This is a genomic window from Pseudomonas plecoglossicida NBRC 103162 = DSM 15088 (assembly GCF_000730665.1).
In the GTDB taxonomy this organism is placed as follows: Bacteria; Pseudomonadota; Gammaproteobacteria; order Pseudomonadales; family Pseudomonadaceae; genus Aquipseudomonas; species Aquipseudomonas plecoglossicida.
The window spans coordinates 1-43364 of the sequence record NZ_BBIV01000050.1 but is presented as its reverse complement, the minus strand read 5'-3'; the positions used below and the strand labels follow the sequence as shown (position 1 = coordinate 43364).

42 protein-coding genes and 2 pseudogenes are annotated in these 43364 nt (G+C 58.0%); 27 read left to right on the top strand and 17 right to left on the bottom strand.

Annotation, left to right across the window (positions count from 1 at the left end):
• Positions 1-49 precede the first annotated feature (49 nt).
• The 4 genes from PPL01S_RS21585 to PPL01S_RS21570 form a co-directional block, all read right to left on the bottom strand.
• Positions 50-1405, bottom strand: a complete 1356-nt coding sequence (locus PPL01S_RS21585; protein ID WP_016391128.1) for an amino acid permease — start codon at positions 1403-1405, stop codon at positions 50-52.
• Positions 1406-1456: 51 nt separating this feature from the next.
• Complete coding sequence (locus tag PPL01S_RS21580; protein ID WP_016391129.1) at positions 1457-2398, bottom strand: AEC family transporter; 942 nt, start codon at positions 2396-2398, stop codon at positions 1457-1459.
• A gap of 190 nt (positions 2399-2588) precedes the next feature.
• Positions 2589-3149 (bottom strand): response regulator transcription factor, encoded by a 561-nt coding sequence (locus tag PPL01S_RS21575; protein ID WP_016391130.1) that lies wholly within the window; start codon positions 3147-3149, stop codon positions 2589-2591.
• On the bottom strand, positions 3149-4405 hold the full coding sequence (locus PPL01S_RS21570) for an ATP-binding protein (RefSeq protein WP_016391131.1): 1257 nt from the start codon (positions 4403-4405) through the stop codon (positions 3149-3151). The genes PPL01S_RS21575 and PPL01S_RS21570 overlap by 1 nt, the downstream gene beginning before the upstream one ends.
• 202 nt (positions 4406-4607) lie before the next feature.
• On the opposite strand from PPL01S_RS21570, the gene PPL01S_RS21565 reads away from it, so the two are divergent.
• The 13 genes and pseudogenes from PPL01S_RS21565 to PPL01S_RS21505 all read left to right on the top strand — a co-directional run bounded on the left by PPL01S_RS21565 (position 4608) and on the right by PPL01S_RS21505 (position 20449).
• The gene (locus PPL01S_RS21565; protein WP_016391132.1) at positions 4608-5324 is read left to right on the top strand and encodes an SIMPL domain-containing protein; all 717 of its coding nucleotides are present in this window, start codon (positions 4608-4610) and stop codon (positions 5322-5324) included.
• Positions 5325-5702: 378 nt separating this feature from the next.
• Complete coding sequence (locus PPL01S_RS21560) at positions 5703-7328, top strand: ABC transporter substrate-binding protein (protein ID WP_016391133.1); 1626 nt, start codon at positions 5703-5705, stop codon at positions 7326-7328.
• A gap of 124 nt (positions 7329-7452) precedes the next feature.
• A pseudogene (locus PPL01S_RS21555) lies at positions 7453-9044 on the top strand (ABC transporter substrate-binding protein).
• 243 nt (positions 9045-9287) lie between these two features.
• Positions 9288-10667: an OprD family porin gene (locus tag PPL01S_RS21550; RefSeq protein WP_016391135.1), complete on the top strand. Its 1380-nt coding sequence runs from the start codon at positions 9288-9290 to the stop codon at positions 10665-10667.
• 73 nt (positions 10668-10740) lie between these two features.
• Positions 10741-12336, top strand: coding sequence for an ABC transporter substrate-binding protein (locus tag PPL01S_RS21545; RefSeq protein WP_016391136.1), 1596 nt, complete (start codon positions 10741-10743; stop codon positions 12334-12336).
• 76 nt (positions 12337-12412) lie between these two features.
• A complete protein-coding gene (locus PPL01S_RS21540; protein ID WP_016391137.1) occupies positions 12413-13423 on the top strand; it encodes an ABC transporter permease subunit in 1011 nt (336 codons plus the stop codon).
• A gap of 10 nt (positions 13424-13433) precedes the next feature.
• Entirely contained in the window at positions 13434-14360 is a 927-nt protein-coding gene (locus PPL01S_RS21535) for an ABC transporter permease subunit (protein ID WP_028626055.1), read from the top strand.
• 10 nt (positions 14361-14370) lie between these two features.
• Entirely contained in the window at positions 14371-15339 is a 969-nt protein-coding gene (locus PPL01S_RS21530; protein WP_016391139.1) for an ABC transporter ATP-binding protein, read from the top strand.
• Positions 15339-16307: a peptide ABC transporter ATP-binding protein gene (locus PPL01S_RS21525; protein ID WP_016391140.1), complete on the top strand. Its 969-nt coding sequence runs from the start codon at positions 15339-15341 to the stop codon at positions 16305-16307. Before PPL01S_RS21530 ends, PPL01S_RS21525 begins: the two co-directional genes overlap by 1 nt.
• Before the next feature lie 340 nt (positions 16308-16647).
• On the top strand, positions 16648-17472 hold the full coding sequence (locus PPL01S_RS21520) for an AraC family transcriptional regulator (protein ID WP_028626054.1): 825 nt from the start codon (positions 16648-16650) through the stop codon (positions 17470-17472).
• A gap of 63 nt (positions 17473-17535) precedes the next feature.
• On the top strand, positions 17536-18942 hold the full coding sequence (locus tag PPL01S_RS21515; RefSeq protein WP_028626053.1) for an NAD(P)/FAD-dependent oxidoreductase: 1407 nt from the start codon (positions 17536-17538) through the stop codon (positions 18940-18942).
• Between the two features lie 32 nt (positions 18943-18974).
• A complete protein-coding gene (locus tag PPL01S_RS21510) occupies positions 18975-19316 on the top strand; it encodes a cupin domain-containing protein (protein ID WP_016391143.1) in 342 nt (113 codons plus the stop codon).
• A gap of 53 nt (positions 19317-19369) precedes the next feature.
• The gene (locus PPL01S_RS21505; protein WP_016391144.1) at positions 19370-20449 is read left to right on the top strand and encodes a polyamine ABC transporter substrate-binding protein; all 1080 of its coding nucleotides are present in this window, start codon (positions 19370-19372) and stop codon (positions 20447-20449) included.
• Between the two features lie 110 nt (positions 20450-20559).
• Here PPL01S_RS21505 and PPL01S_RS21500 read toward each other — a convergent pair whose 3' ends face one another.
• On the bottom strand, positions 20560-22149 hold the full coding sequence (locus tag PPL01S_RS21500; protein WP_016391145.1) for a peptide chain release factor 3: 1590 nt from the start codon (positions 22147-22149) through the stop codon (positions 20560-20562).
• Positions 22150-22427: 278 nt separating this feature from the next.
• Here PPL01S_RS21500 and PPL01S_RS21495 point away from each other — a divergent pair, with 278 nt between their 5' ends.
• From PPL01S_RS21495 to PPL01S_RS21490, 3 genes are all read left to right on the top strand, one after another.
• Positions 22428-23258, top strand: coding sequence for a TIR domain-containing protein (locus PPL01S_RS21495; protein WP_016391146.1), 831 nt, complete (start codon positions 22428-22430; stop codon positions 23256-23258).
• Between the two features lie 29 nt (positions 23259-23287).
• Complete coding sequence (locus PPL01S_RS24855) at positions 23288-23785, top strand: hypothetical protein (RefSeq protein WP_081663444.1); 498 nt, start codon at positions 23288-23290, stop codon at positions 23783-23785.
• A gap of 87 nt (positions 23786-23872) precedes the next feature.
• Positions 23873-24424 (top strand): hypothetical protein, encoded by a 552-nt coding sequence (locus PPL01S_RS21490; protein WP_028626052.1) that lies wholly within the window; start codon positions 23873-23875, stop codon positions 24422-24424.
• Between the two features lie 17 nt (positions 24425-24441).
• Here PPL01S_RS21490 and PPL01S_RS21485 read toward each other — a convergent pair whose 3' ends face one another.
• From PPL01S_RS21485 to PPL01S_RS21475, 3 genes are all read right to left on the bottom strand, one after another.
• Entirely contained in the window at positions 24442-26022 is a 1581-nt protein-coding gene (locus PPL01S_RS21485; protein WP_016391148.1) for a relaxase/mobilization nuclease domain-containing protein, read from the bottom strand.
• Entirely contained in the window at positions 26019-26363 is a 345-nt protein-coding gene (locus tag PPL01S_RS21480; RefSeq protein ID WP_244212761.1) for a hypothetical protein, read from the bottom strand. Before PPL01S_RS21480 ends, PPL01S_RS21485 begins: the two co-directional genes overlap by 4 nt.
• A 664-nt stretch (positions 26364-27027) precedes the next feature.
• Complete coding sequence (locus PPL01S_RS21475; protein ID WP_016392925.1) at positions 27028-27237, bottom strand: hypothetical protein; 210 nt, start codon at positions 27235-27237, stop codon at positions 27028-27030.
• A 340-nt stretch (positions 27238-27577) separates the two neighbouring features.
• On the opposite strand from PPL01S_RS21475, the gene PPL01S_RS21470 reads away from it, so the two are divergent.
• Positions 27578-29098: a type IV secretory system conjugative DNA transfer family protein gene (locus PPL01S_RS21470; protein WP_033743757.1), complete on the top strand. Its 1521-nt coding sequence runs from the start codon at positions 27578-27580 to the stop codon at positions 29096-29098.
• A gap of 125 nt (positions 29099-29223) precedes the next feature.
• On the opposite strand, the gene PPL01S_RS21465 is transcribed toward PPL01S_RS21470, so the two are convergent.
• Positions 29224-29649 carry an ankyrin repeat domain-containing protein gene (locus PPL01S_RS21465; RefSeq protein WP_016392927.1) on the bottom strand — a complete coding sequence of 142 codons (426 nt, stop codon included), beginning with the start codon at positions 29647-29649 and terminating at the stop codon, positions 29224-29226.
• Positions 29650-29912: 263 nt separating this feature from the next.
• Between PPL01S_RS21465 and PPL01S_RS21460 the strand changes: the two genes are divergently transcribed.
• Positions 29913-30956 (top strand): hypothetical protein, encoded by a 1044-nt coding sequence (locus PPL01S_RS21460; RefSeq protein ID WP_016392928.1) that lies wholly within the window; start codon positions 29913-29915, stop codon positions 30954-30956.
• A 477-nt stretch (positions 30957-31433) separates the two neighbouring features.
• Here PPL01S_RS21460 and PPL01S_RS25270 read toward each other — a convergent pair whose 3' ends face one another.
• From PPL01S_RS25270 to PPL01S_RS21445, 3 genes are all read right to left on the bottom strand, one after another.
• On the bottom strand, positions 31434-31964 hold the full coding sequence (locus PPL01S_RS25270) for a hypothetical protein (protein WP_144062869.1): 531 nt from the start codon (positions 31962-31964) through the stop codon (positions 31434-31436).
• Between the two features lie 151 nt (positions 31965-32115).
• Entirely contained in the window at positions 32116-32670 is a 555-nt protein-coding gene (locus PPL01S_RS21450) for an ankyrin repeat domain-containing protein (RefSeq protein ID WP_016392930.1), read from the bottom strand.
• 2 nt (positions 32671-32672) lie between these two features.
• On the bottom strand, positions 32673-33533 hold the full coding sequence (locus PPL01S_RS21445) for a hypothetical protein (protein ID WP_016392931.1): 861 nt from the start codon (positions 33531-33533) through the stop codon (positions 32673-32675).
• Positions 33534-33636: 103 nt separating this feature from the next.
• Between PPL01S_RS21445 and PPL01S_RS21440 the strand changes: the two genes are divergently transcribed.
• The 4 genes from PPL01S_RS21440 to PPL01S_RS21425 all read left to right on the top strand — a co-directional run bounded on the left by PPL01S_RS21440 (position 33637) and on the right by PPL01S_RS21425 (position 36444).
• Complete coding sequence (locus PPL01S_RS21440; RefSeq protein WP_016392932.1) at positions 33637-34329, top strand: hypothetical protein; 693 nt, start codon at positions 33637-33639, stop codon at positions 34327-34329.
• Positions 34322-34942, top strand: a complete 621-nt coding sequence (locus PPL01S_RS21435) for a J domain-containing protein (RefSeq protein ID WP_016392933.1) — start codon at positions 34322-34324, stop codon at positions 34940-34942. Before PPL01S_RS21440 ends, PPL01S_RS21435 begins: the two co-directional genes overlap by 8 nt.
• Complete coding sequence (locus PPL01S_RS21430; protein ID WP_016392934.1) at positions 34933-35511, top strand: TerY-C metal binding domain-containing protein; 579 nt, start codon at positions 34933-34935, stop codon at positions 35509-35511. The genes PPL01S_RS21435 and PPL01S_RS21430 overlap by 10 nt, the downstream gene beginning before the upstream one ends.
• 135 nt (positions 35512-35646) lie before the next feature.
• Positions 35647-36444 carry a hypothetical protein gene (locus tag PPL01S_RS21425; RefSeq protein WP_016392935.1) on the top strand — a complete coding sequence of 266 codons (798 nt, stop codon included), beginning with the start codon at positions 35647-35649 and terminating at the stop codon, positions 36442-36444.
• A gap of 7 nt (positions 36445-36451) precedes the next feature.
• On the opposite strand, the gene PPL01S_RS21420 is transcribed toward PPL01S_RS21425, so the two are convergent.
• Entirely contained in the window at positions 36452-37186 is a 735-nt protein-coding gene (locus PPL01S_RS21420; protein WP_016392936.1) for a hypothetical protein, read from the bottom strand.
• 298 nt (positions 37187-37484) lie between these two features.
• Here PPL01S_RS21420 and PPL01S_RS21415 point away from each other — a divergent pair, with 298 nt between their 5' ends.
• The 3 genes from PPL01S_RS21415 to PPL01S_RS25455 all read left to right on the top strand — a co-directional run bounded on the left by PPL01S_RS21415 (position 37485) and on the right by PPL01S_RS25455 (position 40168).
• The gene (locus PPL01S_RS21415; RefSeq protein WP_016392937.1) at positions 37485-38069 is read left to right on the top strand and encodes a recombinase family protein; all 585 of its coding nucleotides are present in this window, start codon (positions 37485-37487) and stop codon (positions 38067-38069) included.
• Between the two features lie 92 nt (positions 38070-38161).
• Positions 38162-39550 carry a hypothetical protein gene (locus tag PPL01S_RS25265; RefSeq protein WP_144062870.1) on the top strand — a complete coding sequence of 463 codons (1389 nt, stop codon included), beginning with the start codon at positions 38162-38164 and terminating at the stop codon, positions 39548-39550.
• Positions 39551-40000: 450 nt separating this feature from the next.
• The gene (locus tag PPL01S_RS25455; RefSeq protein ID WP_162964559.1) at positions 40001-40168 is read left to right on the top strand and encodes a hypothetical protein; all 168 of its coding nucleotides are present in this window, start codon (positions 40001-40003) and stop codon (positions 40166-40168) included.
• 288 nt (positions 40169-40456) lie between these two features.
• Here PPL01S_RS25455 and PPL01S_RS21410 read toward each other — a convergent pair whose 3' ends face one another.
• A complete protein-coding gene (locus PPL01S_RS21410) occupies positions 40457-40930 on the bottom strand; it encodes a GNAT family N-acetyltransferase (RefSeq protein ID WP_016392938.1) in 474 nt (157 codons plus the stop codon).
• Between the two features lie 252 nt (positions 40931-41182).
• Here PPL01S_RS21410 and PPL01S_RS25260 point away from each other — a divergent pair, with 252 nt between their 5' ends.
• Positions 41183-41560 (top strand): hypothetical protein, encoded by a 378-nt coding sequence (locus PPL01S_RS25260; RefSeq protein WP_144062871.1) that lies wholly within the window; start codon positions 41183-41185, stop codon positions 41558-41560.
• 74 nt (positions 41561-41634) lie between these two features.
• On the opposite strand, the gene PPL01S_RS21405 is transcribed toward PPL01S_RS25260, so the two are convergent.
• Positions 41635-41940, bottom strand: a complete 306-nt coding sequence (locus PPL01S_RS21405; protein ID WP_016392939.1) for a hypothetical protein — start codon at positions 41938-41940, stop codon at positions 41635-41637.
• 22 nt (positions 41941-41962) lie between these two features.
• Complete coding sequence (locus PPL01S_RS21400; RefSeq protein ID WP_016392940.1) at positions 41963-42475, bottom strand: antirestriction protein ArdA; 513 nt, start codon at positions 42473-42475, stop codon at positions 41963-41965.
• A gap of 591 nt (positions 42476-43066) precedes the next feature.
• Between PPL01S_RS21400 and PPL01S_RS21395 the strand changes: the two genes are divergently transcribed.
• Entirely contained in the window at positions 43067-43246 is a 180-nt protein-coding gene (locus tag PPL01S_RS21395; RefSeq protein ID WP_028626051.1) for a hypothetical protein, read from the top strand.
• Between the two features lie 46 nt (positions 43247-43292).
• On the opposite strand, the pseudogene PPL01S_RS26105 reads toward PPL01S_RS21395, so the two are convergent.
• Positions 43293-43364: pseudogene (locus tag PPL01S_RS26105) on the bottom strand (transcriptional regulator); the annotation flags it as partial.

Sequence of the window (43364 nt, the reverse complement as noted above, 5' to 3'; positions counted from 1 at the left end):
CGCTCGATCTCAAGAACGCTAGAAACATCGAGGCATGCGCCTCAGCACCTCAGCCCTGCCGCGCCTTCTTCAGGCGGAACGCCACATAAAGCACGGCAATCCAGCCCGGAATCAGCATCACCGAAATCCGGATCGGCGGGGTCAGGTACATCACCACCAGAATCAGCACGATGAACGCCAGGCACAGGTAGTTGGTCAGCGGGTGCCCCCAGCTGCGGTAGAACGGGGTGATCCCCGCCGCCAGCTTGGCCTTGCGGAACTTCAGGTGGGTGATGCTGATGCTTGCCCAGTTGATCACCAGTGCCGACACCGCCAGCGCCATCAGCAGGCCGAACGCCTCACCCGGCATCAGATAGTTGATCAATACACACAAGCCCGTGGCGAATGCCGACACGCCCAGCGCCGTCAGCGGCACACCGCTGCGGCTGACCTTGAGCAGCTGGCGCGGCGCATCGCCCTGGCTGGCCAGGCCGAACAGCATGCGGCTGTTGGCATAGACGCAGCTGTTGTAGACCGACAGCGCAGCTGTCAGAACCACGACATTGAGGATGGTCGCCACCAGGTCGCTGTCCAGCTCGTGGAAGATCATCACGAACGGGCTGCCGCCCTGCACCACCTTCTGCCACGGATACAGCGACAGCAATACCGCCAATGCACCGATATAGAAGATCAGGATGCGGTACACCACCTGGTTGGTGGCCTTGGGGATGCTGTGGCGCGGGTCGTCTGCCTCGGCGGCGGTGATGCCCACCAGCTCCAGGCCACCAAACGAGAACATGATCACCGCCAGGGCCATCACCAGCCCGGTGACGCCGTTGGGGAAGAACCCGCCGTACTGCCACAGGTTCGCCACGCTGGCATCCGGGCCGCCGTGGCCACTGCCGAGCAGCCAGGCACCGAAACCGATCATGCTGACGATCGCCACCACCTTGACCAGGGCGAACCAGAACTCCATTTCGCCGTAGACCTTCACCTGGGTCAGGTTGATCAGGTTGATCGCCACGAAGAAGATCGCTGCCGTGGCCCAGGTCGGGAACTCCGGCCACCAGTACTGCACGTAGATGCCCACGGCGGTGAGCTCGGCCATGCCGACCAGCACGTACACCACCCAGTAGTTCCAGCCCGAAACGAAGCCAGCAAACTCGCTCCAGTACTGGTGGGCGAAGTGGCTGAAGCTGCCTGCCACCGGCTCCTCGACCACCATTTCGCCAAGCTGGCGCATGATCAGGAAGGCCATCAGGCCAGCCACGGCGTAGCCCAGCAGCACGGAGGGGCCAGCCAGCTGGATGGTCTGGGCGATGCCCAGGAACAACCCGGTGCCGATGGCCCCACCCAGCGCAATCAGCTGGATATGGCGGTTCTTCAGCCCGCGCTGCAAGCGCTCGGGCGTGCTCTGGTCTTGCATGAAGTGTCCTTTAGCTCAGTGAGGCAAGTGTTGTTGTGTGCAGTGAAGGATCTAGATCCATCCGCCCCACTGCAAGATGAAAATCCCAATATTGGTGGTGATCGCCGCCATTAGCGTGGTAATCACGATGATCGACGCTGCCAGCTCGTGGTTGCCGTTTGCTGCACGTGCCATGACATAGCTGGCCGCAGCGGTCGGGCTGCCGATGTACAGGAACAGGATCCCCAGTTCCGCCCCGCGAAAGCCGCAGAGCCAGGCGCCGAAGGTGCCGAGCAGCGGCAACCAGACCATCTTCACCAGGCTGGCATCGACGGCCAGCTTGCCGCTGTCGCGCAGCGCCGCCAACGATAGCGTGCCGCCAATGCAGATCAAGGCCAGTGGCAAGGTCATCTGCGCCAGATAGTCGCCTGAAGTGAGCAACCAGTTGGGCAACGGTACCTGGCCGTAGGCCATGGGCGTGGCCACCAGCACGCTGATGATCAGCGGGTTGCTGAAAATGCTCTTGCAGATGCTCCAGGGGTCGGACTTCAGGTCCGGGCTGTACACCGCCAGCACCACCGCCGACAGCGAGTTGTACATCAGGATCACCAGGCCCGCGAGCACCGCCCCCAGGGAAATGCCGTAGTCGCCATACAGGCTGGCAGCCAGGGCCAGGCCGATCACGCCGTTGTTGCCGCGGAACGCGCCCTGGGTATAGATGCCACGATCGGCCAGCGGGCTGCGCCAGATGGCCAGGCCCCAGGCAATGGCGAACCCGACCAAGGTGGCGGCGACGAAATACAGGAGGACGCCTGGCTTGACCGCGGTGGCCAGGTCCGCGTGGTAGATGCCGAGAAACAGCAGTGCCGGCATGCACACGTTGAACACCAGCTGCGAGGCAACCCGGTTGAAGTTGTCGTCGATCAGGTGGATGCGTTTGAGCAGCACGCCCATGAACAGCATGGCGAAGACGGGCGCCGTGATATTCAGCGTCTGGATGAGAAGGGCGAGCATGCGCAAGCGATCCTGGGAGGGTTGCCGTTAGGCGGCTAATGATACGTCAACGCGCCAGGAGTTGAGGAATCGGCTGCAATTTTAGGAAATTTCCGACAGTACCGGCCTCATCGCCGGCAAGCCGGCTCCCACAAGGGATCAGCGCTGACCCTGTGGGAGCCGGCTTGCCGGCGATGAAGGCAGCGCCGATTCAGCGCCGGACCGGCCGCTTCTGCAGCTTGCGCTGCAAGGTCCGCCGGTGCATGCCCAGCGCCCGCGCGGTCGCGGAGATATTGCCTTCGTGCTCGTTCAGCACACGCTGAATGTGCTCCCACTGCAGGCGGTCGACCGACATCGGGTTTTCCGGCACCAAGGTGTCCAGATCGGTGTGCTCCGACAGCAACGCGGCCAGCACATCGTCGGCGTCAGCCGGCTTGCACAGATAGTTGCAGGCGCCTCGCTTGACCGCCTCCACCGCGGTGGCGATGCTCGAGTAACCGGTCAGGATCACCACGCGCATTTCCGGGTCCAGCTCCAGCAGCTTGGGCAGCAGCACCAGGCCCGAGTCGCCTTCCATCTTCAGGTCCAGCGTGGCGTAGTCCGGCAGGTCCTGCTGGGCCAGGATCAGCCCCTCTTCGGCGGAGCTCGCCGTGCTCACGCGAAAACCGCGACGGCTCATGGCCCGGGCCATGACCCGGGTGAAGGTGGCATCGTCATCCACCAGCAGCAGGTGCGGCAGCTCTTCGCCTTCGACCTGGTTTTCTTCGCTCATCATTCATCTCCTCGCTTGCCGTGTGGCAGGCGCAATTCGGTCAGGGTGCCACCCTGTTCATGACTATAGAGTTTCACCGAACCGCCCGCACGGGTCACGCTGGCCTTGCTCAAGAAAAGGCCCAGGCCGAAGCCTTTGCCCTTGGTGGTAATGAAGGGTTTGCCGATCGCTTCGGCAATGGCCGGCGGGACGCCTGGGCCATGGTCGCGGATGCTGATGAGGATGTCGTGGGCATCCCAATCCAGTCGCACTTCCAGATCGTCCGGGCAGGCATCGGCGGCATTGTTCAACAGGTTGAGCAGCGCCTGGGTCAGGTCAGGCGGCGGCGTCAGGCGCGGCACCTGGCCGTCGCGCAGGCGCTGGAAGCGGTAGCTGGCTTCCGGGCGCATCAGGTGCCAGCGGTTGAGCGCCTCGTCGAGCCAGACGGTGACGTCCTGCTCGACGATCGCCAGGCGGCGGTTGGCCTCGGCGGCGCGCACCAGCTGCTGCAAGGTTTGCTTGCACAGCTTGACCTGGTCCTGAAGGATCTGCAGGTCTTCCTGCAACAGCGGGTCCTTATGGTCCTGGCGCATTTCGTTGAGCAGCACGCTCATGGTCGCCAGCGGCGTGCCCAGTTCGTGGGCAGCACCGGCGGCCTGGGTCGCCACCGCCAGCAGTTGTTCGTCGCGCAGGCTTTCTTCGCGCCGCTCGGAGCGCAATTGCTCCTGGCGACGCAGCTCTTCGGCCATGCGCGCGGCGAAGAAGGTGATGACCGCGGCGGCCAGCGCGATGCTCAGCCACATGCCGTACACCTGCATCTTGTCCCGCGCCATCGGCAGCCCTTCGAGCGGATAGAACTGCACCAGCAGCAGGCTGTAGGCGGTCAGGGCGATGCCCGAAAGAATCAGCGAATACAGCCAGGGCAAGGTCACCGCGGCAATCGCCAGCGGCACCAGGTAATAGGACACGAACGGGTTGGTCGAGCCACCGGAGTAATACAGCAAGGCACTGTGGATCAGCAGGTCGCAGGCCAGTTGCAGGGCGTACTCGAGTTCGGTGACCGGCAGCGACAGACGCAGGCGCAACGCCGTGAAGGCGCACAGCAAGGACGACAGCGCCAGGGTCGCGGCCAGCGAAAGCCAGGGCAGCGGCAGCAGTTCGGTCCAGTAGGCCACGCCCACGGAGCCGGCCTGGGCGGCCAGAACCAGAACCCGAATGACGGTCAGACGCCAGAGGTTCTGGCGGGTAGCGGACAGCGGTTGTACGGCGGCGAGCATGAGCTCTCCTGATGAGTGCTCCAGGAAAATCGGCTGGAGTATACCGAAGCCAGGCCCCTGGCTGCAGCGATGCGGCAAACCGCCACACTTTGTCACAGGTTCATGATGGCACTTTTGAACGCACTACACTGATTCCGGTCTGATGGGCCATGCGTGGAATGGATGGCCAGACCCCACGCCTTTTATTGCCAAGGAGTAACCCATGCAAATTCCACGTCGCGGCGCGGCCCTGATCCTGTCCTGCGGCCTGCTCGCCAGCCTGCCGGTGCTGGCAGCCGACGAGCCCCGCTACAACCAGGTTTCGCTGCGCGCCGAAGTCAGCAAGGAAGTGCCGCGCGACCTGATGGTCGTGACCCTCTACAGCGAAGCGCAGGACAGCGACCCGGGCAAACTCGCCAAGCAGATCACCGAGACCATGAACAAGGCCGTGCAGCAGGCACGCCAGGTCAAGGACGTGAAGATCAGCCAGGGCAGCCGCAACAGCTATCCGATCTACGACAGCAAGGGCCAGAAGATCACCGGCTGGCGCGAGCGCGCCGAGCTGCGCCTGGAAGGCGCCGACTTCCCGGCCCTGTCCCAGCTCACCGCAGAATTGCTGCAGGACCTGAAAATGGGCGGCATGGACTTCTCCATCGCCCCTGCCACGCGCAAGGCCAGCGAGGACGCGCTGCTCAAGGATGCCGTCAATGCTTTCAAGGCACGTGCCCAGTTGGCCACCGAAGCCCTGGGTGGCAAGGGCTATAAAGTGGTCAGCCTGAACCTCAACAGCAGCGGCTATCCACGCCCGTACCTGCGCAGTGCACCGATGGCGATGAAGGCCATGGCCGCGGATGAAGCGGCGCCTGCGCCGGATATCGAAGCGGGTACCAGCGAAGTCAGCATGAATGCCGATGGGCAGATCGAAGTGCTGATGCCTTGACCTGAGCGGGCCGCTTTGCGGCCCGATCGCCGGCAAGCCGGCTCCCACAGGAGCCCACCGCAAATCCCCTGCGGGAGCTGGCTTGCCAGCGATGAGGCCAGCACTGACTACATAGCTTTTGGATTTTTCCTACGCCCCGCAACTGTGCACCCTACAAAATCCCCGCCCTGAAATATCCCGCAAAAAGCCATCATTTCGTCCTCGCAAACGTTCAACTTCGCTCAAAGTTATACGAATGCGACATCCACGTACGCCCGTACTACTTTTCTGACGCCAACTATCCTTCTGATGGTTGCATTGGGAATATCCCCTGCATAAGTATCCGCAGGTCGGCTCACGAGGCCACCTCAAACCAAAAATGACAACAATGAGGCCACCATGCTCAAACACGCAGTCATTCCGTTCCTGCTAGGTGCAGGCTTGCTCGCTGGCGCACCCTTCGCCCATGCCGCGTCCAACCTGGTGTTCTGCTCCGAAGGCAGCCCGGCAGGCTTCGACCCGGGGCAGTACACCACCGGAACAGACTTCGACGCTTCGGCCGAGACCGTGTTCAACCGCCTGACCCAGTTCGAGCGAGGCGGCACCGCCGTCATCCCGGGCCTGGCGACCAAGTGGGAAGTGTCCGACGACGGCAAGACCTACACCTTCCACCTGCGTGAAGGCGTGAAGTTCCACACCACCGACTACTTCAAGCCCAGCCGCGAATTCAACGCCGACGACGTGCTGTTCACCTTCAACCGCATGCTCGACAAGAACCACCCGTTCCGTAAGGCCTACCCCACCGAATTCCCCTACTTCACCGACATGGGCATGGACAAGAACATCGCCAAGGTGGAGAAGCTCGACGATCACACCGTCAAGTTCACCCTCAACGAAGTCGACGCCGCGTTCATCCAGAACCTGGCGATGAGCTTCGCCTCGATCCAGTCTGCCGAGTACGCCGACCAGTTGCTCAAGGACGGCAAGGCCGCCGACATCAACCAGAAGCCGATCGGCACCGGGCCGTTCGTGTTCAGCAAGTACCAGAAAGACGCGCAGATCCGCTTCAAGGGCAACAAGGACTACTGGAAACCCGAGGACGTGAAGATCGACAACCTGATCTTCGCCATCACCACCGATGCCTCAGTGCGCATGCAGAAGCTGAAGAAGAACGAATGCCAGGTCACGCTGTTCCCGCGACCGGCCGACATCGAGCCGCTCAAGGCCGACAAGAACCTGCAGATGCCGCAGCAGGCCGGCTTCAACCTCGGCTACATCGCCTACAACGTGATGGACAAGATCAAGGGCAGCAACGAGCCCAACCCGATGGCCAAGCTTGAAGTGCGCCAGGCACTGGACATGGCCGTCGACAAGAAGAAGATCATCGAATCGGTGTACCAGGGCGCCGGCCAGCTCGCCGTCAATGGCATGCCGCCGACCCAGTGGTCCTATGACACCAGCATCAAGGACGCGTCCTTCGACCCGGAAAAGGCCAAGGAACTGCTGAAGAAAGCCGGCGTCAAGGAAGGTACCGAGATCACCCTGTGGGCCATGCCCGTGCAACGCCCCTACAACCCCAATGCCAAGCTGATGGCCGAGATGCTGCAATCGGACTGGGCCAAGATCGGCATCAAGGCCAAGATCGTCAGCTACGAGTGGGGCGAGTACATCAAGCGCTCCAAGGGCGGCGAACAGGGCGCCATGCTGATCGGCTGGAGCGGCGACAACGGTGACCCGGACAACTGGCTGGGCACCCTCTACGGTTGCGATGCCGTCGACGGCAACAACTTCTCCAAGTGGTGCTACAAGCCCTATGACGACCTGATCAAGCAGGCCAAGGCCACCTCCGACCAGGCCAAGCGCACCGAGCTGTACCAGAAGGCGCAGCACATCCTCAAGGAACAGGTGCCGATCACCCCGATCGCCCACTCCACCGTGTACCAACCGATGAGCGCCAAGGTGAAGGACTTCAAGATCAGTCCATTCGCGCTGAATGCGTTCTACGGCGTCAGCGTGGAAAAATAGCACCAGGCCACCCTCGCCCATTCCCGTAACCACACCCACCCCGACGCTACCCGCGTCGGGGATGGGGCCCTGTTGCCGCTTTGGCACCCCAAGGCGGCGAAAACAGACGGAAAAAGGATTTACCATGCGCCACATCACACTGCTTTCCAGCCTGCTCGGCCTTGGCCTCATGAGCCAGGCCCCTGCCCTGCTGGCCAACAACCTGGTGTTTTGCTCCGAAGGCAGCCCGGCCGGCTTCGACACGGCCCAGTACACCAGCGCCACCGACAACGACGCCGCCGAACCGATCTACAACCGCCTGGTGGAGTTCGAACGCGGCGGCACGGCCGTGCAACCCGCGCTGGCAACCCGATGGGAGGTGTCCGATGACGGCCTGCGCTACACCTTCCACCTGCGTCAGGGCGTGAAGTTCCACGCCAACAAGGCCTTCACCCCAGGCCGCGACTTCAACGCCGACGATGTGCTGTTCACCTTCAACCGCATGCTCGACAAGGGCCACCCGTTCCGCCAGGCCTACCCCACCGAATTCCCCTACTTCGTCAGCATGGGCCTGGACAAGAACATCGCGCGGGTCGAAAAGACCGACCCGCTGACCGTGGTGTTCACCCTCGACAAGGTCGATGCCGCCTTCGTACAGAACCTGGCCATGAGCTTTGCCTCGATCCTGTCTGCCGAGTACGCCGAACAACTGCTGGCCAGCGGCCGGCCCAGCGATATCAACCAGCAGCCGATCGGCACGGGGCCGTTCGTGTTCCAGCGCTACCAGAAGGATTCGCAGATCCGCTTCAAGGGCAACAAGGATTACTGGGCCCCCGACGAGGTGAAGATCGACAACCTGGTGTTCTCGATCAACACCGACCCTTCGGTTCGCATCCAGAAGCTGCGCCGCAACGAATGCCAGGTCACCCTGCACCCACGTCCCGCCGACCTGCCGGCGCTGCGGGCCGACAGCAAGCTGCAGGTGATGCAGCAACCAGGCTTCATCTCGGCTACATCGCCTACAACACCCAGCATCCACCGTTCGACCGCCTGGAAGTGCGCCAGGCCATGGACATGGCGGTGAACAAGCAGGCGATCCTGCAGGCGGTGTATCAGGACTCCGGCCAGTTGGCTGTCAATGCCATGCCACCGACTCAATGGTCCTACGACACCCGCCTCAAGGACGCCCCCTTCGATCCGGAAAAAGCCAAAAAGCTGCTCGAGCAGGCTGGGGTCAGGCCAGGCACTGAAGTCACCCTGTGGGCCATGCCCGTACAGCGCCCCTACAACCCCAACGCCAAGCTGATGGCCGAGATGCTCCAGGCCGACTGGAGCAAGCTCGGCTTCAAGGTGAGGATCGTCAGCTACGAATGGGGCGAGTACCTCAAGCGCATGAAAAGCGGCGAACACGACATCGCGCTGATCGGCTGGACGGGCGACAACGGCGACCCGGACAACTGGCTGGGCACGCTCTACAACTGCGACGCCATCGGCAGCAACAACTACTCGCTGTGGTGCGACCCGCAATACGACAGCCTGGTCAAGCAGGCCAAGCAGGTCACCGACCGGACCCAGCGCTCCGCCCTGTACCAGCAGGCGCAGCAGCGCCTCAAGCAACAGGTGCCGATCACCCCGGTGGCGCATTCCACGGTGAACCAGCCGATCAGCGTCAAGGTGGCCGATTTCAAGGTCAGCCCCTTTGGCCGCAATGACTTTTCCGGTGTGAGTGTTGATTAGGTTCTGACCTGTTCCGCCCCTATCGCCGCGGTTCGTCGCCACGACAAACCGGCTCCCACAGGGATCGCTACAGATCCCGAGGCTTGTGCACCCTCTGTGGGAGCTGGCTTGCCAGCGATAGGGCCTAACACAACTCCCCCGATTTTGCCCGGCGATCCCGCGGCAACCCTGGCAACACCGCAGCAAACCACCCGGCCCACAAGGCCAGGCAATAACTAAAAGAACAGAAAGGGAGCTTTAACCTTGAGACTTTTCACTCTCAGCGCACTGGCCTTGTCCATCGGTACCTGGTGCACCACCGCCCAGGCCGACACCCAGAGCCAGGACTTCGTCCCGTTCAGCCTCAAGAGCGCCAGCGAGCAGGAACAGGCTAGCGGCTTCATCGACGGCCAGAGCCTGTCCGGCAGCACGCGCAACTGGTACGCCCGCGAACGCGCCACCCGCGCCCCGCTGTGGAAGTACTACAAGAGCGACGGTACACGCCACGACACCCATAGCCGCGACAACTGGGTCCAGGGCACCATCCTCAACTACAGTTCCGGCTTCACCCAGGGCACCGTGGGCTTCGCCGTGGAGGCTGCCGGCTATAACGCCATCGCCCTGGAGCAAGGCCGCGCGGCCGTCGCCGGGCCGAACAACCGCACCCTGACCCACAGCGATGGCGACCCCATCGGCCAGTGGAGCAAGATGGGCCTGGCCAACATCAAGGCGCGGGTGTCCAACACCACCCTGACCGTCGGCCGCCAATCGGTGGATACGCCGATGATCGCCTACATCGGCAACCGTGCCCTGCCGTCGAGCTTCCAGGGGGCGTTCCTGCACAGCGCCGAGATCGACAACCTGTCGTTCGACCTGGGCACCTTCGACCGTGTCTCGCCGCGTACCGAACAAAGCCTGAGCAAGTTCCGCACCGAATACAGCGCCACCGGCGTGGAAACCGACCGTGCCAGCACCACCGGGGTCAACTACCAGCCGTTCAAGAGCCTGACCACCAGCCTGTACGCCACCAAGGCCGACGACTTCTGGAACCAGTACTACTTCGGCGCCAACCATGTCCTGGGCGACAACGCCGCATTGAGCCTGACCACCGGCCTGAACTACTACAAGACCGTGGACGAAGGCAGCAAGAAGATGGGCGAGATCGACAACGACACCTACAGCCTGTCGCTCGGCCTGACCCATCAGGCGCACACCCTCACGGCGTCGTGGCAGCAAGTCAACGGCAACGAGTACTTCGACTACCTGCACGAAACCAATGGCATCTACCTGGCCAACTCCTTGCTGTCGGACTTCAACGGCCCGAACGAGAAATCGGTACAGCTTGCCTACGTGCTGAACATGGCGCCCTACGGCGTGCCGGGCCTCAAGTTCAACCTGTACAACGCCCGAGGCTGGGGCATCGACGGCACCCACTACCGCGGCACGGCCTACGACGTGAAAGGGCTCGACGGCGAGACCCACTACGAGTGGGGCTTCGGTACCAGCTACGCGGTGCAAAGCGGCCCGCTGAAGGACACCAGCATCCGCGCCACCTACACCGCACACCGCGCCAGCAAGGCCCAAGGCGATGGCAGCCTGGACGAGCTGCGCATCGTCACCACCATTCCATTCAACATCCTCTGACCGTTGACGCCACGGCCCGCTTCGAACCGGGCCGTGGCGGCTACGCTGGAATCAATGCATGCAGGGAGGTTCCATGACATCGCTAGCACTGCGCGCGGCCCTGGCCGCGGTCATCCTGGGCGCTGCCGGGCAACTGGCGGCCAAGCCCCTGGTGGTGTGCACCGAAGCCAGCCCGGAAGGCTTCGACGTGGTCCAGTACACCACTGCGGTCACGGCCGACGCCACGGCCGAAACGGTGTTCAACCGCCTGGTCGACTTCAGGCCCGGCACCACCGACATCCAGCCGGCCCTGGCCGAACGCTGGGACATCTCGCCAGACGGCCTGAGTTACACCTTCCACCTGCGCCAAGGGGTGAAGTTCCACACCACCGACTATTTCAAGCCGACTCGCGACTTCAACGCCGACGATGTGCTGTGGAGCCTGAACCGCCAGCTCGATCCGAAGCACCCATGGCACGCCAAGACCAGCGTTGGCTACCCGTACTTCGAGAGCATGGCCTTCAAGGACCTGCTCAAGTCGGTGGAAAAGACCGACGACCACACCGTGGTCATCACCCTCACCCGCCCGGAGGCCCCCTTCCTGCGGGACATGGCCATGGGCTTCACCTCGATCTACTCCGCCGAATACGGCGACCAGTTGCTCAAGGCCGGCAAGACCGCCGAGCTCAACAGCAAGCCGATCGGCACCGGCCCGTTCATCTTCCAGCGCTACAACAAGGATGCGCAGGTCCGCTTCAAGCCCAACCCGGACTATTTCCGCGGCAAGCCGCCAAGCGACGCGCTGATCTTCGCCATCGCCACCGACAGCAACGTGCGCCTGCAGAAGCTGCGCGCCAACGAATGCCAGGTGGCGCTGTACCCCAAGCCGGACGACGTACCGTCGATCAAGGCCGACCCCAGGCTCAAGGTGGCCGAGATCGAAGCCCTGGTCACCGGCTACATCGCCATGAACACCGAGCACAAGTACCTGGGCGACGTGCGCGTGCGCAAAGCCATCAACATGGCCTTCGACCGCCAGACCCATGTCGACCAGCTGTTCGGCAAGGGCAACGCGCTGGTCGGGGTGAACCCGTACCCGCCGACCATGATCGGCTACAACACCGACAACCATAACCCGCCCCGCGACCTGGCCAAGGCGCGCGAACTGCTCAAGGAAGCGGGCGTACCGCAAGGCACGGTCATCACCCTGTTCACCCGCAATGGCGGTGGCGCGACCAATCCCAACCCGCGCCTGTCGGCCGAAATGCTGCAGTCCGACCTCAAGCAGATCGGCCTCAAGCTGGATATCCGCGTGATGGAGTGGGCCGAGATGCTGCGCCGCGCCAAGAAAGGCGAAGCGGACCTGGTCTCCACCGGCTGGGCCGGCGACAACGGCGACCCGGACAACTTCCTCAGCCCCCTGCTCAGCTGCGATGCCGCCAGGACCGGCGAAAACTACGCCCGCTGGTGCAACCCGAAATTCCAGGAGCTGATCACCCGCGCCCGCGAAGTGATCGACAACGACGAACGCGCACGGCTCTATGCCGAGGCATTGAAGGTGTACGATGACGATCAACCCTGGATCAGCATGGCCCATCCGAAGATGTTCACCGCCATGCGTGACAACGTGGAGGGTTACGTGATCAACCCTCTGACCAACAACAACTTCGCCACCACCAAGGTGAAGTAGAACAACAGCGATCGCCGGCACCCCACACGGGCACCGGCGGCACCGCCGCACCACGGCTGATGAGGTAACCCCGACAATGTTGAGTTTTATTGCCCGGCGCCTGGGCCTGCTGATACCGACCTTCTTCGGCATCACCTTGCTGACCTTCGCGCTCATACGCCTGATCCCCGGCGACCCGGTGGAAGTGATGATGGGCGAGCGCAGGGTCGACCCCGAGATGCATGCCCAGGCCATGGAGCGCCTGGGCCTGAACAAGCCGCTGCCGGTCCAGTACCTGGACTACGTCGGCAAGCTGGCCCAAGGTGACCTGGGCGAATCCCTGCGCACCCGCGAGAGCGTGTGGACCGAGTTCCTCACCTTGTTCCCGGCCACCCTGGAACTGTCGTTCGCCGCCTTGCTGTTCGCCGGCACCGTCGGCCTGCTGGCCGGGGTGATCGCCGCGCTCAAGCGCGGCTCGCTGTTCGACCACGGGGTCATGGGCATCTCCCTGGCCGGCTATTCCATGCCGATCTTCTGGTGGGGCCTGATCCTGATCATGTTCTTCTCGGTGAGCCTCGGCTGGACGCCGGTCTCAGGGCGTATCGACCTGCTCTACGACATCGAGCCGAAAACCGGCTTCATGCTCATCGACACCCTGCTCAGCGACGAGGAAGGCGCATTCAAGGACGCGGTGATGCACCTGATCCTGCCGGCCATCGTGCTCGGCACCATTCCGTTGGCAGTGATCGCCCGCATGACCCGCTCGTCGATGCTCGAAGTGCTGCGCGAAGACTACATCCGCACCGCCCGCGCCAAGGGCCTGTCACCGGCCCGCGTGGTGTTCGTGCACGGCCTGCGCAACGCGCTGATCCCGGTGCTGACGGTGTTCGGCCTGCAGGTCGGCACACTGCTGGCCGGCGCCGTGCTCACCGAAACCATCTTTTCCTGGCCGGGCATCGGCAAGTGGCTGATCGAAGCCATCGGTGCCCGTGACTACCCCGTGGTCCAGAACGGCATCCTGTTGATCGCCTGCCTGGTGATCCTGGTCAACTTCGTCGTGGACATCCTCTACGGCCTGGCCAACCCACGCATCCGTCATCAGCGCTGAGGCCCTCGTCATGACTAGCCCGATTCCGAAATCCGTCACACCGGCCAACCCGGTGGACCAGAGCCTGCTCTACCCCTCGCCGTACAAAGAATTCTGGCACGCCTTCTCGCGCAACAAGGGCGCCGTGATGGGCCTGGCCTTCATGTGCCTGGTGGTGTTCTGCGCGCTGTTCGCGCCGTGGGTCGCCCCGCATGACCCGAGCGAGCAGTACCGCGACTTCCTGCTGACGCCACCGGTGTGGCTCGAAGGCGGTAGCTGGCAGTTCATCCTCGGCACCGACGAGCTGGGCCGCGACCTGCTCTCGCGGCTGATCCAGGGCGCGCGGCTGTCGCTGCTGATCGGTCTTTCCTCGGTGGTGATGTCGCTGATTCCTGGCATCCTGCTGGGCCTGCTGGCCGGTTTCTTCCCGCACATTCTCGGCCCCTCGATCATGCGCCTGATGGACGTGATGCTGGCCCTGCCGTCGCTGCTGCTGGCGGTGGCGATCGTCGCCATCCTCGGCCCCGGCCTGATCAACACGGTGATCGCCATCGCCATCGTTTCCCTCCCCTCCTACGTGCGTCTGACCCGCGCTGCGGTGATGGGCGAACTCAACCGCGACTACGTCACCGCCGCACGCCTGGCCGGTGCCGGCCTGCCGCGGCTGATGTTCGTCATCGTGCTGCCCAACTGCATGGCGCCGCTGATCGTGCAGGCCACCTTGAGCTTCTCCTCGGCCATTCTCGACGCTGCGGCGCTGGGCTTCCTGGGCCTGGGCGTGCAACCGCCGACCCCCGAGTGGGGCACCATGCTGGCTTCGGCGCGCGACTACATCGAGCGGGCCTGGTGGGTGGTGAGCCTGCCGGGCCTGACGATTCTGCTCAGTGTGCTGGCAATCAACCTGATGGGCGACGGCCTGCGCGATGCGCTGGACCCGAAACTCAAGAACGCCGCCTGAGGAGAGCGCCATGTCACTGTTGCAGATCAACAACCTGAACGTGCGCTTCGGCGACGCCAATGCCGTGCCGGTGGTGGACGGCCTGGACCTGGCGGTGGACGCCGGCGAGATCCTGGCCATCGTCGGCGAGTCCGGCTCGGGCAAGTCGGTGACCATGATGGCCCTGATGGGCCTGATCGACGCCCCCGGGCGCATCACCGCCGATACCCTCGCCTTCGACGGCACCGACATGCTCAAGCTCAGCGGCCGCCAGCGGCGCAAGGTGGTGGGCAAGGACATCGCCATGGTCTTCCAGGACCCGATGACCGCGCTCAACCCCAGCTATACCGTCGGTTACCAGATCGAGGAAGTGCTGCGCCAGCACCTGGGCCTGAAGGGCAAGGCTGCACGCCAGCGCGCCCTGGAGCTGTTGAAGAAGGTCGAGATCCCGGCCGCCGAAAGCCGCCTGGACGCCTATCCGCATCAACTGTCGGGCGGCATGAGCCAACGCGTGGCGATCGCCATGGCGATCGCCGGCGAGCCCAAGCTGCTGATCGCCGACGAGCCCACCACGGCGCTGGACGTGACCATCCAGGCACAGATCATGGAGCTGCTGGTGAACCTGCAGAAGGAGCGCAACATGGCGCTCATCCTGATCACCCACGACCTGGCCGTGGTCGCCGAAACCGCCAGGCGCGTGTGCGTGATGTATGCAGGGCAAGCCGTGGAAGTGGGCCAGGTACCCGAGCTGTTCGATGTCCCGGCCCACCCCTACAGCGAAGCGCTGCTGGCGGCGATCCCCGAGCACAGCATCGGCGCCGAGCGCCTGGCCACCCTGCCCGGCATCGTCCCGGGCCGCTACGACCGCCCCGAGGGCTGCCTGCTGTCGCCGCGCTGCCCGTATGTGCAGGACAACTGCCGGCGCCAGCGCCCGACCCTCGATCCCCAGGCCCATAGCCTGGTGCGTTGCTTCTACCCGCTGAACCAGGAGGTGGCGTGATGGCCGTCGTTCTATCCGCCCGGGAACTGACCCGGCATTACGAGGTTTCACGTGGCCTGTTCAAGGGGCACGCCCTGGTGCGTGCGCTCAATGGCGTGTCGTTCGAACTGGAGGCGGGCAAGACCCTGGCCGTGGTCGGTGAGTCCGGCTGCGGCAAGTCGACCCTGGCGCGCGCCCTCACGCTGATCGAAGAACCTTCCTCGGGCTCGTTGCAGATCGCCGGCACCGAGGTCAAGGGCGCCAGCAAGAGCGAACGCAAGCAACTGCGCCGCGACGTGCAGATGGTGTTCCAGAGCCCCTACGCCTCGCTCAACCCGCGGCAGAAGATCGGCGACCAGCTGGCCGAACCGCTGCTGATCAATACCTCGCTGAGCAAGGCCGAACGGCGCGAGAAAGTGCAGAAGATGATGGAGCAGGTCGGCCTGCGACCGGAGCACTACCAGCGTTATCCGCACATGTTCTCCGGCGGCCAGCGCCAGCGCATCGCCCTGGCCCGGGCGATGATGCTGCAGCCGAAGGTACTGGTGGCCGACGAGCCGACTTCGGCATTGGACGTGTCGATCCAGGCGCAGGTGCTGAACCTGTTCATGGACCTGCAGAAGGAATTCAACACGGCCTATGTATTCATTTCCCATAACCTGGCGGTGGTGCGCCATGTGGCCGACCAGGTGCTGGTGATGTACCTGGGGCGGCCGGCGGAAATGGGGCCGAAGGAAGATATCTACGAGAAGCCGCTGCATCCGTATACCCAGGCGCTGCTGTCGGCCACGCCGGCGATTCACCCGGACCCGTTGAAGCCGAAGATCCGCATTGCCGGGGAGTTGCCCAACCCGCTGAATCCACCCGATGGGTGCGCGTTTCACAAGCGCTGTCCGTATGCGACGGAGCGGTGTGCCAAGGAAGTTCCAGCGTTTCGACAGGTGGGTAGTCGTCAGGTGGCTTGCCACTATGCAGAGCAATTTCTCTAAATAGGCGCCGCCTTCATCGCCGGCAAGCCGGCTCCCACAAAGGTCCGCGGGATCCGTGTGGGAGCCGGCTTGCCGGCGATGGGCCGCAAAGCGGCCCCGGCAATCTCAATGCATGAAGAACCAGATCAGAATGATCACCGGAATCGGTACCCCAATCATCCACAGCAGAATCGAGCGCATGGCCTGTACTCCTTGTTGGTTGTTGTACAAGTACAGTGCAGCGCCCATGCCAGCTGTATCTAAAAATTACAGCCAGCTGAATCAATAACTTAGCCGCCAAGCCGCTTGGCCAAACCGTGCAAAATGCCAGATCCGCACCCTTGCGCCTGGGTGTTCTGCAATGCACTATCGAGCCATGACCGCCACCGCCCTCCCCGACGGCCCCGAGCAAACCCCGCTCACCGCCGACACCGTGCTGCGCTACCACCTGTGCTGGAAGCACCGTGACCTCGACGGCGTCATCGCGCTCTACCACCCCGATATCCAGTACCACGACTTCTTCCAGAACCGCGTGCTCGGTTACCGCGAGCTGCGCGACTATGTGCGCGCCTGCCTGCCGCACGAGGCCGGCGAGGACATCGTCCACAGCGACCGCATTCGCGTCGATGGCTGCACCGCGTTTATCCAGTACCAGGTCACGGTGCAGGGCGGCGAGGGCCTGGTGGCCTTCCAGTCGAGCGAAGCGATCACGGTCAAGGACGGGCTGATCTGGCAGGTCAACGAATACGCCACGCTGGTTCGACAGAACGGCAAGGGCCTGAGCAGCGCAGGTCCGCGTCCGGCCACCAGCCGCCTGGGCCTGTCACCTCGGCAACTGTCGACCATGGCCCAGGACCTGGAACATTACTTCCAGCGCCAACGCCCTTACCTGGACCCGGAGCTGGACCTGCAACAAGTGGCCGAGGCCAGCGGCTACAGCCGCAACCAGATCTCCTACCTGCTCAACCAGGTGCTCGGCCAAAGCTTCTACCGCTACGTCAACCAGGCCCGCCTGCAGCACCTGATGACCAGCCTCGATGATCACAGCCTCCAGGCCCCGATCGACGACCTGGCCTTCAACGCCGGCTTCAACTCCTTGTCGGCGTTCTACAAGTGTTTTCGCGAGCACACCGGGCTCACGCCCAAGGCCTACCTCAAGCAAATTTCGCTGCGTGCACGCACGTAGGACAAGCCCTGGCCGACACCACTAGCATCGCCCACAGACCTTGACGGATGTGGAGCCACCCCGATGCAACCCCTGCGCACGCTCAGTTTGTGGATGGACCAGCTCGACGAACCGCTGTGCGCCCGCCCGGCCCTGCGCGAAGACCTGGACGTCGATGTGTGCATCATCGGTGCCGGCTACACCGGCCTGTGGACCGCCTACTACCTCAAGCGTCAGGCTCCGCAGCTGAACATGGCGGTGATCGACGCCAACATCGCCGGCTTCGGCGCCTCCGGTCGCAATGGTGGCTGGCTGATGGGCAATCTGCTGGGTGAGGACCGCCTGTTGGCCAGCCTGTCGCCGCAGCAACGCCGCAGCAGCATCGACCTGCTGCAGGGCATACCCGATGAAGTGCATGGCGTACTGCAGCGCGAGGCCATCGATTGCGATTTTCGCAAAGGCGGCGTGCTGTATTGCGCCGCCCGCTACCCGGAGCAGGAGCGCAGCCTGCGCGCCTACCTCGATGACTTGTACCGCCAGGGCATGCGCGAAGAGGATTACCGCTGGCTGGGCCCCCGGGAGCTGGCGGCGCAGCTGCGGGTGAGCAATGCCTATGGCGCCATCTACAGCCCGCACACCGCGACCATCCAGCCAGCCAAGCTGGTGCGGGGGCTGGCCCGGGCCGTGGAGGCGCTGGGCGTGCCCATCTACGAAAACACTCCGGCCATCGACTGGCAGCCGGGCGAAGTGCGCTCGCCCCAGGCACGCATCCGCTGCCAGTGGACGGTGCCCGCCGTCGAGGGCTATGCCGCCAGCCTGCCGCCGCTGGGCAAGCATCAGCTACCGGTGCAAAGCCTGCTGGTGGCCACCGAACCGCTGCCCGAAGCGACCTGGCAACAGATTGGCCTGGCCCACGGCCAGGCCTTCAGCGAGAACAGCCGGCAAGTCACCTACGGCCAGCGCACCGCCGACAACCGCCTGGTGTTCGGCGCACGCGGGGGCTACCGCTTCGGCGGTCGGCTGCGCGAAGACTTCACCCTCACCGAGGCCGAAGTCGACTTGCGCCGCTACCTGTTCAGCGAGCTGTTCCCCCAGCTCAAGGACGTGCGCATCACCCATTCCTGGGGCGGCAACCTGGGCATGGCCCGGCGCTTCCGCCCGCACATGCTGTGCGATCGCCAGCGCGGCATCGCCCTTTCCGGGGGGTACGGCGGCGAAGGCGTCGGCGCCACCAACCTCGGCGGACGTACCTTGGCCGCACTGATTCTCGACCAGCACAACGAACTGACCGCCCAGCCCTGGGTGCTCGACAACCGCCCGCTGTCGAGCCTGGCCAGTTGGCCACCGGAACCCTGCCGCTGGCTGGGCTACAACGCCATCATCCAGAGCTTCGTCCACGAGGACCGGACCCTCGCCAACCCCGCCAGCGCGCCTTGGAGGCGGCGCCTGGCCAGCTCCCTTGCGGACTTCATGGAAGGCTTCATGCACTGACTTCCCTTTCACCTGCACAGGATCCACCGGCAATGAGCATTACCCAGTTCAAACACACCGACAGCGTCGCGCTGGACAGCAGCAACCCGGTCGCGGTGCCCCTCGGCGAGCCCGTGGCGGTGACCTCGGTCAGCTGCGTGGAACGCAGCGATGGCGTCGAAACCGGCATCTGGGAGTGCACGCCCGGGCGCTGGCGTCGGCAGATCGAGCAGCAGGAGTTCTGCCATTTCATCAAGGGCCGCTGCACCTTCACCCCCGACGGTGGCGAGACCCTGTTCATAGAAGCCGGAGACGCATTGATGCTACCGGCCAACAGCACCGGTACCTGGAACATCCAGGAGACGGTGCGCAAGACCTACGTCCTGATCTTCTGATCCCGCTGATCGCCTGCCTTCGATAACAACAGACAAAGCAAGGTAAACCCGATATGCGCACCCTCCTTCTCGCTCCCTTGATGCTGGCTGCCAGCGTGGCCAGCGCCGCCGACACGGTAAAGATCTACAACTGGTCCAGCTATGTGGCGCCGGACACTCTGAAGAACTTCCAGCAAGCCACCGGCATCACCCCGACCTACGACGTGTACGACAGCAACGAGACCCTCGACGGCAAGCTGATGACCGGCAATTCAGGCTACGACGTGGTGTTCCCGTCCAACCACTTCATGGCCCGGCAGATCCAGGGCAAGGCCCTGAAGCCGCTGGACAAGTCGCAGCTGCCCAACTGGCACAACCTCAACCCGGTGCTGCTCAAGGCACTGGAGGTCAACGACCCGGGCAACCGGCATGGTTTTCCGTACCTGTGGGGCAGCACCGGCATCGGCTACAACATCGACAAGGTGAAGGCGGTGCTTGGCGACAATGCGCCGGTCGATTCCTGGGACCTGATCTTCAAGCCCGAGTACATGAGCAAGCTGAAAAGCTGTGGGGTCGCGGTGCTGGATAACGGCCCCGAATTGCTGCCGATCGCCCTGCACTACCTGGGCTTGCCACACCACAGCCAGGATCCGAAGGACTACGAGAAGGCCAAGGACCTGCTGATGAAGGTTCGGCCATTTATCAGCTACTTCCATTCGTCCAAGTACACCGGCGACCTGGCCAATGGCGATATCTGCGTGGTGGTGGGTTTCTCGGGTGATGTGCTGCAGGCGAAGAACCGCGCCGATGAAGCGAACAATGGCGTGAAAGTGGGCTATTCGATACCCAAGGAAGGCGCGCCGATGTGGTTCGACATGGTCGCCATGCCGGCCGATGCGCCGGACGAGAAGGCGGGGTATGCCTACATGAACTACCTGCTGCAGCCGGAGGTGATGGCCAACATCAGCAACCATGTGCAGTACGCCAACGGCAACTTGAAGGCTGACGGGCTGGTGGACCCGGCGATGAAGGGTAATACGATGATTTACCCGAGCGAGGAAGTGATGGGCAAGCTGTATGCGCTTGAGGCGATGCCGGCCAAGATCGACCGCATTCGGACGCGGATCTGGACCAGTATCAAAGCCGGTAACTAGGAGGGCTGCACCGGCCTATCGCCGGCAAGCCGGCTCCCACAAGGTTTACGCGATCCCTGTAGGAGCGGGCTTGCCCGCGATGGGCTGCAAAGCAGCCCCGAGCATGACGATCAGTGGTGCTCGCGGGTCGCGCGGAACTTGATGTCCGGCCAGCGCTCTTCCATCAGCGCCAGGTTGACCCGGGTCGGCGCCAGGTAGGTCAGGTGACCGCCACCGTCGATGGCCAGGTTCTCCATGGCCTTGTTCTGGAATTCCTCGAGCTTCTTCTTGTCATCGCAGGCGATCCAGCGCGCCGACCACACGGTGATCGGCTCGTAGGCGCACTCGACCTTGTACTCTTCCTTCAGGCGGCTGGCGACCACATCGAACTGCAGCACACCGACCGCACCGAGGATGATGTCGTTGCTGCGCTCGGGGAAGAACACCTGGGTCGCGCCTTCTTCAGCCAGCTGCTGCAGGCCCTGGCGCAGCTGCTTGGATTTCAGCGGGTCCTTCAGGCGCACGCGGCGGAACAGTTCCGGCGCGAAGTGCGGGATACCGGTGAAGCCCAGCGCCTCGCCTTCGGTGAAGGTGTCACCGATCTGGATGGTGCCGTGGTTGTGCAGGCCGATGATGTCGCCGGCAAACGCCTCTTCGAGCTGTTCACGCTCGGAGGAGAAGAAGGTCAGCGCATCGCCCACGCGCAGGTCCTTGTTGATCCGCACATGGCGCATCTTCATGCCCTTCTCGTACTTGCCCGAGCAGATGCGCATGAAGGCAATGCGGTCGCGGTGTTTCGGGTCCATGTTCGCCTGGATCTTGAACACGAAGCCGGTGAACTTCTCCTCGACCGGCTCCACGGTGCGCTCGTGGGCCACACGGCCGAGCGGGCGCGGGGCCCAGTCGACGACGGCGTCGAGCACGTGGTCGACACCGAAGTTGCCAAGGGCAGTACCGAAGAACACCGGGGTCAGCTGGCCATTGATGAACTCTTCCTGGTTGAATTCATGGCAGGCGCCCTGCACCAGCTCCAGCTGCTCGACGAACGCATCGTACTGGTCGCCCAGGTGCGCACGCGCTTCGTCCGAGTCCAGGTTCTGGATGATCTTGGCTTCGGTGCGCTCATGGCCGTGACCGGGGGTGTAGACCACGATGTAGTCGCCGGTCAGGTGGTACACGCCCTTGAAGTCGCGGTAGCAACCGATCGGCCAGGTGATCGGCGCGGCCTTGATCTTCAGCACCGCCTCGATTTCGTCGAGCAGTTCGATCGGGTCGCGAATGTCACGGTCGAGTTTGTTGATGAAGCTGACGATCGGCGTGTCGCGCAGGCGGCAGACGTCCATCAGGGCGATGGTCCGCGGCTCTACACCTTTACCGCCGTCGAGCACCATCAGCGCCGAGTCCACCGCGGTCAGAGTGCGGTAGGTGTCTTCGGAGAAGTCTTCGTGGCCGGGGGTGTCAAGCAGGTTGATCATGTGCTCGCGGTACGGGAACTGCATCACCGAGGTGGTGATGGAGATGCCGCGCTGCTTCTCCATTTCCATCCAGTCGGAGGTGGCGTGGCGGTCGGACTTGCGCGACTTCACGGTACCGGCGACGGCAATGGCCTTGCCCATCAGCAGGAGCTTCTCGGTGATGGTGGTCTTACCGGCGTCGGGGTGGGAAATGATGGCAAACGTGCGTCGGCTGTTGACTTCGTTGACAATTTTGCTGTCGGACATCGTTCAAAATCTCGATTGTGTACGCTGTTATGTACACAGCTGAAAAGGTGCCCTTGGCCAATTGCTAGAGGCCAGCGCAGGAAATCGCGCATTGTAACAAATGCTGGGCAGAAGCGCCCGGTTCGCCACCCTGCCAACGCCGCCATCCCACTCCCCATATTGAGCCAGAAACCCTCGCTGGACGAGCTGATAGCAAATTGGTAGCGTCCTATACACAGCAGGACGATCTCACATTAGCGGCGTTTTGACGCTTATTGCTCAAAAGGATAATTGTGGCGATGTACTATCATGTAATTGTTAAGCCAAAGTCGGACAAGTATTACGGCGAGTACAAGACTGACCTTACAAAAGAGCAACTGATATCAAGATTCGTTGAGCCATACGAGCAAGGCTTGCCAATTATCATTAATGGCAAAACTGTACAGCCAGAAGACTTGGAAAGAATAACCATTTCTGAAAGCGAAAAAACCATTGAGTCTTTTGTCGCTCAGGTCAGGCTTAAACGTGAACGATCTTCCGTAGCAATTATTGGTGGCCCGTCCTATGAGCAACAAGCAATTAGTCGAGCCAAAGATGTTACCGATGATTTTATTGAAGGAGCAATAGGCTACAAGAAAGCTTTATTGAAGGATGCGCCGGCGAGAGCCTTGAGGACTTCTGGCGATAGGAAGAGAGTGTTCATCGTCCATGGCCACGATGAAAGCGCCCAAAATAAAGCCGCGAGATTCATTGAGAAGCTTGGTTTTGAAGCCGTTATCCTTCATGAAAAAGCCAGCTCGGGTCGAACGATCATTGAAAAAATCGAACACTACTCCGATGTAGGTTTTGCCGTTGTCCTCTATACCCCCGATGATGTGGGCAATGCAAAGTCTTCTGCTGACAATCTCAACTTACGGGCACGGCAAAACGTGGTATTTGAGCATGGCTACCTGATCGGGAAACTCGGGCGGCAAAACGTGGCGGCACTTGTCGATGGCAAGCTGGAGCTTCCTAACGACATAAGCGGCGTTGTCTATATAAGCCTTGATGAAGCTTCCGCCTGGCACTTGCAGCTCGCAAAGGAAATGAAGCAGTCCGGCTATGACATCGACATGAACAAGCTTATTTGAACTAATAACGTATACAAAAGGAGCTTGTTATGAGTCCTGAGATTGTGAATTGGATTTCACGGCAGGCTCCTGGCTTTGGCCAGTTATCGCTTGAAGAGCGAAATGCTATAGCCGATTTCTCCATGATTTGGAGCTTCTTCGAGGGTACAAGGCTCGGCGGCTGTGGTGGAATGCGGACAATACGGCGGTTCGCAGGAAGCCTTGAGGCCCAGGGCACTATAGGCAGATGCGAAATAAACACGTATCTACCATATTTAAAGCAACGGTATACTGAGAATGGAGATCTGAACTACAGATTCCATCACTTGCATATCGATCGCAGTGGAAACCCGCCAGAAATTACTGACACATTACAAAAAAATAATACCTCAGAAAAGACGAAGCTTATTGGCTGCCTAGGTGTTATTTTCAGGCTAAGAAACAATTTATTCCACGGTGAGAAGTGGCAGTATGAATTGCGTGAGCAGGAGCAAAACTTCAGTAATGCAACATCGTTTCTACTAAAGTGCATGCAAGCAGCCGGCTAATGAATGCACACCTCAACACTATCGATTATTTAGTATTTGTCGCCATCCAAGCCTATACCTCACCACGCGCTTAACGGAGACTTAATAATGTCTGTCGACTACTTTGGAAAGTATTTTAATGAAGATGGATTTGACTTCACGCGACTCCTCAATGACGACTTCTTTCAGCCCGTCAGAATTCTTTTTAATGCAAAGCATTACGTCTCCGCTTCAAAACTCCTAGTAGTAGCCATAGACTCAATCAGCTATATAGAATACGGCAACATCAAAGAAAACACTTTTATCAAATGGCTGAAAGAGTTTTCCGAAATAGGCACCCTTGGCATCACTGCGGAGGAGCTGTGGGAACACAGGAACTCCCTCCTCCACATGAGCAACTTAACATCCAGAAAAGTAGCAGACGGGAAAGAACGAGCGCTAGTTGCCTATGTAGGTGAACTCCATCCTGATATGAAGCTAGATCAGACAAACACAGGATATTACAATTTGCACGCCCTAATTCAAGTTATTGGCGGGGCCTGTGGAAAATGGTGTTTAACATACGATGAGCATCGCAGCAAAATAGACTCCTTTGTCGAACGCTATGATTTGATTGCGTCGGACGCCCGAATGCAATGGATATATTACGGCGCTAAGTAAGCTATATCTGAAATGAGTTATCGTTCCCGATCAGGCTCATGGCCCTTGCCGGGATGCGGCGGCATCAGCGGGCGGGACTTCTCCGGTCCCTCGCCTTCACGCTGCTCCTGCTTCCCCTTGCGGAAAGCGGCGGCGGCACGCTCAAACGCTGCCATGACGTCTGGGAACGGGCTGTCCGGCGGGTTCCGTGCCTTTTCGAAAGCCACCATGACATTGGTGACTGCTCCCCTGTCTGAAGGGAGAATCTGTACCAGTGACGGCATGGCCCCTTCTTTCCCGCGCCCCCGGATGCGCTGTGTGCATTGCTGGTCGCGCATGAAGGCAGCGATCTCTCGCTTATCCACCTTTTCGAGCGACATGCACTGACGCTCGATATGCGCGTTCTGAAGCTTGAGCCGTAATGCCAGCTCTTTGGCCTCCTGGGACTGCCGCCCTTTGAGTTTCGCGCGGCCATCGAGGTGCGCACGCAGGCGCTTCGTATCCTGATAATGCTGCAGCTTGTGGCGCAAGAAATTCACGCCACTGACCCGGCCTAGAAACTCGGCCAGGCCAGTGGGACGGTGCTCATAGCGAGCCTGGCGGACATTTCTCATCAAGGCAAGATGACCAGCACGCAGCCGGTCCCGCTCGGCCCGGTGCTTTGCCTGCTGCGCCAGACGCAAGGCATGTTGTCGGTATTTGAGGGCTTCGCGCTGCTGCGCCAGCTCATGCCGCCTCTCCTCCTGTGCGTGCTTGAGCTCAGCGAGTTTGTCGGCGTAATCCTCTTCCCGCATCGACCGCTCGATCTCTTTACGGTGGTCCGCCACAAGCTTCTGCGCTTCCTCCACGGATGGCAGCGCCTCAGGAGGGAACTCCTTCTCCAGAAAGGCTCGGACATCCTTCGTGCGGACTGACTGCTCGTCGATCAGCCGGGGCAGTGCATTCAAATTGCCGTAAAGATCAACCAGCACATAGGGTCGATTCCCCGTGGCGAGCATATAGCCGCGCTCGCTCAGGGCATGAACGAATGCGCGGGCATCATCACTCTGCCGCCAGGCCTCGGTGACCTGCCGTTTGTGGTCGTCCAGGGAGAGCCCCGTACGCTGCAGCTGCGCTCGCTCGTAGAGCGAGAGTTGACCCGCGTTACGGGACTTCTCATAGCCGGGAGGCAGACTCAGCCCGTGATCGCGGGCGAACCCCCTGGTCACCCGCATCAGCTTGTCACGGTCAAAGGCCAGGTGAACGGCCTTTTCGTGGTCGGCGTCGATCCGCGACCAGACCACATGGCAGTGCTCACGGCTATCCTTGATGTGGAACACGATGGCGCGGGGCTGATCGCCCAGCCCCAATGTCTCTTCAGCTCGACGGATGTAATCCATGTACTGATCACGGGTGAGCGCCCCCTGCGCGGGATCAGGGTTGATGGAAAGACTGTAGAGATACTTCTCGCAGCGGGTCAGGGTTTCTGCCTGCACCTGCCATTCCTTAAACGCGCCATGAAGGTCATGGGCTATCGCTCCACGCAGATGCGCCACTTCTGCCAGCTCGTTGTCATAGGCATTCAGCAAGTGGGTGGCGAGATCCTGGCCGCTGCCGCGCTGCGAGGCAAAAGGGATCATGTGTCCCTCCCCAGCGCCAGCATGAGGTAGCTGCGGATTTCCGCCAGCTCATCGCGGCACTCCTGTAGTAGATGCTCAAGGTGACCTTCATCAGGCTCCCCGCAGACCTGCTCCAGCCGGTCGTTGATCCGGGCGGCCTGCGAAAGCAGCATTGCGGCGAGCTTGCGCTCCAGTGATGAGATGGGCCTGGCGCGTGGCAGGGCCTGCCCGAATACGGCTTCGGTGATGAAGGCATTGATCGACTGACCAGAGTGCGTCACGCGCAAATGAAACTCCTCACGCAACCGCTCGGGCGGGCGGTAGGAGATCGGCGCAGGGCGTTTTTTCGTTCGTCTGGTCATGCCATCAACATATGCCCTCAGGCAGTTCCTGATTCCTCTCGGTTTCCACTCCGCGGCCAGCGTCGCGCTATTGGTCGATGGGATTACAAAGGGAGAGCTGACATCTCCTTTTGTTCGGCACCGGGCCGAAACCCGGTCGTGGTTTTTAGGACGCGAAAGTCCTTAATCGAGGGTCGCAAGGGGCTACGACGTGCCCTTTGCTCGATGGAGTGCAGAGGAGAGCCGAAGTCTCCTCTGATCGCGATGCAACGACGACACGTTGCGCCTTAATCCCTTGGTGACAAAGTTCCACAAGAACTTTGGAGCCTAGGGATTCCAAGGGGGATCGCGGGGGACTGGAAGTCCCCACGCAAGGTGGGCGTGGTACTACCACGCACACCTTGTGCTCACTTCGTTCGCAGCTGGCCCATGAGTCCAGTTTATGGCTGGGAGTGTGAATAATTTCTAAATGCGCGAGCCGCTGATGCGGTCTCTCCTTCTTCAGAAATGGATGTGCTGGTGTTCCATAGCACGGCATCGTGCGTATGGGTACAAATAAGTCCGGGCTCACGGCGGACAGCGATTAACCTGCAAGGATCTGCAGGTGCCGGATCAAAACAGACTCAGACGGATTGAAAAAAAGACGGGCCTCGCGGCCCGTCTGTGCGGTGATGAAGAGCTTCTGCTATTCGGCAGGCGCCTCAGTGCTTTCGATTTCATAGAGCATGAAATCGGAGACGACCTGCGTACCCGCAAGCTTGATGTAGAACGAGCCATCGGCATTTTTCCAGGCGACGCCGATACGTTCATAGACGGCCTGCTCGCCTGTGCCTTTACGGCTCTTGGCCACGAAGCCGGGTTTGCGGGATTCGAAGGTGGTTGATTTGGTGTTCATGTTTTTAGCTCCTGTTTTTGTTTGAGGCTGGTTTATTCCAGCAACAAGCCCCCGGTAGCCATTCGGACGCCGACATGTCATGGGCAACACGGGCCTGTACCAGGGCAACGCCCGATTAAGGGGAAGGCTGGAGCGGGCCGCCCATTGACATGCTGGCAAGGCATCGGCGAACGATGGCTAAGGGATTAAGGCTTACAGCTGGGATAAAGACGGTCCTCCGGACGAAGGAGCGGTTGAACACATCTTGCTGCCCCTCGAACGCCCGGAGAGGTTTGCGGGAGGAAGCCTGCATACAGGTGCATGTCACGCTCGGGACGACATCGTTGGCGAGGGTATTACCATGAGCTCGTTCTTCAAGGAATTCATGCGGGATGTTCCGCGGGGTGACTCAACCCGGCCATTGCGAGAACAGAAAGTGCCGCAGGCGCGCTGGATGAAGCTCGATGACATCGCGGCGAGCAGCATGCTCTCGTATGACCCACGCACACCGGGCAAGAAAGTGCTGATTGGTGCGCTCGGCGACCAGCTCATTGGCATTGAGGACGACCGGCACATTCTGACCGTGGCGGGTTCGCGCTCCGGTAAATCAGTCGGCCTCATCAGCAACCTGTTCTTCTACCCCGGCAGCATTCTGGCGACCGACCCCAAGGGGGAGCTTGCCAGTATTACCGCCACCAAACGGATGGCTCTCGGGCAAAAAGTCTATGTCGTCGACCCCTTCGGCGTCGCGAGCAAAGACACCCTCCCCTTCAGGGCATCGTTCAATCCGATGAGTGTGCTTAGCATCGGCAGCCCGACCTTTCTTGAGGATGCCGCGCTGATCGCCGAGTCGATTGTGGTGCAGTCGGCAGACCAGAAAGATCCCCACTGGGACGAGTCCGCGAAGAACTTCATAGAAGGTGTGATCATCCATGTGGCAACAGCCCGGAGGCAGGCCGGACAGCGCCACCTTATCCTGGTGCGAGAGCTGATAAAACGCGCTTTGTGGAAAGAAGAATCCGATGAGGAAGACGAAAAGTCAGGGCCTTCCATGCCGCTTCTCTATGAGGAGATGATGGCCAACGCCTATGAGCTGATGGACGAGCCGAAGGCTGAAGACATCGGCAGCGCACTGATGGCGTCGGCCCTGGACTTCTACGGCAAGCGCGGCAATGAGCTCAGCAGCGTCCACTCCACGGTCAACCGGCACACCAAGTTCCTCGACTACTCGGCCTTCCGCCAGGTTCTGAAGGAGCATGACTTCGACCTTGCTGAGCTAAAGCAGAATCCCAAGGGTGTGAGTATCTACCTGTGCTTCCCGGCGACACGTATTGAGATCGCGCGGCGCTGGATGCGGATCTTCGTGAACCAGCTGCTGGATGCGATGGAGCGCGAAAAAACAGTACCGCCAGCACCAGTGCTGGCCTGCCTTGATGAGTTCCCCGTGCTTGGCTACATGAAGCAGCTGGAAACAGCTTCCGGCCTGATTGCATCCTTCGGCGTGAAGCTCTGGGTCATCCTGCAGGACTGGAGCCAGGGAAAGGCACTCTATGGGGAGCGATGGGAGACCTTCGCCGGGAACGCCGGGATCATGCAGTTCTTCGGCAACAACGATCTGGCGACGACAGAGTACATCTCGAAGCTGCTCGGAAAAACGCAGGTAGAAGTCGCCCGCATGGGAGAGGTGGCGCAGGATCAGCAGCACAACGGATTGTCTGGCCGGTCGGAAGCTATCGAGCTTTTCGACCTCATGACGCCAGATGAAATCAGGCGTCATTTCTCGCGTAGTGATCGGTTCATACGGCAAATCATACTTTGGGCAGGACACCACCCGATGATGTTGCAGCGAGTCATCTGGTACGAGCTAGTTAACTCAGCTTGACCAATATTCTGAGTGCAGCCTGGTAGAAAGACTTATGCATTCTCACCAAAATCCGCCATAAAAAATAACAACCTTATAAGCCATAGATATTATTCTTAAAGCGCATCAAATCTTATGCCAAAACTCTACGCTTTGGGTTTACCCCATGCAGGTAAGCCCTGCATGAAAGCCTGTCGCACCTGCTTTTTTTGAAGCAAAAGGCCTACAGCGTAATCCTTGCCCCACTCATAAGCCAGTTCCGAAGCATATCGGCCTTTGTAATCCTGCAACAGATAGCTGCACTCATTGAAGCTGGTCAGCAAACGGATACATGGGCGCGAATCATACGCGGCTGCGTAATGTAGCGCAGACATCTTGTGCTGATCCTGGAAATTGATATCTGCACCGTTCTCTAGCAGTAGTTTTGCTGCTGGCGTATCCCCCCTTTTTACACACTCAACCAGACGCTGGCCGTAGACATAAGCCTGATCATCCCCAGCATTGAGTTTAAGGAGCTCTTTCTTTTCCTGCCCTCTCAGAACAGGTAAACCATTAAAATGCTTCGAAATCATATAAAACTTCCTTTCTGCCCTCAAGGCCTCCAACATATATGCGCAGTTATGGTAATGAGTCAAGAAAAAACAAACTTAAGCATTAACAGCTGCCCATCCAACTAATTAGCTCTACCTCTGGATTTTCTCATTAGCACTAGGGTGCTCTGCTGAAAGGTCGACTCAAAGTCGTGAACCTTACCCCATCGCGAGGAATGCGAGAGGAAATCTGGGACTATGGGTATGGAAAAATCGCAGTCACTACCCGCAGTGGAGGTGCTGTGATGAGCCGCTTAGCCCGCAAGAACCAAATGCTTGCCGTTGCATTTGCATGTACAGCCGTGTTCCTCTTCGCCTTCTTCGAGAGCAAACTCGGCAATCTTGTAAAGAAAATCTCAATAAACGAGTACATCATCTATAGACTGCTATTCACCTGCTGCCTATATTTTGCAATCCTGCGCTTGATTACCACTCTCAAAAAGCAGTCGATCACTCTCGTTTTTAGTCCTCGAAACGTCGACCGTATATTGTTTGTTCGAGGTATTGTGACAGTTTTCTACTGGGCTTGTTTGGCGGCTGCCTTTGCCAATACAAAATCCCAAGCTTTAACTTATCCATTCTTCTTCCTGCATCCTCTTTGGCAGATCATCGCAATCCGATACCACCGGAAAATCTGGCCTCCAATAAAGAAACAAATAGCTCCAATCACATTGATAGTGAGCGGTGTTATCCTCTTCGCGCTCTTCAATCCGGAGAATATACAGGTGAGCTTCGACAAGCAGAAACTCCTGCAAGCACTGCCCTCGTATTTGCCAGCCCTCCTAGCCGGCATCGGCTTCGCGTATACCAACGAATTGTCGAGCGACATCGCAGCGAAGTGCAAAGAACGTCCTTATAAATTTATGGGGAATTTGATAGTCGAAAAAATGGATGGCCTGCGACTGACCGCGTATACGACATATGCCGCTTTGCTCTTACTTCCAGTGTGGCTTCCTGTAATGCTCATCACGATGGATAGTGTTGAAATGAACTACTCACTGGCAATGTTCAAAACGCCAGATGCTTTGGGGGGCCATATACAAACCTTATCCATTGCATGCTTAATCGTAGGGTTCGGCACGTGGGCCATTAATGAGGCGTTTGCGCGCGCGCAGCAGACGACCCAGATAGCAGCACTAGATGGGTTGATCGTTCCAATCGCTGCGGGCTTTGACCTTTGGCATGGGAAACTGCCGATAGATCATCCGAACTTTATATGGATGCTGGGAGCGTTGGCCCTGATTATGGCTGGTGCTTTATGGTCAGCACTCCAACCTGATACTGAATAGTGCCCGATCATGGCAGGGTTATAGAAAATTGGCGCAGCTGGGCAGAGACTGGTGCTCGTCTGGCTGAGCCGTATCCTGGGCCAAAACCATTATGGGATAGGTTGCATAAGATCAAGGGGACTATAGTTCAATGGAGACGTTTTCAAAAACGCGGGATTTCGCTCGTCGCGAAACAGGCCATTAATAGGTTTCTGTTATACCACCGACACGAGCAGCATCTGAATTTTAATCAGACATTATAAAATAAATTCCAGTCTTTTGAACCTACCAGAAAAGACCTCTTGATATAAAATAATTATCCACCTGATCATCTGTTGGCCTTGGATTAAACTTCCCAACCACTCTTCTCACCAGCTCTCTTATTTTTTCATCCGACAACCCGGCATTGCAATTTCTTATGTCGCGCACATAATCATCTATAAATCCTTGAACTTCTTGAGACAGGTGATCATCGGACAACCGATTCATATACCCCCCTTATATCTCAGCTTTCAGATGATCAAGTATCTTTCGCGTTTTGTCCTTCCCGTAAATTATCTCTAAAGTTGCTTTGAACTCCTCGTCAGGCATATTAAACACCAGACGCAGCTCTTCATCTATACCCTTCAGATACTCATCTTTCTTATCAGGGGAAATGTATTTGAGTAAATTGTTTTTAAGCAATAACTTTATTTCGGCATCTCTATTTGCAAAAGCGTCTGCCAATTTCATTGTATTACCTCTTTCCGCTAGAATTTGTATTGCCATCCAAAAAATACCAATCGCGGGCCCTACAGTCAATAAAGTTCTAAACGACAGAGAGATTGATAACCACAATCTATTAAGCCCTGACTCATTATCCCAAGAAATACCCAGTGCGATATTTAACCATTTGTATATTTCGCCCTGAACACCTCGCGAAGTAACAGAGTCAATATTTATAACATAAAAGAATATGACTAAAGCAACAAACAGCCCGACTAGCCATGCCAGCATACGGCGCTGCTCAGAAAGTTCAGCTCTATCCATATTCCGCACTATCCATTTCAGTATATGCATGGAAGTTTGCTGTCATATACATAGAAGCGTAGCACTGAATTTCCAAAGATCGAATCTCATATTAAATATAGAAAACCGATTTCCTATCAATTTTTCGATTTTGCCGAACCTGCCACAGCGTTCAAGGTGCATCACCATCGGGTGTGTCGACAGGTGAAGACTGACTTTCCTCATACGCTTGACGGACCTCTTTCTTTTGGAGAAGTAGGCCTACGGCGTAATCCTTGCCCCACTCATAGGCTAATTCGGAGGCCAGGCGCCCCTTATTATCCTTAAGCAAGTAATTGCATAAACCGCTATTCACCAACATCCGAACACAGGGACGAAAGCCTGTGGCCGCTGCATAATGCAATGCCGTCATTCCGTATTTATCCTGGGAATTAACATCGGCACCTGTCTTCATAAGCATTTCGGCATACAGCGTATTACTATTCTTCACCTCTCGGATGAACACCTGGCTTTGATGTTTTTTCAAAGACGCAGTTTTTGCAGCATGAGCCTCAGCATCCTGCTGTAATAAGCGGTTCCGTTCCTTATGTTCCTTCCACACCTGCATGAGCCTCCTTTTGGAAGCTTCATTATCAGGATCGTCATACCCATATATTTTTCTGAGTGCTTTGGCATCAAGAAGAGATAGCCATAACAGCATTGCTTTCTTATCTTCATCACCGGCCATTTTTATTTTTCCTCCGCACGTTCTGGAACGAATCGCCAGATATTTGGGAGGGTAACGGGTTCTTCGTAATAAATATCCCGTGCCCAGTGATCGCGGCCAGTTACCTCACCGTTTCGCATGAGAAAGAAGCCGTCAGTGGCACACTCGGTATGCAGTTCACCTGCCTGGATATAGGTCATGCGATCACCGGGAGTGACGCCGTCCAGAAAGATGTGAAGGATATTCAAGCGGGTAATGGGAAATCCAAAACCCTTTCGGCTGGTCTTCCTGAAAAATTCGTTGGCCTTGATTTGATGACGACGAGAAGAACCCATCACTTGAACCCTTCTCGTGGGGTCTATCTCCAACTGTATGATTTCTTCGACACGTACATATTTCCCGGAGACATCGGGTGTTAGATGCAGGGAGATAGTTTTGCCTCTGTCTGTGCCAGCGACACCGGCTGCACGGTATGTAAATACTCCCGAAAATGCAGAAACTAAATCTGGTACGTCTTCGTAATCGCTGGCGAAGTACTCCTGCATAGCGAGAAAGGCCGCCAGATCCTGACGCTCCTCCTGAAGGACTTCCGGGCTCAGCAGATTTTCATCGAGCAAGAAACGGGTTACGTCCTGCATACGATCTTTGCTAAGAGCCTTGCTGATGCCTTCAGCAAAGCGCCGCAGCGCTTCGGGCTTGAAAGCCAGTTCGGAATCGTCTTCGTCGTACTTCTCTTGGTTGGAGATTGAACTGGTGATGAGACCACAGACCTGACACCAAGACGGCATCCGTCCGTTGTGCTTGCTGACCGTTCGATAACGGCGCAAGGCCGAGCGCAGTTTTTCAATCTGCCAGTCACTGAACTCGAGATCTTCAACATCCATAACCCTTCCCCTTCAGACGCAATTGGCGCGAGGAACCGGCGAGGAAAGCTTCATTAACTATGTGTCAGCGTAGCTCTTAACGCGATCAGTTGAGGACGGCGCCATGCACTCTCCGATGAAAAGCCCGCTTGCCGGGCATCCACCCACCAGGCAAACGACCGACGAGACCGGGCTGCTGTCGTTCAAGGTTTCGCCGCGCGAGCTGACTCCCAATCGGGCCAAGCTGGCGAACGGGATCAGTGCTGTTCTCGGGCTGGTATTGGCGGGTGCGAATTTCATGCCCCTGCTTCAGGCGCGTCAGCTGTATTTGCAGGACCTGGTGACAGCCATCGGGGCGACGATGCTCGGATATTACCTACTGCGCTGGGTCACGCTGGAAGCGTGCCGGGTAACTACCCGGATCGAACTGAAAATGGACCAAGTCAAGGTCAGGCGATTGGCAGGATGGGCGAGCTATGACCGCCGGATTGAGCATCGCTTTGTGTTGTTGCCGCATGACGAAACCGAACATGAGCGGCGGTGTAATGACTTAGCCACGCGTCAAGCGGCAGCAAACGGCCAGATCGTGCAACCGCCGATTTATTACGGCGACTCCTTCCATGTCGTTTTGGTGTATGCGGGTCACCGCATTGATCTCCTGACCGTGTATGGCAGATCGCATGCGGCAGCCATCGTTGCCCGCTTGCAGCATTGCGACCAACTTCTTGACGCCGAGGCGAAACGCATTGGCGCAGGAGAGAACCCCCACATTGTTGGGGAATGGCATCAAACCCCTGGAGGGCTTAAAGATGTTTAACCAAATCTACCCGTACCTGAAAATCGTGGCTGCCGCTGGTGGCGGAATCATTGCCGCCTGTATCGCCGTCAACTTCCTGATGTGGCTGGCTGGCGCGATCTACAGGCAGTCTTTGATCTTCATCGAGTACACGGTACGGCTTCTCATACTGGTCTCCAGCCAGACGGGGCAGTATCTAAACGCCTTCGTGATCGGAGTCCTGACACTGGTTTTCAACATCATTTGCGGAACTGTGATGTTCGTTTATCAGCCGTGCTTCCTCGCAAGCAGGAATGTGTCCCGCGCCATTGGCCAGTACGTAAAGCTGCGCCAGCTGTTCTGGAAGTACGGACGCTTGGAGTTCGCCACGTTCGGGCAATTCAAACGTCACATGCTCGGTGAAGAAGAGCCTCCGCCGAAGGAGAAACCTGCACCTGAAAAGAGTGGTTATGCACTGGCGCTCGAAGTGCTGGGCTTCGCGGAAGATACGCCGCTCGACAATGCAATGCTGAAGAGCCGACATCGCGAGCTAGCGGCCATTCTGCACCCGGACAAAGCGTTTCCCAACCAGGTGTTCATGCAGCAGGTCAACGATGCCGTTGACTACATCATGAGGGCAAAAAAATGGAAATAATCAAAGAGCAAGACAAGCCCCTGAGCTTATTGGAAAAGGCTAGAGTGGAACTGGCAGCGTTCAACCGTAAGCAGCTTTCTGTACCTGAGGCCACGTCTATTCCCGATACCAGGATAACTGCCCGGGAACCATCACACGGCGAACGGATTCTCTATTGCTCCAAGGTGCCGCAAGCTTCGGCTGTTCTGATCCTGAAGCTGTGTGAGAAAGGCGCGAAAATCACCGAGGTGATCGCGCGCCGCGACGGGCCCGCGGCTACGCAAGTGGACACTCAAGCCAAGCACAACGATCCGAATATGCGTGCGTTGCTGCTGGGTAACTATCGGGGCTGCCCGCACTGCGATAACCCTGACCTGGTGCTCTGTCCCCTCTGTGGCAACCTGTCTTGCATTGGCAGTCAACCGAGGATGACCTGCCCGGTCTGTGACCACAGCGCAGGTGTGGTCGCCAGCGGGATCAGCTTGGGGGTCTCATGTGGAAAATCCCGGCAGCAGGCAAGCTCACAAGCAGATCAACAACTGCTGACAAAATCGGAAGGCCGACTAGCCCTCCAGCACAAACCGGGATAGGGCTGGTCTGCCCCGTTGATTTTCCCTACCCCTAATATTAACGACTTCTTAACCTCATTCCCATAAGCTATTTCTATCCGGCCCCTGCGATCCAAAACTGCCGGAGGTTTCGTAAAGTGTTATGGGAAGTAGTTCATGACAGAGCAAAAGCCAGGTTCAGAGCTTCGTAGTTCCCTTGCGTCCGCAAGGGAACTGTCGGCAGATCTGCGTAGCGATCTGCCGAACTCAGGCGATGCCGCAGCGGGCACTCTGGAAAGCGACCTTCACGACATTTCACTAACCCTGTTCGGTGCGCAGGCCTCAACAGGCAAGGCAGTGTTTGCGGCAGGCCGCATGATCGTCAACGACGCAGAAGAACGGCGTTATCTTCTGCATGAACAGCAGAAACGCGAGAGCCAGGAGGCTCGGGAGCTTGCCAACCTCGCTCGCTGGAACGCGCAGATGACCACTGTTGGCGGTGTCCAGATGACGAACGAACAAGCCCAGCGCGCCCGCCAAAACGTGATCGATAACGATCAGGCGTATGCAGACTGGGCCGTGCGCAAAGGCCTGATCAACGAGGACCAGAGAGAGGAGTTCAAGGCCGGTGTCCGACGCAAGAAAGAGCTTGAAGACAAGCGTGGTCGCGGGACACTGGCGACTGGAGAGGCCGCAGAAGAGGCACAGCTGAATCAGTCGCGGGTGGGAAGAGCGATAGACTCTGCGACCGCGTATGATTTTCAGCATCAGGGAAATACCCCTGCTCCGGAGGCAACCGCTGACGCGCGCTTGCGCAGTAGCTCTTCCACAGCGCTAGACCGCTCCACTCTTTTCCAGTCTGCGCCGATTGCAAATACAGCTTTCAACACAGCCAGCAATGCAGACCCATTGCAAAAACCGCCGCCAACGCAGCAAGTCTCGCCATCGATTAAGGCCACTGGCCTCGATCTCTAAACCTGGTCTACCTCAGGGCTGCCAATCCGTAATCGGTGTAACGCACATACACGAGCGTGGCGTTGTAAATCGTTGCTCCATCCGGAAGCGTCGAGTAGAGGATTGACCCCAAGATTGGCCGTGCCGGATCTCTGTCGTCATCGTTGTGGCTGCCGCTGACATTGCCAACGACGGTTGTCAGAGAGGACGCAGCACGATAGATACCGCTTGCATCCTTGGCCGCACCGAAAGCCTGTAATACAAGGCGATGCCCCTCTGCCTCCCGCGCAAGAAGCATCGAATTGTATGGCGAGCAGTCGGCCATCCTTACCTTGCCCTGCGCGGCCAGTTCATCGCAGCGTTTTAGCGCATCGGCATCTGATGCCGTCAGCATGGCATCAGGTGACGGCCCGGGCTTTCTGGCATCAAAGAGGCGAACATCCGCCATACGGTTGTAAACGCAGATCTTTCCGGCCCTGTCGCCGAGCGGCTGATCAGCTTTCAAGATGTAGCCAACTTTGCGGTCCCCACTCATAGTGAAGATCATGCCGAACAACATCTTGTCCTGGGTGATCATCTGAGCGGATGCGACAGAGTGCTGATCCTCGGCCTTGAGGCGAGCGGTCATCGCCTCGGGGGTGTCGCAATCGCCGATATCTGCGGCGCAGGCGATGTCAGAGAAACCGGCAGCGAGTACCCAAGAGAGAAGAATGCATTTCAGGGTTTGAGCTAAAGGCAGCGTTTGAATCTGTACATTCGCCATAACGAACTCCTCGATTCAAAGAGAACGTGATGCGTTGCATGCGCCGGTATGTGCCCGGGTTTCCGCCATGTGCACCACAGAAAGGGCTCGTCAGGGGAACTAAATACGGCGTTTCGATAACGAACCCTTTTGAAATGTGGAGCTGCCAGCATGTATACCTGTGCGGAGTATCAGTAGTAATTGACTCTTTGGGTTCTCGTGAATAGAGTCCTTAAAGGTTCCGTTGCGGAACAACAGTAAGTGCGGCTGTGTGACCCTCCTTTTGACAGTGGTGCCTGCCTGAGGGAAAGGCAGAACCATGAAGATCGGGTACGCCCGGGTATCAACAGAAGACCAGCTTCTTGACCTGCAAATCGAAGGATTGCGGCAGGCCGGATGCGAGCGCATTTTCGAAGAGAAAAAATCCGGCACACTGACACGGCGCCCCGCACTTCACGCAGCCCTGGGCGCTCTTCGCAAGGGCGATGTTCTGGTGGTCTGGAAGCTCGACCGTCTGGGCCGCTCACTGCAAGATCTCATCAAGATCCTTGGGACGCTGGAGCGGCGCGGGATAGCCTTTTGGTCGATATCAGACCAGATCGACACCCAGACGCCGGCGGGCAAACTGGTCTTTCACATCACGGGGGCTGTAGCGGAGTTCGAGCGGGCATTGATTTCCGAACGAACGAAAGCCGGGATGCAGGCGGCTCAACGAAGAGGCCGTACGTTGGGGCGTCCACGTGCGTTAACCGCAAACCAGGAGTTGACGGTGCAGCGGATGGCGCTGTGTGACGAAATCCCCCTGGAGCTCATTGCTGCCCGCATGAAGGTCAGCAAGACCACGGTATGGCGGGCCGTAGACAAGATCAGGTCAATGACAAAAGCGATACGCAATGAAAGTTGAGGGGGTTTTCAATACAAACCTTTAGCTGAATAGCCTTGATTCATGGTTGGCAACTTACGTATGCATCACATGATGCATGGTCGTATAATGCCATGACAAGTCCTTGGTTTCCGTCGGTGACAACAGTGCATTTGATCTTCACGTTTCTAAAGCCTTACTATTGGTTTGCACATATAGCGGCCTATGGCATAGCTCAAAATCTTGAAGGGATAGGCCATTTCGGGTTGCTCAATAACATCTATGATCCACGCTTTCCACTCCCCCTACTGAACTTTGACCCGAGCTCCGGGGTGAAAATTATCGCAGGAGCGATTTACTTGACGCTTGCTCCCCTTGCGTTTGTTCTTGTTAGGGGCGGGTTCATACTTGGACGAGCATCTGGACTAGCTATGATCGCAGCGGTGCTTCTGCCCGGTATACTGTCATTGCTGGGAACGTCAGCACCACTAGAATTCTTTATCCCGGATGAGTTCCACTTTGGTACCGGATACATCGGGGGCTTCTGGAGCAACGGCGCTAACTACATCATAGCATTTATGTGGGGTTGGGCCGCCGTGATGATGGTCGCTAATATTTTCAAAAGCCAGAAATTCAAGCATGCCTACGATCATCTGTGGTGCTTATTAACTATTGTTGGATGCATGTATCTTGTTGTGGATTCACAGGCAAAGTCACACGAAGAGCATAAGATAGAAAAAAATGCTGCTATTGGAAAATACCTGGATTTTTATAAAGAACGCTATTCCGCGCTGAACTCCTTATGCCACACAGAACCATCGATTTTCGCCAATGCAAAGAGCATATGCGAAAAAGCAAAAAACATTTCCACTTCACTGCCATCTGAGATAGAGCGCCCTGAGCCAGAGTTTAGACGGCATGGTGATTCCTGGATGGATGATATTCTTAGCAACACAGCTATTGAAGAGCTTAACTCATACTTTTGTTCTAATGATAAGACTGTTGCGTACTGCAAAGAAATCCCCATCGATCTTTTGATTAGTAGCAAAGAGCTAGGAGTTAAGGTGCTCGTGCCTATTTCAGGTCACACCGAAAGACTTAAAGAACTATATAAAAAACTAAACTTCTACGCAGATAAAGTCACACACTACAAAGAATATACACATCTAAAATACTTCCTATTTTGTCTGATTTGCTTCATTGCCGGGGGTAAAGCTGCGACCTCCTCGATCTCATTTATTGGTGAGAGCAACATGAAATCGCGCTCTTGGGCCAGAAAAATTCTGGCTGCGATGTTTTTTGATTCATGGTTTGCAATAAAGTTTATGACAAGATCTCATGACAGTTACCCACACCCGCACCCGTCGCTACGGAAGTTGTCACGCCATGAGCTCGCGCGCCGGAGCTTGATCTCAAAGGTAAAAAATGGCCATTCAAACATTCGTATCTATAATAGTGGCTCACTCTATCGAGATCAAAAAAACCGCAAACACTTTTACTCAGTTTCAAGGGTGAACATATAGCCGCCCATTTCGCTAATTGGAAAAGTCTCGCTTTGTGTGTATCAGCCTTCCGGCTTGGCCGGCACTACGATTTTGGCGAAGGGGTGCTCAGTTAAATGGGCTGGGCAGGACAGTTGCATCGATGTGGCGATAACGTTGCTATTTTACAGGCCTTTTAAGGCTAGCAGAGGCTCTCCCCTACCAACTCTGGTAGGGGGCTTCTGCTCCAAGATGTTCTTTCAACTAGATCCTTGGATAATACGCCCTACCCTCTCACTCAAATCCCAGGTTGCTTTCTCAACCTTGATCGTCATACCGAACTACTTTTTCGAAAGAGATGGCGATGCATTGTGCGCATCATGTAATACCTTTCGTGCATCATACTACCCTTCGTCGACGAACAGGAGCATCACATGCATATTACGTGAGTAAATGGTACTATCCCGGCGTTTTTTTTCATAAGGACCGCAAATGAAAGGCATACCTACAGTCGCTTTAATTGTTTGGCTGATCGCTTCTTGGCTCACCCACGTTATTGTCTGTTTCAAAACTGCAAGCTGGGGATTTTTGATTGCAGGTGCAATTTTCTTCCCGGTCGCAGCTGTTCATGGTACCGGTGTCTGGTTTGGAGCTTGGTAGCCCTACTGAGAACTCCTGAGTGGCCTTCAAGATTCCAGAATCCAGAGACCGTTCCGCATAATCGAGCCAGGTGCGCATAAGCAACGGCCCCCACCAGCGGCGTCGTTGTTGTCGCGCGTTCGAAGCAGGAGCGGAACCGGATTCGCTGATGGGTATCGGAGGCAAGGCGGCCGACGCCTAAGAATTGATCAGATCATTCGATGAATCGCTGACGATCCACGCCTTGCCCTATGCTATTGAGATGTTTCAGAACGGGTGTCGGCCGGTGACGAAGACAAACATCAAGCGCTACAGCTTACGGCAAACCATCTGGATGATTTTTTCCGGGTTGACAACGCCTTCATACTCGTTCAAATCCCAGGTTTCTTTTTCAAACCCCAGTCGCCGATAGAACTCAACAGCGTGATCTCCAGCATTAACGCAAAGCGACTTAACGCCTTGGCTTCTTGCAAATTCCTGTGTCAGAAGCCCTAAAGCACGGCCATGGCCTTTCCCTTGGAACTCGTCGGCTATGGCGACAGCTCGTGTCGCAGCTGTGGAATCGTCAAAGTGATCCAGCGTCGTTATACCGACTGCTACGCCTTGCCACTTCAGCAATAGCCAGCTTCGATTGGCCGGACGACAAAAGAAAGTATCATTAAACTCCCTCTCGTATTCTGAGACCTCTTGCCGGAATAAAGCGGTACGCTGGATATGATGAAACTTTACCCAATCCTCACTACCTGACTCAACCCTTACAAGTTCATACTGATCGTCTTCCATGACGCCTTCCAAAATAATAAGAACCTCCACTATTAGTATCAGAAAACATTTAACCAGTTCTTAATTCCGCATTCACCTTCGCTAATGACATGTAGAGCCAGCATCGACCAAATTCTCAAAGCTACGAAAAATGCTTTTAGCCACCATTAAAACAAGCCTCCTCTTTTTACTAAACCACTTCTCTCGTCTACAATTTATCCCGCAGTGCACACACTGGCCGACATAGCTCATTTCGAAATAAAGAGGTGTAGCATGAACATGATTCATCTCGAAACGATACAAAGAGGTGCATTACCAGATATTGATGATGTTCGACCGCTGAGTGATGCCGACTTTGAAGTCCTGAAGGAAATCGGTGAGATTCTACGGAGGCACAATTCGGCAAATCGATTTGGCGTTTGCCTCCTTCATAAACACTTCGATCTAAATGAGGGAGAGGAGCTGATTGAGGAAACTGATATTGAAAAACGCACCTCAATTACGCGCGCGCACAAAATATCTGCTCGCGACGAGCGTACCATAGAGACAATGTGGCGCTTCCAGGAGGGATTCCAAACGATTACAAGATGCGTAGCAAGGTGCGTATATAATAATGGCCACTCAAGAATGCACCACAGGGAACCCGGTTAAATAGCGGGTCAGCGCTATATTAATCCATGAATCATAAATGACTATTAATGCGGCCCGGCAGGGCCGCGTTTTTTTCAGAACAGCGCCAACTGCCGAGCCTGCTCCTGGGCCTCGATCCAATCCGGGGACCGGGCCGCGTGATCGAGCCATGCGCGCGCATAGGCGGCGGCTCCACCTACGGCGTCGATGTTGTCGGCGCGTTCGAAGCGGGAGCGGTAGCCAGTTTCACTGATGGGCAGCGGCGCGCGCCCCTCCGCGCTGATCTGCAGATGGGCGAGCGCATAGCCGTAAATACGGCGGTAGCTTTCCGAATAGCTCGGAGTGAACAGGACCTCGATAGCAAGGTCCTGCCAAAGGAAGGATTCGCGGGTGGTGTCCATGGGAAGTCCCTTTCCTGACGGATCAACGGTTCCAGAACACATGGACTTCGCGATAACCGGTCTCAAGGGTGAACACGTCCCCGTTTAACTCCATGTCACGGGCCATGGCTTCGTAGTTGATGTAGTAGGCCAGTGACTCAGGAATCTGCGTGGTTTCCTCAGTGAGCTCCTGCGCATAGTCGGCGAGCGATTCATAACTGCCGCAATAATCTTCCTCGGCTGTCTTACGGGCTTCCTCGACGCTGGAGACGCGTCCGAGCAATTCACCGCCGAACACCGGGAAATCCTCGATGAAACAGGCTATGTCGTGGGCGGTCGTGATGCCCTCGTATTCGCCAAGCCGGTAGCCGTCAAAGCCCTCATAGTCGTGAATGGCGTACTCCTCCGCATCCCCGACGGGCGATTGCTTCAGCATGGAATTGATTTGATCCTGAATGTCCGACACATCCAAAGTCGCGTCGATCCACACGCCGTGAAGGTATCCGCTGTTATAGGCAGCGAGATCAGCGACGTAAATTCTGGGCTCGGTGGTCATGGTCTTGTCTCCGTCTAGGGCTACGGGTGCATGTGCTGTGGTCCGCACATGACCCCTGCCCGTCGGCGAGACCGGGGAGGCAAAACGCAACGGGCCCGGTAAAGGGAGGGGAATCACCCGGCCTGCACAAACCCATCTCGTCTGATGGGTGCGGAAGGTCGGGGAAACCCTTTAGCGGGGCGAAGCTTTACCCTTGCGTTGCGCCAGGGGCGGATGCCCCTTAGCTCTCTTCGCGAAAGGGATCGTCACCGGAAGGCCGGGACAATTGCTCGTCATTGACCTGGTCGCGCGGGCACGCGCGATAGAGCCCGGCCTGCAGCGCGAAGTGCAGCAGGTTCGCCCTGGAGTTTCGTCACCATTTAGATGCGTTCATCACAGACCCTCTTATTTCTCCCTCGTCTTCTTTCATCACACCGCACGCGGCCTGATCGATGGGCTTTCGCACAGGCGTCGTCACGCCAGTACTGCAAGTCATGAATGACTCCTTCTCTTCGTTGCGGCCCGAAACGGATGCAGTCGTGGCCTTCACCTGTGCAGGGGCAAGCGCCACGAGGCCGCGATGGGTGGCCGAAAGATGAGAGGAAATAAGAGATGAAACTGATGACGATCTTTGAACTGGCTGCCAAACCTGACGGCGAACTGCGTGCGCTGTACCGCAAAACGTTCAATGCGGCGGCGCGTGGCGACCGGATCGGCGAAGAACAGCGCCACGCCTTGGCGTCGCTGGTAAACATCCGGCGCGTAATGAGAGCAAGGGAGATGCGCCCCTAATGTCAGGCGGCAAGAGGCGGCCCCAAAGGGCCGCTTCCGTTTGCGGTCATGCCTGGAGCCAGGACTCCACGTTGGTAGCGCCGTACTCGGCTTTCCACTCTTTTAAAACGCGGTGATT

Coding starts and splice junctions, on each gene's coding strand:
- PPL01S_RS21485 (WP_016391148.1), bottom strand. CDS start 26,022: ATGATCCCTTTTGCCTCGCAGCGCGGCAGCGGCCAGGATCTCGCCACC.
- PPL01S_RS21535 (WP_028626055.1), top strand. CDS start 13,434: ATGACTAGCCCGATTCCGAAATCCGTCACACCGGCCAACCCGGTGGAC.
- PPL01S_RS21425 (WP_016392935.1), top strand. CDS start 35,647: ATGACAGAGCAAAAGCCAGGTTCAGAGCTTCGTAGTTCCCTTGCGTCC.
- PPL01S_RS25260 (WP_144062871.1), top strand. CDS start 41,183: ATGAACATGATTCATCTCGAAACGATACAAAGAGGTGCATTACCAGAT.
- PPL01S_RS21540 (WP_016391137.1), top strand. CDS start 12,413: ATGTTGAGTTTTATTGCCCGGCGCCTGGGCCTGCTGATACCGACCTTC.
- PPL01S_RS21410 (WP_016392938.1), bottom strand. CDS start 40,930: ATGGAAGACGATCAGTATGAACTTGTAAGGGTTGAGTCAGGTAGTGAG.
- PPL01S_RS21490 (WP_028626052.1), top strand. CDS start 23,873: ATGTCTGTCGACTACTTTGGAAAGTATTTTAATGAAGATGGATTTGAC.
- PPL01S_RS21395 (WP_028626051.1), top strand. CDS start 43,067: ATGAAACTGATGACGATCTTTGAACTGGCTGCCAAACCTGACGGCGAA.
- PPL01S_RS21515 (WP_028626053.1), top strand. CDS start 17,536: ATGCAACCCCTGCGCACGCTCAGTTTGTGGATGGACCAGCTCGACGAA.
- PPL01S_RS21445 (WP_016392931.1), bottom strand. CDS start 33,533: ATGGATGTTGAAGATCTCGAGTTCAGTGACTGGCAGATTGAAAAACTG.
- PPL01S_RS21405 (WP_016392939.1), bottom strand. CDS start 41,940: ATGGACACCACCCGCGAATCCTTCCTTTGGCAGGACCTTGCTATCGAG.
- PPL01S_RS21510 (WP_016391143.1), top strand. CDS start 18,975: ATGAGCATTACCCAGTTCAAACACACCGACAGCGTCGCGCTGGACAGC.
- PPL01S_RS21560 (WP_016391133.1), top strand. CDS start 5,703: ATGCTCAAACACGCAGTCATTCCGTTCCTGCTAGGTGCAGGCTTGCTC.
- PPL01S_RS21475 (WP_016392925.1), bottom strand. CDS start 27,237: ATGAACACCAAATCAACCACCTTCGAATCCCGCAAACCCGGCTTCGTG.
- PPL01S_RS21465 (WP_016392927.1), bottom strand. CDS start 29,649: ATGATTTCGAAGCATTTTAATGGTTTACCTGTTCTGAGAGGGCAGGAA.
- PPL01S_RS21470 (WP_033743757.1), top strand. CDS start 27,578: ATGAGCTCGTTCTTCAAGGAATTCATGCGGGATGTTCCGCGGGGTGAC.
- PPL01S_RS24855 (WP_081663444.1), top strand. CDS start 23,288: ATGAGTCCTGAGATTGTGAATTGGATTTCACGGCAGGCTCCTGGCTTT.
- PPL01S_RS21450 (WP_016392930.1), bottom strand. CDS start 32,670: ATGGCCGGTGATGAAGATAAGAAAGCAATGCTGTTATGGCTATCTCTT.
- PPL01S_RS21500 (WP_016391145.1), bottom strand. CDS start 22,149: ATGTCCGACAGCAAAATTGTCAACGAAGTCAACAGCCGACGCACGTTT.
- PPL01S_RS21430 (WP_016392934.1), top strand. CDS start 34,933: ATGGAAATAATCAAAGAGCAAGACAAGCCCCTGAGCTTATTGGAAAAG.
- PPL01S_RS21565 (WP_016391132.1), top strand. CDS start 4,608: ATGCAAATTCCACGTCGCGGCGCGGCCCTGATCCTGTCCTGCGGCCTG.
- PPL01S_RS21460 (WP_016392928.1), top strand. CDS start 29,913: ATGAGCCGCTTAGCCCGCAAGAACCAAATGCTTGCCGTTGCATTTGCA.
- PPL01S_RS21505 (WP_016391144.1), top strand. CDS start 19,370: ATGCGCACCCTCCTTCTCGCTCCCTTGATGCTGGCTGCCAGCGTGGCC.
- PPL01S_RS21585 (WP_016391128.1), bottom strand. CDS start 1,405: ATGCAAGACCAGAGCACGCCCGAGCGCTTGCAGCGCGGGCTGAAGAAC.
- PPL01S_RS21580 (WP_016391129.1), bottom strand. CDS start 2,398: ATGCTCGCCCTTCTCATCCAGACGCTGAATATCACGGCGCCCGTCTTC.
- PPL01S_RS21495 (WP_016391146.1), top strand. CDS start 22,428: ATGTACTATCATGTAATTGTTAAGCCAAAGTCGGACAAGTATTACGGC.
- PPL01S_RS21420 (WP_016392936.1), bottom strand. CDS start 37,186: ATGGCGAATGTACAGATTCAAACGCTGCCTTTAGCTCAAACCCTGAAA.
- PPL01S_RS21415 (WP_016392937.1), top strand. CDS start 37,485: ATGAAGATCGGGTACGCCCGGGTATCAACAGAAGACCAGCTTCTTGAC.
- PPL01S_RS21520 (WP_028626054.1), top strand. CDS start 16,648: ATGCACTATCGAGCCATGACCGCCACCGCCCTCCCCGACGGCCCCGAG.
- PPL01S_RS25455 (WP_162964559.1), top strand. CDS start 40,001: ATGAAAGGCATACCTACAGTCGCTTTAATTGTTTGGCTGATCGCTTCT.
- PPL01S_RS21400 (WP_016392940.1), bottom strand. CDS start 42,475: ATGACCACCGAGCCCAGAATTTACGTCGCTGATCTCGCTGCCTATAAC.
- PPL01S_RS21575 (WP_016391130.1), bottom strand. CDS start 3,149: ATGAGCGAAGAAAACCAGGTCGAAGGCGAAGAGCTGCCGCACCTGCTG.
- PPL01S_RS21545 (WP_016391136.1), top strand. CDS start 10,741: ATGACATCGCTAGCACTGCGCGCGGCCCTGGCCGCGGTCATCCTGGGC.
- PPL01S_RS21570 (WP_016391131.1), bottom strand. CDS start 4,405: ATGCTCGCCGCCGTACAACCGCTGTCCGCTACCCGCCAGAACCTCTGG.
- PPL01S_RS25265 (WP_144062870.1), top strand. CDS start 38,162: ATGACAAGTCCTTGGTTTCCGTCGGTGACAACAGTGCATTTGATCTTC.
- PPL01S_RS21480 (WP_244212761.1), bottom strand. CDS start 26,363: ATGACCAGACGAACGAAAAAACGCCCTGCGCCGATCTCCTACCGCCCG.
- PPL01S_RS21435 (WP_016392933.1), top strand. CDS start 34,322: ATGTTTAACCAAATCTACCCGTACCTGAAAATCGTGGCTGCCGCTGGT.
- PPL01S_RS21525 (WP_016391140.1), top strand. CDS start 15,339: ATGGCCGTCGTTCTATCCGCCCGGGAACTGACCCGGCATTACGAGGTT.
- PPL01S_RS21530 (WP_016391139.1), top strand. CDS start 14,371: ATGTCACTGTTGCAGATCAACAACCTGAACGTGCGCTTCGGCGACGCC.
- PPL01S_RS25270 (WP_144062869.1), bottom strand. CDS start 31,964: ATGGATAGAGCTGAACTTTCTGAGCAGCGCCGTATGCTGGCATGGCTA.
- PPL01S_RS21440 (WP_016392932.1), top strand. CDS start 33,637: ATGCACTCTCCGATGAAAAGCCCGCTTGCCGGGCATCCACCCACCAGG.